This window comes from Pseudofrankia coriaricola (assembly GCF_001854805.1).
Taxonomy (GTDB): Bacteria; Actinomycetota; Actinomycetes; order Frankiales; family Frankiaceae; genus Pseudofrankia.
In genome coordinates, this window is the sequence record NZ_MBLO01000102.1 from 1 (window position 1) to 57,671 (window position 57,671).

42 protein-coding genes (1 of these 42 running past the window's edge) are annotated in these 57,671 nt (G+C 74.0%); 21 read left to right on the forward strand and 21 right to left on the reverse strand.

Going from position 1 to position 57,671, the window contains the following annotated elements:
* Positions 1-239 precede the first annotated feature (239 nt).
* The 5 genes from BCD48_RS15750 to BCD48_RS15770 all read right to left on the reverse strand — a co-directional run bounded on the left by BCD48_RS15750 (position 240) and on the right by BCD48_RS15770 (position 5,111).
* Positions 240-1,352, reverse strand: coding sequence for an ROK family glucokinase (locus BCD48_RS15750; protein WP_241841741.1), 1,113 nt, complete (start codon positions 1,350-1,352; stop codon positions 240-242).
* Positions 1,345-2,025, reverse strand: coding sequence for a hypothetical protein (locus BCD48_RS53685; protein WP_241841761.1), 681 nt, complete (start codon positions 2,023-2,025; stop codon positions 1,345-1,347). The genes BCD48_RS15750 and BCD48_RS53685 overlap by 8 nt, the downstream gene beginning before the upstream one ends.
* Complete coding sequence (locus BCD48_RS15760; RefSeq protein WP_071049146.1) at positions 2,022-3,236, reverse strand: ArsA family ATPase; 1,215 nt, start codon at positions 3,234-3,236, stop codon at positions 2,022-2,024. Before BCD48_RS15760 ends, BCD48_RS53685 begins: the two co-directional genes overlap by 4 nt.
* A 7-nt stretch (positions 3,237-3,243) precedes the next feature.
* Entirely contained in the window at positions 3,244-3,744 is a 501-nt protein-coding gene (locus tag BCD48_RS15765; RefSeq protein WP_083418701.1) for an SRPBCC family protein, read from the reverse strand.
* Between the two features lie 599 nt (positions 3,745-4,343).
* Positions 4,344-5,111, reverse strand: coding sequence for a metallophosphoesterase family protein (locus tag BCD48_RS15770; protein ID WP_071049148.1), 768 nt, complete (start codon positions 5,109-5,111; stop codon positions 4,344-4,346).
* A gap of 327 nt (positions 5,112-5,438) precedes the next feature.
* Between BCD48_RS15770 and BCD48_RS15775 the strand changes: the two genes are divergently transcribed.
* The gene (locus tag BCD48_RS15775) at positions 5,439-7,253 is read left to right on the forward strand and encodes an AMP-dependent synthetase/ligase (RefSeq protein ID WP_071049149.1); all 1,815 of its coding nucleotides are present in this window, start codon (positions 5,439-5,441) and stop codon (positions 7,251-7,253) included.
* Positions 7,254-7,302: 49 nt separating this feature from the next.
* Here the strand turns inward: BCD48_RS15775 and BCD48_RS15780 are convergent, their stop codons facing one another.
* Both BCD48_RS15780 and BCD48_RS56650 read right to left on the reverse strand, forming a co-directional pair.
* A complete protein-coding gene (locus tag BCD48_RS15780) occupies positions 7,303-9,084 on the reverse strand; it encodes a hypothetical protein (protein WP_071049151.1) in 1,782 nt (593 codons plus the stop codon).
* Between the two features lie 212 nt (positions 9,085-9,296).
* The gene (locus tag BCD48_RS56650) at positions 9,297-10,472 is read right to left on the reverse strand and encodes a lysophospholipid acyltransferase family protein (RefSeq protein ID WP_491677137.1); all 1,176 of its coding nucleotides are present in this window, start codon (positions 10,470-10,472) and stop codon (positions 9,297-9,299) included.
* A gap of 619 nt (positions 10,473-11,091) precedes the next feature.
* Here BCD48_RS56650 and BCD48_RS15790 point away from each other — a divergent pair.
* The 6 genes from BCD48_RS15790 (at position 11,092) to BCD48_RS15815 (ending at position 17,823) form a co-directional block, all read left to right on the forward strand.
* A complete protein-coding gene (locus tag BCD48_RS15790; RefSeq protein ID WP_071049153.1) occupies positions 11,092-11,955 on the forward strand; it encodes an alpha/beta hydrolase in 864 nt (287 codons plus the stop codon).
* A 5-nt stretch (positions 11,956-11,960) separates the two neighbouring features.
* Positions 11,961-12,656, forward strand: a complete 696-nt coding sequence (locus tag BCD48_RS15795) for a DUF308 domain-containing protein (RefSeq protein ID WP_071049155.1) — start codon at positions 11,961-11,963, stop codon at positions 12,654-12,656.
* Positions 12,657-13,057: 401 nt separating this feature from the next.
* On the forward strand, positions 13,058-14,335 hold the full coding sequence (locus BCD48_RS15800) for an ornithine cyclodeaminase family domain (RefSeq protein ID WP_071049157.1): 1,278 nt from the start codon (positions 13,058-13,060) through the stop codon (positions 14,333-14,335).
* 68 nt (positions 14,336-14,403) lie between these two features.
* Positions 14,404-14,925 carry a polyadenylate-specific 3'-exoribonuclease AS gene (locus BCD48_RS15805; protein ID WP_071049158.1) on the forward strand — a complete coding sequence of 174 codons (522 nt, stop codon included), beginning with the start codon at positions 14,404-14,406 and terminating at the stop codon, positions 14,923-14,925.
* Positions 14,926-15,307: 382 nt separating this feature from the next.
* A complete protein-coding gene (locus BCD48_RS15810) occupies positions 15,308-16,336 on the forward strand; it encodes a 6-phosphofructokinase (RefSeq protein ID WP_071049160.1) in 1,029 nt (342 codons plus the stop codon).
* Between the two features lie 101 nt (positions 16,337-16,437).
* Positions 16,438-17,823: a class II 3-deoxy-7-phosphoheptulonate synthase gene (locus tag BCD48_RS15815; protein WP_071049162.1), complete on the forward strand. Its 1,386-nt coding sequence runs from the start codon at positions 16,438-16,440 to the stop codon at positions 17,821-17,823.
* Between the two features lie 787 nt (positions 17,824-18,610).
* Here BCD48_RS15815 and pknB read toward each other — a convergent pair.
* Positions 18,611-20,638: a Stk1 family PASTA domain-containing Ser/Thr kinase gene (pknB, locus tag BCD48_RS15820; protein ID WP_071049164.1), complete on the reverse strand. Its 2,028-nt coding sequence runs from the start codon at positions 20,636-20,638 to the stop codon at positions 18,611-18,613.
* A gap of 15 nt (positions 20,639-20,653) precedes the next feature.
* Positions 20,654-21,886 carry a LysM peptidoglycan-binding domain-containing protein gene (locus BCD48_RS15825; protein WP_071049166.1) on the reverse strand — a complete coding sequence of 411 codons (1,233 nt, stop codon included), beginning with the start codon at positions 21,884-21,886 and terminating at the stop codon, positions 20,654-20,656.
* Between the two features lie 253 nt (positions 21,887-22,139).
* Between BCD48_RS15825 and BCD48_RS15830 the strand changes: the two genes are divergently transcribed.
* From BCD48_RS15830 to BCD48_RS46425, 9 genes are all read left to right on the forward strand, one after another.
* Complete coding sequence (locus BCD48_RS15830) at positions 22,140-22,982, forward strand: thiazole synthase (RefSeq protein WP_083418703.1); 843 nt, start codon at positions 22,140-22,142, stop codon at positions 22,980-22,982.
* Positions 22,979-24,121 (forward strand): 2-iminoacetate synthase ThiH, encoded by a 1,143-nt coding sequence (gene thiH, locus BCD48_RS15835; protein WP_071049168.1) that lies wholly within the window; start codon positions 22,979-22,981, stop codon positions 24,119-24,121. The genes BCD48_RS15830 and thiH overlap by 4 nt, the downstream gene beginning before the upstream one ends.
* Positions 24,122-24,220: 99 nt before the next feature.
* Positions 24,221-25,537, forward strand: a complete 1,317-nt coding sequence (locus BCD48_RS15840; RefSeq protein ID WP_071049170.1) for an NAD(P)/FAD-dependent oxidoreductase — start codon at positions 24,221-24,223, stop codon at positions 25,535-25,537.
* A 365-nt stretch (positions 25,538-25,902) separates the two neighbouring features.
* The gene (locus tag BCD48_RS15845) at positions 25,903-27,555 is read left to right on the forward strand and encodes a Gfo/Idh/MocA family protein (protein WP_071049171.1); all 1,653 of its coding nucleotides are present in this window, start codon (positions 25,903-25,905) and stop codon (positions 27,553-27,555) included.
* A gap of 621 nt (positions 27,556-28,176) precedes the next feature.
* A complete protein-coding gene (locus BCD48_RS15850) occupies positions 28,177-28,494 on the forward strand; it encodes an Rv2175c family DNA-binding protein (RefSeq protein ID WP_241841762.1) in 318 nt (105 codons plus the stop codon).
* 50 nt (positions 28,495-28,544) lie between these two features.
* Complete coding sequence (gene thiS, locus BCD48_RS15855) at positions 28,545-28,769, forward strand: sulfur carrier protein ThiS (RefSeq protein WP_198543261.1); 225 nt, start codon at positions 28,545-28,547, stop codon at positions 28,767-28,769.
* The gene (gene thiE, locus BCD48_RS15860; RefSeq protein WP_241841763.1) at positions 28,762-29,472 is read left to right on the forward strand and encodes a thiamine phosphate synthase; all 711 of its coding nucleotides are present in this window, start codon (positions 28,762-28,764) and stop codon (positions 29,470-29,472) included. The genes thiS and thiE overlap by 8 nt, the downstream gene beginning before the upstream one ends.
* Positions 29,473-29,512: 40 nt before the next feature.
* Entirely contained in the window at positions 29,513-30,082 is a 570-nt protein-coding gene (locus tag BCD48_RS56655; protein WP_491677138.1) for a lycopene cyclase domain-containing protein, read from the forward strand.
* Complete coding sequence (locus tag BCD48_RS46425) at positions 30,079-30,477, forward strand: lycopene cyclase domain-containing protein (RefSeq protein WP_083418704.1); 399 nt, start codon at positions 30,079-30,081, stop codon at positions 30,475-30,477. The genes BCD48_RS56655 and BCD48_RS46425 overlap by 4 nt, the downstream gene beginning before the upstream one ends.
* Here the strand turns inward: BCD48_RS46425 and BCD48_RS15870 are convergent.
* Positions 30,383-36,628, reverse strand: coding sequence for a WD40 domain-containing protein (locus BCD48_RS15870; RefSeq protein WP_071049174.1), 6,246 nt, complete (start codon positions 36,626-36,628; stop codon positions 30,383-30,385). The two genes, BCD48_RS46425 and BCD48_RS15870, sit on opposite strands and share 95 nt — an antisense overlap.
* Before the next feature lie 177 nt (positions 36,629-36,805).
* Here BCD48_RS15870 and BCD48_RS15875 point away from each other — a divergent pair, with 177 nt between their 5' ends.
* Positions 36,806-37,018, forward strand: a complete 213-nt coding sequence (locus BCD48_RS15875; RefSeq protein ID WP_071049176.1) for a hypothetical protein — start codon at positions 36,806-36,808, stop codon at positions 37,016-37,018.
* Between the two features lie 113 nt (positions 37,019-37,131).
* Here the strand turns inward: BCD48_RS15875 and BCD48_RS15880 are convergent, their stop codons facing one another.
* Together BCD48_RS15880 and BCD48_RS15885 are read right to left on the reverse strand one after the other, a co-directional pair.
* Complete coding sequence (locus BCD48_RS15880) at positions 37,132-37,362, reverse strand: DUF397 domain-containing protein (protein WP_071049178.1); 231 nt, start codon at positions 37,360-37,362, stop codon at positions 37,132-37,134.
* Between the two features lie 258 nt (positions 37,363-37,620).
* On the reverse strand, positions 37,621-38,562 hold the full coding sequence (locus tag BCD48_RS15885) for an SDR family oxidoreductase (RefSeq protein ID WP_071049180.1): 942 nt from the start codon (positions 38,560-38,562) through the stop codon (positions 37,621-37,623).
* A 577-nt stretch (positions 38,563-39,139) separates the two neighbouring features.
* Here BCD48_RS15885 and BCD48_RS15890 point away from each other — a divergent pair.
* Positions 39,140-40,294, forward strand: coding sequence for an acyl-CoA dehydrogenase family protein (locus tag BCD48_RS15890; RefSeq protein WP_071049204.1), 1,155 nt, complete (start codon positions 39,140-39,142; stop codon positions 40,292-40,294).
* A 280-nt stretch (positions 40,295-40,574) separates the two neighbouring features.
* Here BCD48_RS15890 and BCD48_RS15895 read toward each other — a convergent pair whose 3' ends face one another.
* Both BCD48_RS15895 and BCD48_RS15900 read right to left on the reverse strand, forming a co-directional pair.
* Positions 40,575-41,048: a MaoC/PaaZ C-terminal domain-containing protein gene (locus BCD48_RS15895; RefSeq protein WP_198543262.1), complete on the reverse strand. Its 474-nt coding sequence runs from the start codon at positions 41,046-41,048 to the stop codon at positions 40,575-40,577.
* Entirely contained in the window at positions 41,045-41,512 is a 468-nt protein-coding gene (locus BCD48_RS15900) for an FAS1-like dehydratase domain-containing protein (protein ID WP_071049181.1), read from the reverse strand. Before BCD48_RS15900 ends, BCD48_RS15895 begins: the two co-directional genes overlap by 4 nt.
* Positions 41,513-41,931: 419 nt before the next feature.
* Between BCD48_RS15900 and BCD48_RS15910 the strand changes: the two genes are divergently transcribed.
* Positions 41,932-43,080 (forward strand): hypothetical protein, encoded by a 1,149-nt coding sequence (locus tag BCD48_RS15910; protein ID WP_071049183.1) that lies wholly within the window; start codon positions 41,932-41,934, stop codon positions 43,078-43,080.
* 1,003 nt (positions 43,081-44,083) lie between these two features.
* On the opposite strand, the gene BCD48_RS52920 is transcribed toward BCD48_RS15910, so the two are convergent.
* The 3 genes from BCD48_RS52920 to BCD48_RS15925 are packed head-to-tail and all read right to left on the reverse strand — an operon-like array spanning position 44,084 to position 52,135.
* Positions 44,084-49,333 (reverse strand): hypothetical protein, encoded by a 5,250-nt coding sequence (locus BCD48_RS52920; protein ID WP_071049184.1) that lies wholly within the window; start codon positions 49,331-49,333, stop codon positions 44,084-44,086.
* On the reverse strand, positions 49,326-50,264 hold the full coding sequence (locus tag BCD48_RS15920; RefSeq protein WP_083418706.1) for a hypothetical protein: 939 nt from the start codon (positions 50,262-50,264) through the stop codon (positions 49,326-49,328). The genes BCD48_RS52920 and BCD48_RS15920 overlap by 8 nt, the downstream gene beginning before the upstream one ends.
* Positions 50,261-52,135 carry an amino acid adenylation domain-containing protein gene (locus BCD48_RS15925; RefSeq protein WP_083418718.1) on the reverse strand — a complete coding sequence of 625 codons (1,875 nt, stop codon included), beginning with the start codon at positions 52,133-52,135 and terminating at the stop codon, positions 50,261-50,263. Before BCD48_RS15925 ends, BCD48_RS15920 begins: the two co-directional genes overlap by 4 nt.
* A gap of 203 nt (positions 52,136-52,338) precedes the next feature.
* On the opposite strand from BCD48_RS15925, the gene BCD48_RS15930 reads away from it, so the two are divergent.
* Positions 52,339-52,920 (forward strand): TerD family protein, encoded by a 582-nt coding sequence (locus BCD48_RS15930; protein ID WP_071049185.1) that lies wholly within the window; start codon positions 52,339-52,341, stop codon positions 52,918-52,920.
* Between the two features lie 308 nt (positions 52,921-53,228).
* On the opposite strand, the gene BCD48_RS15935 is transcribed toward BCD48_RS15930, so the two are convergent.
* Together BCD48_RS15935 and BCD48_RS15940 are read right to left on the reverse strand one after the other, a co-directional pair.
* Positions 53,229-53,588, reverse strand: a complete 360-nt coding sequence (locus BCD48_RS15935; RefSeq protein WP_071049186.1) for a type II toxin-antitoxin system RelE family toxin — start codon at positions 53,586-53,588, stop codon at positions 53,229-53,231.
* Positions 53,589-53,752: 164 nt separating this feature from the next.
* Entirely contained in the window at positions 53,753-54,481 is a 729-nt protein-coding gene (locus tag BCD48_RS15940; protein WP_083418707.1) for an HAD family hydrolase, read from the reverse strand.
* A 53-nt stretch (positions 54,482-54,534) separates the two neighbouring features.
* Here BCD48_RS15940 and BCD48_RS15945 point away from each other — a divergent pair, with 53 nt between their 5' ends.
* The gene (locus tag BCD48_RS15945) at positions 54,535-54,945 is read left to right on the forward strand and encodes a CoA-binding protein (protein ID WP_491677139.1); all 411 of its coding nucleotides are present in this window, start codon (positions 54,535-54,537) and stop codon (positions 54,943-54,945) included.
* A gap of 31 nt (positions 54,946-54,976) precedes the next feature.
* On the opposite strand, the gene BCD48_RS15950 is transcribed toward BCD48_RS15945, so the two are convergent.
* Positions 54,977-56,719, reverse strand: a complete 1,743-nt coding sequence (locus BCD48_RS15950; protein ID WP_083418719.1) for a hypothetical protein — start codon at positions 56,717-56,719, stop codon at positions 54,977-54,979.
* Positions 56,716-57,671, reverse strand: the 3' portion of a protein-coding gene (locus tag BCD48_RS46430; protein ID WP_241841764.1) for a glycosyltransferase family 2 protein. Its footprint extends 673 nt past the window's final position; 956 of the gene's 1,629 nt are visible here — the last part of the coding sequence; the start codon falls outside the window, past its right edge; it ends in the stop codon at positions 56,716-56,718. The genes BCD48_RS15950 and BCD48_RS46430 overlap by 4 nt, the downstream gene beginning before the upstream one ends.

The window sequence follows — 57,671 nt, forward strand, 5'->3', positions numbered from 1 at the left end:
CGCCCTCTTGGGCTGGTTCCGGGCTGAGGCATTTGGCGGTGGCCGGGGCTGAGTTCGGGTCGGTGACGTGGTGGCGTTGGCGCAGCGCCGATGCGCTGTCACCTTCTGTGGCTCGGTTGCGTACATTGCTCGCCAGAACGACATCCGCGTACGCGGATGTGGGCGCGGGACGGGCTAGGACGGCGTTGACATCTTGGTGTCCGACGCCCGCCCCGATACCCCAGGTGCGCGCCGTCGGTTTAGGCGCGGCCCAGTGTGACTGTGCGGGCCAGGTCGGCCGCCCCGACGAAACCCGCGTCGGGTCCCAGGTCGGCGAGGACGATCTCGGCCTCGGGGCGGTGGCCGCGGCCGGGGAGGGCGGCGCGGAACTGGGCCCTGGCCGGGCCGAGCAGGAGCTCACCGGCGTCGGAGACGCCTCCGCCGATGACGAACCTCGCCGGGTCGAGCACGGCGGTGAGGCTGGCCAGGCCCTGGCCGAGCCAGTAGCCGACCTCCTCGAAGCACTTGATGGCCGCCGGGTCGCCCTCGCGGGCCGCGGTCGTGACGTCCGGGCCGGTCAACTGCCCCAGGTCGCCGCCGGCGAGCTCGAGCAGCCGCCGCCCGGCCGCCGACGAGCCACCGATGATCTCCCGGGCGTGGCGGACCAGCGCCCGGCCGCTCGCGTACTGCTCCCAGCAGCCCTGGCTGCCGCAGCCACACGGGAGCCCGGCCGGTACCACCTGCATGTGGCCGAACTCGGCGCCGACGCCGAACGCGCCGTGGCGCACCTTCCCCTCCACTACCAGCCCGCTGCCGATCCCGGTGCCCACCGTGACGCAGACCAGTTCGGCGCAGTCGCGCCCCGCGCCGAAGCGGTACTCCGCCCACGCCATCGTGTTCGCGTCGTTGTCGACGATCACCGGGCGGCCGAGCCGGTCGGAGATGATGTCCCGCAGCGGCTCGTCGCGCCAGGCGAGGTTCGGCGCGAACATCACCCGCGCCCCGTCGCGGTCGAGCCAGCCGGCGGCGCCGATGCCGATCGGCGCCTCCAGGCCGACGGCGTGGCGGGCGAGCAGCTCGCCGACGACCTCGGCGATCGTGTCCGCCACCAGCGCCGGCTCGTGCCCCGGGGTCGGGCGGCGCACCGAGCCGACGATCCGGCCGTGCTCGTCGACGACGCCCGCGGCCACCTTCGTCCCGCCGACGTCGACGCCGATCGCCAGACCCCGCGCGCCGCCGGCCGGCGCGAGCGGCGGGGGCGGCGCGCCCGGCTCGGTGCCGGGCATGCCGGACGTGCGCGAGGCCGGGGGCGCAAAGGGCGCGCCGGACGAGATGGATGTGCCGGATGTGCCGGTCGTGTGCGTGCTACTCACCGATGTCGATCCTCTGTACCCGGCCGCGGGCCGGCCGGGTCTGCTGCGTCGCGGTCTGTCGTGGAGAAGCCTGCCAGCCCGGCGGGTCGTCGTGCTGGTCACCCGTGCCCTGGCCGGGGCCGCCTGCGGGCGGCCAGGCGGCGCGGGCCGCGGCGGCGAGCGAGCTCGCCGCCGCGAGCAGGTGCCCGAGGACCTCCGCGTGGCTGCCGGCGACGCTGGCGAGCAGCCTGCACAACGGGCAGCCGGTGCACAGCGTCTCGCCCGGTCCCACCGCCCAGGGCGGGCCGTGGCGTGGCCCCGGGCCGGGCGTGGGGCCGTCGCCTTGCTCCTGGTCGAACGGGTCGTCCTGGGCGACACCGGGCGGGTACGCGCCGGCCGGGTCCTGACGGGCGTCCCATTGGTCCTCCGGCCCGGAGGGGCCCCAGGCGTCCTCAGCAGTCCCGGGCCAGTCGGCGGCGGCGTCCTCCGCTTCTGGGTCATCGGCGGCGCCGGCCCGCGCGGGGGCGGGCGGGGCGCCGTGCGCCGTCAGCCATTCGCGGACCGCGGCGGTGAGCAGCGCCGCTTCCTGCGCCAGAGTGCCTGGCTCCGGCTGGGCCCGTGGCGAGGTTCCCGCCGGACCGGCGGAGCCGATCGGGGAGGTCTGCTGGGTGTTCTGCTGTGAGCTCTGGGTCACGCCCGCACCCACTGGTCCGGGTCGGGTACGAACGCGACAACCAGCCGGTTGTCGCGCAGCCAGGCGGCGCGGACGTCGCAGCGGCGCAGCGCGGCGGGCAGCGGGAGCAGCCGCCGGTGTGGGCCGACGGTCACCACCAGCTCGTCGCCGAGCCGGGCGAGGTCGACCTCGCCCCGGTCGGCGAACGGCACGCCGAACGACAGCGAATAGCCCTCTTCGGTCCGCTCCACCAGCGGCGCCTCGCTGTCCGCGCCCGCTCTGGCGCCGAGCACGCCCGCCGGGTCGAGCGACCCGTAGGCGGCCGCGCCGAACGCGGCCAGCTCCTCCAGCCCCACCGGCTCGCCGCCCCGGTAGGCGGCACGCAGCACAGGAAGCGGCGCGAACGCGGCCTCGATCTCGCCGAGCTGCTCACGGTGCGACGCCGCCCAGCCGGCCCGCCAGACGTCACCGCCGCTCGGGCCGATCACCCGGTTCGCCACCAGCGCGTCCACGGGCAGGCCGTGCAGCGAGAGCGCGGTGAACACCCGCCGGGTGACCGCCACAGAGGCCGTCTCCGGGGTGAGCACGAGCCGCACGCTGGTGCGCGCCGGGTCGTTGAGCACCTCGCGCAGCTCGGCCGCGGTCGCGCGCAGCCGGGTCAGCACGTCGTAGACCGGCTCGGCCAGGTGGCCGACCCTGGCGGCCAGCCGCGCCGAGCGGGCCAGCGACGGGCGGACCCAGCGCACGAAGCGCCCGTCCGGGGGGAGCAGCCGGCGGCAGTACCAGGACAGCGTCTCCGGGAACGCCAGGAGCCGCAGCGCGTCGGCCGCCGGGCCCGCGTCGACGACGACGAGGTCGTAGCGGCCGGAGGTGAGCTGGTCGCGCAGCTCGAGCAGCGCCAGCGTCTCGCCGACGCCGGTGAGCCCGGCCAGCTCCTCGGTCTCGATCGGGTCGAGGTCGGCGCGCGTCCAGGCGGCGTCCAGTAGCGGCCGGACGGCGTCCAGCCGCCGCTCGAACGAGTCCTGCAGGTCGACCTGCTGGCCGAACAGCCCCGGTTCGAGCTCGACCGGCTCGCCGGCCACCGGGTGGTCGAGCGTGGCCCCGAGCCCCCCGACCGGGTTGAACGAGACCAGGAGCGTCCGGTGGCCGCGCTGGGCGGCGAGCGTCGCGCTCGCCGCGGCTACCGTCGTGGTCCCTCCGCCGCCCTTACCGGTGAACAGCACACACCGCACACGAGCCTCAGCTCTCGACGTTCTTCTCGAGGTCCGAGAACTTCTCGGGGTAGGCGCCGGCGCCGAGCGCCGGCGAGGCCTCGACGTGCCGCTTGAGATCCTTGAGAGCGGCGTCGACGATGCCGCCCTGGATCTTGCGGCGCAGCAGGCCCGGAATCTTGATCTTCAGCTCGACGGTGAGGTCGTAGGTCACCTCGGTCCGGCTCTCACCGAGGTCGTGCAGCGTGTAGCTGCCGTCCTGGGCGGACATCGCCTGGCCCTCGACGAGCGTCCAGGTGACCTTCTCGTCGTCGAACCAGGTGTACTCGGTGACGAACTCGTCCTTGGCGATGCCGGCGTTCACCCGGAAACGGGCCCGGCTCGGCCGGCCCTCCGGGCCGACTTCGAGAACCTCGGTCTGCTCCATCTGGCCGACCCACGTCGGGTAGTTCGCGATGTCGGCGATGGTGGCCATCACGGTCGCGGGCTTGGCGTTGATGACGATCGAGGCGCGTGCGTGATCGGCCATCGTTGTTAGTACCTCCAGATCCGCCTGGGGCTGACCCGGCCCCCGGCAACGACGTCCCCAACGCATCGGCCAGGTCACCTTGGCCGCGATCGGTTGAATGATCGCACCCATTCCGTGGTGTTCCCTGGGGAGGCCGCCTCACATGCGACGAAATGCATGATCGCATGCTTGGTGGCCGGCCCCCTCGCGAGCCTCCCGGCGTGCGACGCGAGCAGGGTCGCACGTCTTTCGGCTGGCCTCTGGATGCCTCCGGAGGAGGGGCGGAGTGACTCCGGCCCACGCCTCCCTCGGCTGGTGGCGGCCGCTCCGTGCCGGGGCGGGCGCGACCGTCACCGATCGATCGACGACGCTACCCGACCGGCATCGGGGCCTCGCCGGCCGACCCGTCACTCCAGCTGCCGGCTGGCCTTCAGCCGGAAGTCGCCTGGCTCACCTCGCCGGCCGGGCGACACTGTGCCTCCTTTGGCTTGCCGCTGCACCTCTCGGCAGGCCGCCGGAGATGTGAGGAGAAGCATGATCGCATGTTCTTGGCCTACCGCCGTGCCCCCGTGGTGGGCCGCCGGAGATGCGAGGAGAAGCATGATCGCATGTTCTTTGGCCTACCACTCGAGTACGAAGGGCGTGCCGCGGGCGTTGAAATGCCCGACGTTCACGCAGCGCGTCGAGCCAATATACAAAGAGTCGACAAGCGGTTGGTGGACGTGGCCGAACAGTGCGTACTTCGGCTGCGTGGCCTGGATGGCCTCCAGCACCGCCTCGCTACCCCGCTCGAACCGGCCGGCCTCGATGTCGTACACGAGCTCCGGCACGTGCGGCGGGATGTGGCAGCACAGGACGTCGACCTCGCCGACCGCCGCCACCTTCGCGGCGAACGTCTCGTCGTCGATCTCGTAGGGCGTGTTCATCGGGGTCCGCAGGCCGCCGCCGACGAACCCGAAGCGCAGCCCGCCGATGTCGACGGTCTGGCCGTCGAGCAGCGTGACGCCGTCGCGCAGGTACTCCGGGTAGAGGTGCGGCAGGTCGACGTTGCCGTAGGTGAGGTAGGTGGGCGTCGGGAACGCCGCGAACAGCTCCGCGTACTGACGGCGGATCGCCGTCTCCATGATGGTGGCGCGGTCGCCCTCGAGGCTGGCCCACAGCCCGCGCGACCATTCCCTGGCCTCGTCGAATCGCATCTCGGTGCGCAGCTGGATCATCCGGCCGACGGCGTCGGCGCCGAACAGGCTGCCCATGATCCCGCGGCCGTGGTCGTGGTAGTCGATGAACAGGACCAGGTCGCCTAGGCAGACAAACGCGTCGGCGCCCTCCGCGGCGGCCGGGAGCGCGTCCGCCCGTCCGTGCACGTCGCTCACCACGTGGACCCGCATGTCCGAAGCTTAGAGCCCCGTGGGCCGCAAACGGATGCCCGACGGACCAGGTACGCGTCATGCTACTGAGCAGTAACCGGGGCGTCTCCTTTCCAGGAACGCCACCGTTTCGGACCGGTTTCGGATGGCTGGAACGGACGGTCGGGCGCGCCGCGCGGTTCGCCGGCACCCTCGCGCGCGGACTAACGTCTGACCTTGGCCCCGCCAACCGGGACATGCCCTGCCCGCGACCCCGCCCACCCGCGACCGCCCACCCGCGCGACCTGCCCCGTGCGCGTGCCGACGTGGCCGAGGCAACCGGCCCCGCGAAACCGAGGAGCCCTTCCGGTGCCCGAGTTCACCTCACCAGCCCTGGTCACGCTGCCCGACGACGTGACCCTCACCGACGGCGTCTTCGAGCTAGTCCGCGACCGTCCCGACCAGGTGGTGATCCGGCACAAGGTCGACGGCGAGTTCGTCGACATGACGTACCGGGACTTCTTCGACCGGGTCATGGCGACGGCCGGCGGTCTCGTCGCCCACGGGGTGGGGCCTGGCGACCGCGTCGCGCTGATGAGCCGGACCCGCTACGAGTGGACCGTCCTCGACTACGCGATCTGGATGGCCGGCGCGGTGACGGTGCCGGTCTACGAGACCTCCAGCGCGGAGCAGATCGAGTGGATCGTCACCGACGCCGAGGTGACGCTCGCGGTGGTCGAGACGCCGCGGCTCGCCGAGCTGGTCGCCGAGGTCCGCGACCGGACGCCCGCGCTGCGCGAGGTCCTCGTCATCGACGACGGCGCGCTGGAGACCCTGCGCGCTGATGGCGCCGCGGTCACCTCGGATCAGCTGGCGGCCGCGCGCGCTGGCGTGCGCAGTGACAGCCTGGCCACGATCATCTATACGTCGGGCACCACCGGCCGGCCGAAGGGCTGCGAGCTCAGCCACGGCGCGCTGTTGTTCGACGTGCTGGCGGCGGAGGCGCACCTGCCGGAGCTGTTCAGCAAGCAGAGCGACCCGTCGACGCTGCTGTTCCTCCCGCTGGCGCACGCCTTCGCCCGGCTCGTCCAGAACGTGGCGGTCCTGGTCGGCTTCCCGCTGGCCTACTCGGCGGACGTCTCCACGCTCGTCGACGACCTCGCCAAGTCCCGGCCGAGCTATCTGCTCGCCGCGCCGCGGATCTTCGAGAAGGTCCACGCGCGTGCGCGCCAGACGGCGCACGCGAGTGGTCGGGGGCGCATCTTCGACGCCGCGGAGAAGGCCGCGATCGCCTACAGCCAGGCGCTCGACACCCCGGGCGGCCCGGGTGCCGGCCTGCGGCTGCGGCACGCGCTGTTCGACCGGCTCGTCTACACGCGGCTGCGGGCCGTCCTCGGTGGGCGCGTCCGCTACGCCGTCAGCGGCAGCGCGCCGCTGTCCGAACGGCTCGGCCACTTCTTCCGCGGCCTGGGCGTGGTCGTCCTGGAGGGCTACGGCCTGACCGAGACGGCGCCCGCGCTGTCCGCCAACCAGCCAGGTCACGTGAAGATGGGCACGGTCGGCCGGCCGTTCGGCGGGGTGACGGTCCGCGTCGCCGACGACGGCGAGGTCCTCGTCCGCGGCCCGCTGCTGTTCAGCGGCTACCACGCCAACGAGACCGCCACCAAGGAGGCGCTGGACGCCGACGGCTTCTTTCGTACCGGCGACCTCGGCACCCTGGACGCGGAGGGCTTCCTGCGGATCACCGGCCGCAAGAAGGAGATCCTGGTCACCGCCGGCGGCAAGAACGTCGCCCCGGCGCCGCTGGAGCAGCGGCTGCAGACGCACCCGCTGATCAGCCAGGCGATGGTGATCGGCGACCGGCGCCCGTTCGTCGCCGCGCTGCTCACCCTCGACGAGGAGGCGCTGGAGCCCTGGCTCACCGCGCACGGCCGCCTCGCGAGCACTCCGCCGGCCGAGCTCGTCCACGACCAGGAACTGCTCGCGGACCTGCAGGGCGCGGTCGACGCGGCCAACACGTCCGTCTCGCACGCCGAGGGGATCAAGAAGTTCGCCGTGCTGCCGGTGGACTTCACCGTCGAGAGCGGCGAGCTGACCCCGAGCCTGAAGGTCCGCCGCTCCGCCGTCATGGACAGGTTCGCCGACACCGTCACCGACATCTACGGCGCCCCGGCCGAGAAATAGCCCGCGGCGCGCCCGGGAGAAGGGCGCCGCGGCCCGCGGCCGGTGGGCTCTACCGGCGGGTGGCCCGGTGCCTGCCTCCGGGGGCGTCGGGCGGCTTGGACGGCGAGTCCTCCACGGTGCCGGCGATCTCCTGCCCGGCGCGCGCCGGGTCGCCGCCGTGCCCGGCGTACGCGGTGTTGGGGTACAGCTGGTCGAGGGCATCACCACCGGGCGCGCCTGAACCCGGGACACCTGGACCGTGGGTGTCTGAAACGTAGGTGTCCGAAATGGGGGCGCCTGGGCCGTCGGCGTCGGTGCCGTAGGTGGCCGCGCCATGGTCCGGCACCGCGCGGCCGGCGGCGCCGTGGCCGGCGCTGGTCACGGCATGACCGTCGTCGGCGTAAGTGTCGTCGACATAGCCGTCGCCGACGGCGGCGTGACTGTCGTTGGCGTCGCCGTGGCCGGCCGCCACGCGGGTTCGGGAACCGGCGCGCAGCCGGCGAAGCTTCAGGAACGGGACGCCGAGCAGCGCGCCCATGCCGACCGCGCCCAGCAGCGGCAGCGCCCACAGCAGCGGGCCGTCGTAGCTCGCGGACTTCGCCTCGCCGCCGCCACCCGAGGGAGCCGCGGCCGGTGTCCCGGTGGTGGGGGCGGCGGCTACGGCCGGGCACGCCGCCGCGCTCGCCGCCGGCGGCGGGGCCGGCGCCTGGCCGGACGGGGCGCGGGTGACCGTGAGCGAGACCGCCGTGGCGCCGGGCTCGGCAGCCAGGCACAGCAGCGCCGAGCCGGCCCTGGAGAGCACCTTCGCGCCGGTCACCTGGACCTGGTAGCCCGTCGGGTAGGCGGTCGCCGGCAGGCTGACGGCGGTGAGCAGCCCGTCCGGCGCCGGCTTGCCGACAGGCAGCGTCGTGTCGTAGCGCAGGGTGAACGTGCCGGCGCCGTCGACGCCGAACTCGGACAGGTCACCCGCGACCGCGATCGGGTAGGGGCGGGCGAGCGCCGCGGGGAAGGCGGCGGCACCGGGGGAGCCGCCGGCCCCGGCGGGGTAGAGCCAGCCGATCTGGTTGCCGTCGGCGGCGGCGGTGAACGCGGCGACGGCGCCGTCCCCGGTGCCGGCCCAGCCGGTCAGGTAGCCGGCCGGGTCGTTGACCGCGACCGTCGCCGTCCGGTCGAACGGTGCCGGTCGTTCGCGCCAGAGCAGGTGGAACGGGTCGGCGGTGACGACGGCGGCCGCCGCGCCGGGGGCACGCGCGGCCTCGGTGGCCGTGAGTTCGTAGCCGACCAGCCCGCCGGTGCCGCGAAACGCCGTGGCCAGGCGGCCGACCGCCGCCGTCAGCGCCGCCGCGGGCGCGACCCCGCCACCGGGCGCGGGCGCCACCCGCAGCACGACCCGGAAGCCCCGGTCGGTCAGCGTGCGGACGACCGCCGCCGCCTGCGTGAGGCCGGGGTCGCCCGCGATGGAGGAGCTGGCACCGGGGCGCGGGTCGGGAAAGCCGCCGGCGGCGGTCAGGAGAACCGTCACCCCGACCGTGCTGAAACCGGCGCCGACCCAGGCATCCAGGTCGGTGTCGCCGGGGGTCGCCCCGGCGGGCAGCGTCGGGCCGTGCACCACCAGCACCCGGCCCTGGGCGTCGGTCAGGTACTCGTTGGTCCGGGTGACCGTCCCGGGCGGCGCCTGCGCCGTCGGCGCGGTGGGGGACCGCGTAGGCGTCCCGGCGGCGAGCGCCCCCGCCGCCGGCAGCACCGGCGACGCCGGAGCCAGCGCGAACAGGACGCCGGCCAGGACGGCGCCGACGGCGAGCCGGCGGGCGCCTCGCCCCGCCGCCCGGCTTGGCCAGGAATGTGCCCCCACGTCCCCCATCCTGCCGTGTTCACCGTCTCGCGGGTCGGTGGGTCGACACCGCCCGGCAGCCGCCTGGGCGCACCGGGCGCCAGGGCTCACAGGGGTTGCCGGGGCGGTCACGTCTGCGCGCCGGCTACCCGGTGCCGCGGCCCGGGCGAGGGCATTTCCGTCGGCCCGCCGGAGAATGCGCCAAGGCTCGGGCACGAGGACTGTCGCGATGCTCAGCGCTGGAGCGGGTCGGGAGGCAGGTCGACGGCGGCCTCCGGCGCCTGCGGGCGCGGCGGCGGGACATCCGTCGCGGGGTGCTCGGCGGCCGAGGCGCCGGCCCGCGCCGTTGCGGTGGCCGGGGGCGCCCCCGTCGCCCTGGCGAGCGGATTCGGGAACTTGCCCGGCTTGGCGAATGTGGCGGGCCTGGCCGGCGGCTTGCCCGGCTTGGCCGGCTTGGCTGGCTTCGGTGGTTTGGGTGTGCCGGCCGGCTTGGCTGGTTTGGCTGGCTTGGCCGGACCAGCGGGCGATGCCTCGGCGGCGCTGGCGCCGGCGCTCACGACCTCCCGGCCCGGCTTCCCGACCTCCCCGATCTGCTTCGCAGATCGGGCAGGAACCCCGGACCCGGCAGGAACCCCGGCCTCGGCCGCGGCGGCCGTCGCGGCCGCGCGGGCCGTGGCCAGGTCGTCCTTGGCCTTCTGGGCATACATGTCGACGTACTCCTGGCCGGACAGCTGCATGAGCTCGTACATGATCTCGTCGGTGATCGAGCGCAGCACGAACCGGTCGTCGGCCATGTCCTCGTAGCGGCTGAAGTCCAACGGGCGGCCGATGCGCATGCCGACCTTGCGGATCCGCGGGATCGTGCGGCCCTGCGGCTGGACCTCGAACGTCCCGAACATCGCGACGGGAATGACGGGCACCTTCGCTTCCAGGGCCATCCTGGCGACGCCGATCTTGCCGCGGTAGAGCCGGCCATCCGGCGAGCGGGTGCCTTCGGGGTAGATGCCGAGCAGCTTGCCCTGGCTCAGGACGCGCACCCCGGAACGCAGCGCGGCGTCGCTGGCCTTGCCACCACTGCGGTCGATCGGCAGCTGCCCGACGCCGCTGAAGAACATCCGCTTCGCCCGGCCCTTCAGCCCGCTGCCGGTGAAGTAGTCGATCTTGGCGAGGAACGTCACCCGCCGCGGGACCATCAGCGGCAGGAAGATCGAGTCGAGGAAGGACAGGTGGTTGCTGGCCAGGATCGCCGGCCCTTCCGCGGGCACGTTCTCCGGCCCCTCGATCCAGGGCCGCCAGAACGTGCGCAGGAACGGGGACAGGACCACCTTGAGCATCCAGTAGAACACGCCAGCTCCCTGCTCGGCCGCGCCGCGGCCACCCGCCCTCCCGGCGCCCGGACCCTGTGCCACGGTCCGTCCGCACCGTGATTCCTTGACGTCCGGTTCCCCAGCATCCGGTTCCCCAACGTCCGGCTCCCCACCATCGTGGGTCCCCGGCATCACGGTGCCATCGTCGCGCCGTGGCCGCGCCCGATGGTCGAAACGACCCTAGCCTTCCGAGGGGGCGCCCGGGAGCAATCCCCGCCGCCGGAGTCCGCGCACCCGGCCTCGTCACCATCGGTCCACCGCCAGGCCACTCCCGCGACCCAACCAGGCGGTCGTCGTCGCCCGCGCCGGCACCAGTTGACGTCCTTTGCCGCCCGAACAACGGCTCGTTGCCCCACGGTCCGGTATTCCGCGAATACCCAACCAAGATCCTATCCCGAGCTGGGGTCAATCCCGGTCATATCCAGTGACCTGAGCCAGTGACCTGGAAACCGCGCCGTCGGGCCCGCCGGCGCCTCACCATGGGCGTGCGGCGCCCATGGTGGCCGTGGTCTGGCCGGCGGCGCCGTGCGAGCATTCCGGTACCGGGGTGTTCCTGCCCGTGCTTCTGGGGACAGGAGCCTCCGGAGGTGCGAAAGAAGATCATTTTCGCACCTCCTTTGGCTCTCGGCGGACGACGCGTTGACGTGGGAAGGCGGATCAGATGGCTGGTGCCGGACGTACCACGGCGGCATCCGCTGGCGCGGCGGCGAGCTTCGGCCCGGTGCTGCCGGGCGCGGAGCCCTTCGAGCTGGGCGGCGCGGACAGCACTGGCGTGCTGCTGGTGCACGGGTTCACCGGCTCGCCTCAGAGCTTGCGGTCGTGGGGGGAGTTCCTCGCGGCCGCCGGGCTCACGGTGCGCTGCCCGCTGCTGCCCGGGCATGGCACCCGTTGGCAGGACCTCGCCGCGACCGGTTGGCGCGACTGGTACGGCGCGGTCGACGAGGCCTTCGGTGACCTGCGCGCCCGCTGTTCCCAGGTCTTCGTGATGGGCCTGTCGATGGGCGGCACGCTGACGCTGCGGCTCGCCGAGGAACGCGGCGCCGAGGTGGCCGGCGCCGTGACCGTCAACCCGAGCCTCGGCACCGACCGCTGGGACGCGAAGATCGCCCCATTGCTGTCCAAGATCCGGCGGTCGGTCCCTGGGATAGCCAGTGACATCAAGGCCGGTGGGGTCGCCGAGATCGGCTACGACCGGGTCCCGGTGCGCGCCTTCGTGTCGCTCCAGGAGCTGTGGAAGATCACCGTTCCGGACCTGCGGCGGATCGAGAGTCCTGTGCTGACGTTCCGCAGTGTTGTCGATCATGTCGTCGAGCCCAGCTCGGGACGCCGCCTGCTCGCCGGGGTGACGTCCGCGCCGGTGACCGAGCGGCTGCTGCCCGACAGCTACCACGTCGCCACGCTCGACAACGACAAGGAGACGATCTTCCAGGGCAGCCTGGACTTCGTCCGCCAGCACGCCCCCGCGCCCGTCCAGAGCACAGGCGACGCGGCCAGACCGCCCGCCCTGGCCGAGGGCGACGGCTGACGACCATGGCGGACAACCCCGACCCGCGGCCGGCCGACGGCGGCGCCGACCAGCCGGCCGACGACGACGTCTTCGCGGAGCTGGTGGCCCGCTTCGACGACGAGCCGGCGGAGCACACGTGGCCGGAGGCGGAGGACGTCACCCCCGGGTCGGGCGCGGCGGGGGAGGCAGGGCTGCCGGCGACGTCCGCCCGGACGGGCGGCGACGCCGGCGACGGTGATGACGACGAGCCGGCCGGCCCGACAGACGCGGCCCCGCCCGCGTCGGGCCTTGCCGACGGCGCCGGCAGGTGGCCGGGCGGCCGAAGCGGCCGCGACCTGCTCGACGACGCGGTCGGCCGTGGCCTGGTCGACGGCTCCGGCTGGCGGCGCCCGGGCGACACCGCGCCGGGCGCCCCCGCGCCGGGCGCCCCCGCGCCGGGCGCCGACGACGGGGACGAGCTGGACGAGGACGAGCACTACCTCCCGCCGCCACCGCCGAAGGCGGGCCGGGTCAGGCCCGCCACCGGGATCGCGATCGGCGCGATCATGCTCGGCGTGCTGATTCTCGTCATCCCCACTCTGGTGAGCCAGGTGACGAGCGGCGTGGGCGACATCACCGGTGTGGTGCTCATCCTGGGCGGCGTTGGAGGGCTGGTCGCGCGGCTGAGTGAGCGTCCTCCCACCGATGACGACGGGCCGGACAACGGCGCCGTCCTCTGATTGGTCGAAACTCGAACGACGGGGCGCGCAGACGCCCCCGGCGCCCAGCGCCTAAGCGTGGCGCGTCGACCCGAGGTGCGTCACGCTGGGTGGATACCGCCGCACGGGCCGGGCGCCGCCGCCCACTGGACGGACCACGGGCAGGGCCGGGAGACAGCCGCCGCCTGGGGAAGAACCTCGCCTGGCGGGATGGCGCACATGGCTCGGTACCGGCATGATCGTCCGAACACGGCCGGCCGGCTGACCGGCCACTGGGGTGATCGGGCGATCGAGGGTCGGCTGCCTGGCTGGACGACCGGATGGGCGGGCGGCGGCCGGTGGGCGGGTGTTCGGGGCGGGCAGTGAGACGGGCGGTCCAGGGCCGAGGCCGCCCGCGAACCGGACAGGGAAGGGACGGCGGCGTGCGTTTCTACGAGAAGGTCGAGGTTCACGGGCACCTGATGGATACGGGCGTGCTCGCCCGCGTGCTCGACGACGTGCTCGACTATGGCGGTGACTACGGGGTCGACCGGATCGACCTGGGAAAGACGCACGACGACGAGTCCCACGCGGTGATCACTGTCGGGGCGGACACCGAGGACCTGCTCATGCGGATCCTCATGCGCATCCAGGTTCACGGCGTCAACCGCGTCGACCCGGGCGAGGCCCTGCTGCGCCCGGCCGACCGCGACGGCGTGTTCCCCTCCGACTTCTACGCCACCACCAACCTGGAGACCGTCGTCCACCTCGACGGCCAGTGGGTGCCGGTCGAGCAGCCCGAGATGGACTGTGGCCTGGTCGTGTCCGGCGGCCGGGTGCGAACGGTGCCGGTCGCCGAGGTACGCGCCGGCGACATGATCGTCTGTGGCTCGTCCGGGGTGAAGGTCGTGCTGCCGATGACCGACCACTCCACCCATTCGGCCCGCTCCTACGGCACCTTCGGCGCGATGTCGGTGCCACCGGTGGGGTCGACCCAGCCGCAGGCGATGCTCGTCAGCGCGATCGCCCGCCAGATCCGCGAGGTCAAGGCCGAGGGCCAGCAGGTGCTGTGGGTACTCGGGCAGACGGCGATCAGCACCGGGGCTGGCGGCGCGCTGGTCGCCCTCGTCGAAGCCGGCCACGTCGACGTGCTGTTCGCCGGCAACGCGCTGGCGACCCTCGACATCGAGCAGGCGCTCTACGGCCACCCGATCGGCATCGGCCCGCTGCGCAGCAAGCGGGTGCAGCGCGGCAACGAGCAGCACATCCGCGCGATCAACACGATCCGCCGGGCCGGCTCGGTGCGCGCCGCCGTCGAACAGGGCGTGCTCGCCCAGGGCGTCATGCACGCGATGGTCAAAGCCAACAAGACGTTCGTGCTCGTCGGCTCTGTGCGTGACGACGGCCCGCTGCCAGACGTGCACACCGACGTTCTCGCCGGCCAGCGCGCGATGCGGGCCGCCCTGCGCCGCGTCGGCTTCACCATCATGATCGCGACCGCGCTGCACTCGGTCGCGACCGGGAACATCCTGCCGGCGTCGGTGCCGCTGGCCGCCGTCGACATGAACCCGGCGACCGTCGCCACGCTGACCGACCGGGCCGCCTCGCAGGGGCTGGGCGTCGTCGCCGATACCGGCCTGTTCCTGGAGCACCTGGCCAAGGAGCTCGTCCCCGACTACCACTCACCCGAGCCATCGGCGACCTTCACCGACGGTCGCTAATAGTGATCGTTCTGGCGAGGTGGTGACCCTCGTCGTCGTGGGTGAAGGGGGACGGGTTCACTGGGGGAGTGGGCGGCGAGCGGTATTTCTACGACACCGAGTTCATCGAGCGGCTGGACGGCGGCCACTTCTGGCTCGACCTGGTCAGCATCGGCGCGGTGAGCGAGGACGGGGAACGCGAGTTCTACGCGGTCTCCACCGAGTTCGATCCGACGAGGGCGGGGCCATGGGTCCGGCGCAACGTCCTCGACCAGCTCCCGTCGCCGTCGGCGTCGGTGTGGCGCTCGCGTGCCCAGATCCGCGACGAGCTGCTCGCCTTCCTCACCGCCGACGGCGAGCCGGAGTTGTGGGCCTGGTACGGCGCGTACGACCACGTCGTGTTGTGCCAGCTGTTCGGGATGATGCCGGCCCTGCCGCAGGCGCTGCCGCGGTTCACCCGTGACCTGCGCCAGCTGTGGGAGGAGACCGGCCGGCCGCGGCTGCCCTCGCCACCGCCCACCGCCCACGACGCCCTGGTCGACGCCCGCCACAACCTGGCCCGCTGGCGAGTATTGGCCCCCCTGCGCCCGCAGCGAGCTACCACTCCGTAGCGCACTGCGCGAAGGTCGCGCTGCCACCACGCAGCCCAAGCTACGCGGTGAGGAGCCAGCACTACCCAGCCACAAGAGGCGACGGCGCCTCAGCGCAGCGCCAACCTAGCCATGTCGTCAGCCCGGCACCAGGACAGCCACCGCCATATGCACCCGCCCGGATCCAGGCCGGGAGGGCGCTCAGCGCCCGACACGTGGGCGCGGAGCGTCCACGACATGTGGGTGCTAGGGGCGTTCCGCGGCGCGCAGCGCCCGCGGCGGGCGCGCAGCGCCCGCGGCGCCACGAGCACCCACGCCACGAGCGGCAGCGCTTGTGATGGCTGTCACGCGGTCTTACGCTCCGTCATCGATCGGCTTCGTCAACCGTTGGAGGACTTGGGCTGTGAAGATCGGTGTGCTGACGGGGGGCGGCGACTGCCCCGGGCTCAACGCGGTGATCCGCGCGATCGTGCGCAAGGGCATCGGGGTCTACGGACACCACTTTGTCGGGTTCCGCGACGGGTGGCGCGGGCCGCTGGAGAACGACACCTGCGCGCTCGACATCCAGGCGGTGCGCGGGATCCTGCCGCGCGGCGGCACGATCCTTGGCTCCAGCCGGACCAACCCGTACAAGATCGCGGGAGGATCCGGCCGGATCAAGGAGAACCTCGCGGAGCTGGGCGTCGACGCGCTCATCGCGATCGGCGGCGAGGACACCCTCGGAGTCGCGAGCCGCCTGTACGACGATGCCGGCGTGCCGGTCGTGGGCGTGCCCAAGACGATCGACAACGATCTGGCCGCCACCGATTACACCTTCGGCTTCGACACCGCCGTCAACATCGCGATGGAGGCGATCGACCGGCTGCACACCACGGCCGAGAGCCACCACCGGGTGCTCATCGTCGAGGTGATGGGCCGGCACGCGGGCTGGATCGCGCTGCACAGCGGCATGGCCGGCGGCGCGAACGTCATCCTCATTCCCGAGCGGCCGTTCGACATCGACAAGGTCTGCTCTCTCGTCGAGAGCCGGTTCGCGACCCACTACGCGCCGATCATCGTCGTCGCCGAGGGCGCCACGCCGCTGGCGGGGACGATGGTGGTCAAGGAGGGCGAACAGGACTCCTTCGGCCACGTCCGGCTGCAGGGCATCTCCGGGCTGCTGGAGGCGGAGATCAGGGCGAGAACCGGCCGCGAGTCCCGCGCGACCGTGCTCGGCCACGTCCAACGCGGCGGCACCCCGACGGCGTTCGACCGGTGGCTGGCGACCCGCTTCGGCCTGCACGCGATCGACGCGGTCCATGACGGCGAGTTCGGCGTGATGACCGCGCTGCGCGGTACCCGCATCGAGCGCGTCCCGCTGCGCGACGCCGTCGCAGAGCTGAAGCTCGTTCCCGAGGACCTCTACGCCGAGTCCGAGGTCTTCTTCGGCTGACAGGGGCGGGTCGGCGGGGTCTGTCACTGTGCGCCACCGCACGATAGGGGCGCGGAAACTGGCGTGAAACGTTCGGTCGGTGCCCGTACCCTGGTTGGGTGATGGACCTCGGACCTGATGGCGGGCAGACAGAACTCGAGCGGCCGCGGCCTGAACTGGACTTCTGGCGCACGCTCGCTGCCAGTCAGCAGCCCTCCTGGCCGGACCAGGACGCGCTGCGAGCCGCCTATGCCGAGCTTGCCACGCTGCCACCGCTGGTGACGGCCCCCGAGGTCCGCTCGCTCACCGAGCGGCTCGCGGACGTCGCCCGCGGCGAGGCGTTTCTGCTCCAGGGCGGCGACTGCGCGGAGACGTTCGCCGCGAACACCGCCAACAAGATCCGCGACAAGGTGAAGACACTGCTGCAGATGGCGGTAGTGCTCACCTACGGCGCCAGCACCCCTGTGGTGAAGGTCGCCAGGATCGCCGGCCAGTACGCCAAGCCGCGCTCGGCGGACATCGAGCCGTCCACCGGCCTGCCGTCCTACCGGGGCGACGCGGTGAACGGCATCGAGTCGACGCCCGAGTCGCGCCGGCCGGATCCGGCCCGGATGGTCTCCGCCTACCACCACAGCGCCGCCGCGCTGAACCTGATCCGCGCGTTCGCGACCGGCGGGTTCTCGAGCCTGTCCCAGGTCCACGAGTGGAACAAGGCGTTCGTGCGCGACTCGGCCGCCGGCCGCCGCTACGAGCTGATGGCCACCGACATCGAGCGGGCGCTCGCGTTCATGCACGCCTGCGGCATCGATCTCGACCGTACGGCCGAGCTCGGCGGCGTCGAGCTGTACACCAGCCACGAGGGTCTGCTGCTGGAGTACGAGCGGGCGCTGACGCGGGTCGAGGAGGCGACGGACGCGGTCTACGACCTGTCCGCCCACATGATCTGGATCGGCGAGCGCACCCGCGACCTCGACGGCGCGCACATGGACTTCCTGTCGCGGGTTGGCAACCCGATCGGATGCAAGGTCGGCCCCAAGGCGAGCCCTGACGAGGTCCTCGCGATCGTCGAGCGGCTCAACCCCGACCACATCCCCGGCCGTCTCATCCTGATCTCCCGGATGGGCACCGGCAAGATCCGCGACGCGCTGCCGCCGATCATCGAGAAGGTCAACGGCGCCGGCCACCCGGTGGTCTGGGCCTGCGACCCGATGCACGGCAACACGCGCGACGTGAGTGGCGTGAAGACCCGGCACTTCGACGACGTGCTCGACGAGGTGCTCGGCTTCTTCGAGGTCCACCAGCAGCTCGGCACCCACCCCGGCGGCCTGCACATCGAGCTGACCGGCGACAACGTCACCGAGTGCCTCGGGGGCGGCCAGAAGATCGGTGAGGCCGACCTGGGCGGCCGCTACGAGACGGCCTGCGACCCGCGCCTGAACACCAGCCAGGCCCTCGAGCTCGCCTTCCTCGTCGCCGAGATGCTCCAGGCCACCCGCTCCCGCCGCTGAGTTAGCTGGTTCGCTCCGTGCGGGCACGGCGCTCCGGCCCCGTACTCGCTTCGCTCCCACGGGACCTCCGCGCCGTGTCCTCCTCCGCTCACGGGCGCTACGGCGACCTCCGCTGCGGCCCGACCACGTTCGCTTCGCTCCGTGGTCGGGCCTCCGCGGAGGTGCGCCTCCGCGCCAGCTCAGTTGCGTCACGCTGTACGTCGCCAACCCGAAGCCGCCGTCTCGGGGGGCTACGTCGCTTCGCTTGTAGGAGGGCCTCCGCGGAGGCCCGTCTCCGCGCCCAGCATGGTCGCCTCTCGTTTGAACGGCACCGATCCAAGACCGGCCCCGATCCACATTCAGACCCTGCGGAGCCACGTCGCTTCGCTCGTGGAACGTCTGGACTGGTGCTGGTCGCGTTCCGTGCCGATCAGCCGCGAAGGCCACCCACGAGCGAAGCGACGTGGCCCTCGCAGAAGCCGGCCATGGTCGATCCGTTCAAGCGTCACGCAACCGAGCTGGCGCGGAGGCGCGCCTCCGCGGAGGCCGCCCGGCCACGAGCGAAGCGACGTGGCCCCGCGCAGGGTTCGTCGTGGTCTCGCAACGTTCAAGCGTGTCGTAACCGAGCTGGGCGCGGAGGCGCGCCTCGCGGAGGCCCGGCCACGGAGCGAAGCGACCGTGGCCGGGCCGCAGCGAGGTCGCCGTAGCGCCCGTGAGCGCAGGAGGACGGCGCGCGGAGGTCCCGTGGGAGCGAAGCGAGTACGGGGCCGGAGCGCGCCGCCCGGACGGAGCGAACCATCAACACAGTTCAGCCCATCGTGACGTGGATGGTCGTGCCACGCTCGACGGACGTGCCGGCCGGCGGGTTGGTCGACCTGACCTTCCGCCCGAAGAACCAGTTCTGGATGTCGGCCTCGAGCCCGGCGTTCTGGAGGATCGACTGCGCCTGCTCGGTCGACTTGCCCTTCAGGTTCGGCACCGTGACCATGACGCCGGAGCCGTCACCGCCTCCGGCGACGACCGAGACGAACAGCGTCACGGTGCCGCCGGGGTTGAGCTGCTGGCCCGGGTCGGGTGAGGTGCGCACGACCTTGTCCTTGGCGAACGCGCCGCTGGTGTCGATGTCCCGTTGGACCGTGAACCCGAGCTCCTCCAGCTCGGCCTTCGCGTCGTCGTAGGTCTTGCCGACGAGGTCCTCCGGGACGGTCCTGGCGGCCGGACCACTGCTGACCAGCAGCGTGACCTGGGTGCCTGGGTCGACCTTGGTGCCCGCCTGCGGGTCGGTCCCGATGATCTTGTCTTTCTCGACGTCGTCGCTGGGCTGCTGCCGCAGGCCAGCGAACCCCAGGTTCATCGACTGGAGCTTGGCCTGCGCGGCCGCCTGCGACTGGCCCTTCAGGTTAGGGATGGCGACCTGCTCTGGCCCGAGCGACAGGATGATCGTGACGGTGTCGCCGGGGTTGACCTTCGTGCTGCCGCTGGGCGAGTAGTCGGCGACCTTGTCCTTGGGCACGGTCGAGCTGTGGACGGGCGTGCCGTACGTCCACTTCAGGCCGCCCGACCTCAGCTCGGCCTCGGCGTCCGTCTTGGTCAGTCCCGTCAGCAGCGGCACCTCGGCGCCGCCACCGCCACCCAGCATCGCCTTCGCCCCGACGATCAGGAGGATCAGCACGACTACCACGGCAAGCACCGCATATGCCCACGCCGGCGGGCGGAAGCCGCCGATACCGCCACCACGGTGGCCGGATGCCTGGTTTCCGTAGGCCGGCGCCCCGCCCCGGCCGCCGGCGGCGGCGCGGTGACCGCCGCCGCGCCCGGCCGGCGCGGGGGTGAAGCCCGGCGTGTCGAGGTAGCCGTCCATCTCGTCCTCGCCGGGACGGGGCTCGATGCGGGTGGGCGGGTAACGGTCCGCCAGCCCGGCGGCGGGCGGGTAGTCAGCCTGGTAGGGAGCCGCCGCCCCGGCGGGGCCGGGGTCCGTGATGAAGGGCAGCACGCGGCGTACCTCGTCGAGCAGCGCGACGCCGTCAGACGGGCGCTGGTCGGGCTGGCGGGCGGTGGACCGCAGCACCAGGTCGTCAAGCTCGGGCTCGACGCCGCCGACGATCGTCGACGGCGCCGGGATCTCGCTGTGGACCGACTGGTAGGCCACTGACATCGGGGTGGCGCCGGTGTGCGGAAGCTGGCCGGTCAGCATCTCGAACAGCACGACGCCGGCCGCGTACACGTCGCTGCGGTAGTCCGCGACGCCGTGGGTGACCTGCTCGGGCGCGAGATACCCGACGGTCCCCATCACCACGCCCTGGGTCAACGCGGCCGTCGGCTGGGTGATCGGGCGGGCGAGGCCGAAGTCGGCCACCTTCACCTGGCCGTCGTCCCCGAGCAGGATGTTCTCCGGCTTGATGTCGCGGTGGATGATGCCGGCCAGGTGCGCGGCGGCCAGCGCCTCGGCGACGGCTTCCATGATGTCTATCGCCTCGTAGGGCGCGAGCCGCCCTTGCGCACCTAGATGCTGGCGCAACGACCGGCCGCGTACCAGCTCCATGACGAGGTAGTTCAGGACGCCGACCGGAGTCTGGGCCGCGCCCTGGTCCATGACCTGTACGACCCGCGGGGAGTTCAGCCGGGCGACGGCCCGGGCCTCCCGGTGGAACCGGGCGACAAAGTCCGGTTCGTGCATGAGGTTCGGATGCATCACCTTCAGGGCGACCATCCGGTCCAGCCGGTTGTCGTGCGCGATGTAGACGCTCGCCATGCCGCCGACGGCCAGCCGCTCCTGCGCCGTGTACCGGCCGTCCAGCAGGCGACCGATGACGGGGTCCGCGACCGTGGCATCCACGCCGCCAGTTTACGATTAAGGGGCTTCGGCGAAGTGCGCCCGTCTCGCGATCACCTTACCGACATACTCCTGGGTATCCGGAAAGAAACCGTACCGTCGCACCGAGTCAAGACCTTGGTAGTAGCTGCCGACCGCCGTCGGGACATCCCCCGACGTCTCTACCAGCAGGAACCGCAGGAACCCCACCCCGCCCGCGATGTTGTCGGCCGGGTCCGACCGGTCGACCGGCCGGTCGAGCACGGTGGCGATCCAGTGCGCGGTGCGCGGCATCAGCTGCATGACGCCGACCGCCCCGACCTGGCTGACCGCCGTCGGGTCGAACCCGCTCTCGACGGAGGCGACCGCGAGCGCGAGCGCCGGGTCGACGCCCTGGCGGGCCGCCTCCGTCCGGATCACCTGCTGGGTCTGGTCCATGGCGGAGGCGGCCGGCTGCGCGTCGTCCGGCGCACTCCAGCCGGTCTCGGCCGACGTGGCCGCTGAGCTCGTCGAGGCCGTCGAACTCGTCGTGACCGTTGAATTCGTCGTGACTGTTGAGTTCGTCGTGACTGTCGAATTGGTCGTGACTGTTGAGCTCGTCGTGACTGCCGAGTCTGTCGTGACCGTCGAGCTCGACGTCGCCGCGGACGGCGCGACGCCACCACCCGGCGCGACGGGCGCGGGGGTGCTGGCGGAGAGGGCGACGGCCGGCGCGCCGGCCTGGCCCGGGTCCGGAATGACCAGCAGGATCTGGCCGATCCGCAGGCCGTCGTCGGGGCCGAGCCCGTTGCGGGCCGCGAGGTCGGCGACGCTGGTGCCCGCCCGGGCGGCCAGCGCCGACAGCGACTCACCCGGCTGGACGACGTAGCCGCCGGGGGGCCGAAACGGCTGGCATGCCTCCGCGGGCAAACTGGGCGCACAGTCCGTGGCCACCTCCGGCTGGGCCACCGCCGCGGCCCCGGCCGCCCCCACCGCCTCGGAGTGGGAGCCCGGCAGGTAGAGCAGTTCGCCCGCCCGTAGCTCGTCGTCCGACAGGCCGTTCATCGTCCTGATCCGCTCGACGGTCGTCCCGTGCCGCGCGGCCAGCGACCACAGCGAGTCGCCGGGGCTGACCTCGTACGGCCCCCACCCGCCGGCCGCCGCACCGCAGGCGGCAGCGACGACGAGTGCGCTGGCCAGCATTCCGGCTCCCCGGACCGTGGCCCGGCTCGGCCGTGGGACCCGGGCTGGGAAGGCGGCGCGCGCCAGGATGGTCGGGCGTCGTGCTGGCATCCGCATTCCTCCGGTGTCGGTCGACAAGGACCGACAGTGACGGAGTGGACGCACAACAGCAAGATCATCCTTGTCTGGGTGCGGGGTCCACGCGGTGCACCGCTTCGCTCGGCGCGAGCCTGCTGGCGAATGTGGGACATACAATCCGTGCGGACCCGGGGAGCCCGCATAAGGCGGGCTGAGAGGCCGACCAGCAACCGTCGGCGACCCGTCGACCCGATCGCGGTCATGCGCGCGTGGGGAGGGAAAAGTGGTGGCAGCACCTGGGACGGCGCCGGTCAGGCTCACTGAGCTCGAGGACGAGCCGCTGCGGATCGACGGGCGGGCGTTCACCAGCCGGCTCATGGTCGGCACGGGGAAGTTTGGCAGTCACACGCTGATGCGGGACAGCCTCATCGCCAGCGGGGCCGAGATCGTCACGGTCGCGCTGCGCCGGGTGGATCTCGCCCGGGCCGGCGAGGGCGACGTGCTCGACTTCGTCCCGCCGGGGGTGACGCTGCTGCCGAACACCTCCGGCGCCGTCACCGCCGAGGAGGCGTACCGGCTCGCCCGGCTCGGCCGGGCCGCGACCGGCAGCCCGCTCGTCAAGCTCGAGGTCACCCCCGACCCGCGCACGCTCGCGCCGGACCCGGTGGAGACGCTGCGCGCCGCCGAGCTGCTGGTCGCCGATGGGTTCACCGTGCTGCCGTACTGCCCGGCCGACCCGGTGCTCGCCCGCCGGCTGGAGGAGGCTGGCTGCGCGACGGTCATGCCGCTCGGCAGCTGGATCGGCTCCAACCGCGGCCTGCGCACCCGGGACGCCCTGGAAGTGATCATCGAGGCGGCCGGCGTGCCGGTCGTCGTCGACGCAGGCCTGGGCGTCCCCTCCGACGCCGCCGAGGCGATGGAGATCGGCGCGTCCGCCGTCCTCGTCAACACCGCGATCGCGGTCGCGAGCAACCCGGTGACGATGGCCCGCGCGTTCGCGCTCGCGACCGTCGCCGGCCGGCTCGGCTACCTCGCCGGCCGCGGCGCCGTCAGCGCGCCGACCAGGGCCGAGGCGTCCTCACCGCTCACGGGCTTCCTCGGCGCGCGGCCCGGGGGCGTCGCCTCGTGAGCGCCCCGCCGGGGGAGTTCGCGGCGGTCCTCGTCGGCCTTGACCTGCCGGGGCTCGCCGCCACCGGGCTGCTCGCCGACGACGCCGCCGTGACCCGTGTGCTCGCGACCGCCCGCGCCGGCGGCCGGCTCGGCCTCGCCGACCTCGCCGTCCTGCTCTCCCCGGCCGCGACCGGCCGGATCGAGGAGCTGGCGCACGCCGCCCGCGAGGCGACGCTGCGCCGCTTCGGCCGCGCCGTGCGGCTGTTCGCGCCGCTGTACGTCTCGAACGCCTGCCTGTCGTCCTGCACGTACTGCGGCTTCTCCAAGGGGCTGCCGGTCGTGCGCCGGACGCTGTCCGTCGACGAGACCGCGGCCGAGGCGCGCCTGCTGGCCGAGCGCGGCTTCCGCCACCTGCTGCTGGTCTCCGGCGAGCACCGGGTCGAGGTCTCCGCCGACTATCTCGTCGCCGTCGTCGAACGGCTCGCCCCGCTGTTCCCGGCGATCTCGATCGAGACCCAGACCTGGTCGGACGACACCTACGCCCGGCTCGTCGCGGCCGGGCTCGTCGGGGCGGTCCACTACCAGGAGACCTACGACCGGTCCCGGTACCGCGAGGTGCACGTCGCCGGCTGGAAGCGGGACTTCGACCGCCGGCTGTCGTCGTTCGAGCGCGCCGGCGCCGCCGGCGTGCGCCGCCTGGGCCTCGGCGTACTGCTCGGCCTCGCCGTCGACTGGCGGGCCGACGTGCTCGCGCTCGCCGCGCACGCGACGTTCCTGTCCCGCCGGTTCTGGCGCACGGAGATCACGGCGGCGCTGCCGCGGATCCGGCCGAACGCGGCCGGCTTCCCGCCCGTAGTCGTCGTCGGTGATGCCGAGTTCGTGCAGGCGCACGCCGCGCTGCGGCTCTACGAGCCTGACCTGGACCTGTCGCTGTCCACCCGCGAGCCGGTGGCGATGCGCGACGGGCTGGTCCACATCGCGGTGACCACGATGAGCGCGGGCTCGTCCACCGAGCCAGGCGGTTACGGGACGCCCGGCAGTGCGCAGGAACAGTTCTCGATCAGTGACGAACGCCCCCCGGACGCTGTCGCGGCCATGCTCGTCGACGCCGGCTACGACCCGGTCTGGAAGGACGCCTTCCCGCTCGTCGCAACCTGACCAGCAAGGTCACCACACGACGGCGCGCGGACGCCGCCGAGTGTGATCTGGTGAATCTGGTAGGGGCTTCAAAGCGTGGTGCTCCGATAGCCTGCGGCCATGGAACATGTTGTGGTGGTGGGCGCCGGGCTGGCCGGCGGCCGGACCGTCGTCGAGCTGCGCGAGCAGGGGTACACCGGCCGGATCACCCTGATCGGGGCGGAGGAGCACCCGCCCTACGACCGTCCGCCGCTGTCGAAGGCCGTGCTGACCGGCCGCACCGACAGCACCCACCTGCCATACGGGCTGCACGACCTGGACGGCGTCGAGCTGCTGCTCGGCCGGCAGGCGACCGGCCTGGAGCCCGGTGTGGTCCATACGGACGCGGGCCCCGTCGGCTACGACGGCCTGGTGATCGCCAGCGGCTCGGCGCCGATCCGGCTGCCTGGCGCGCCCAGCCAGCGGGTGCTGCGCACCATCGACGACTCGCTCTCGTTGCGCAAGGCGCTGCGTCCCGGGCTGCGGCTCGTCATCGTCGGCGCCGGCTGGATCGGCGCCGAGGTCGCGACGGTCGCCGCCAAGCAGGGCGCCGAGGTGACCGTCGTCGAGGGCGGCGGCTTCCCGCTCGCGCCACTCGGCGTCGAGGTCGGCGGCCACGCCGTCCACTGGTACGAGGAGGCCGGCGTCACGCTCCGCGTCGACGCCATGGTCGACAAGATCGGTGATGCCGGGCTGCTGCTCGTGGGCGGCGAGTTCATCCCGGCCGACGAGATCGTCGTCGGCGTCGGTGTGCGGCCCGACGTCGCCTGGCTGGGCGGGTCGCTGGCCGTCGAGCGGGGGATCGTCACCGACGAGCACCTGCTGGCCACCTGGGCGAAGAAGGCGCCACAATCGTCTTCCGTTGCGTCTTCGGAGCCCCTTCAGCCGACATCGGCCCCCGGCGTGGCCGGGGTGCAGGGCGCCGCGCCGGTGATCGCCGTCGGTGACTGCGCTGCCTGGTGGTCGCTGCGCTACGGCACGCGGATGCACGTCGAGCACTGGGACAGCGCCCAGGGCGCGCCCGCCGTCGCCGCCAGCACCCTGCTCGGCCTCGCCGCCGGCCAGGCCGTCGCGGACCTGCCCGTCTACAACCCGGTGCCGTACTTCTGGTCGGAGCAGTTTGGCCGGATGGTGCAGTTCGCCGGCCTGCCGGCGGACGACGCCCACCTGGTGTTCCGTGGCGACCCGGCCGCGCGCAGGGCGCCGGACGCGAAGAAGGCGCCCGGCTGGTCGGCCGGCTGGTTCGCCCCGGACGGCACGCTCACCGCGCTGGTGACGGTGGCGCGCCCGATCGACATGGTCGCCGGCCGCCGCCTGCTGACCGCCGCCGCCCGCCCCGACCAGGCCCAGTTCGCTGACCCCGCCGTCCCCCTGAAGTCCTTCGTGGCCGATTCCTGAAGTCCGTCGTGGCCGAATCGATCGGTGGCCCAGCCGGGGACCGCCTGGCACCCGGCCGATCGTCTCCTGTCCGAGGCTGTCCGGGGTTCGGTGGTGCCCCTGCCGCAAATCGGTTCATGACCAGATCTCATGGCGCGCGACGGCCGTCGCGGCGCGTGCCAGCCGCGATGGTCCGCCGGCGGGACCGTCCTGTCACTGGCCGTCGTGACGGTGCGTGGTGGCGGTGGCAATTCGTCGCTGGTCGTGGGCTTGCCGGTGCCGGTGGTCAGGTAGTGGGTCGGGTCGACTAGCTGGACGTTCGGGTCGATCGGCCGTATAGCACCCGTTGGCGGGCGGATGGGGTCCTGTCACTAGAGTCTGGCGCTGTGCCGCGCATTCACCTGGTCTCCAACCTGCCCGGGGTGAGCGCCCTCGGTGATCACCTCCGGGCCGCCGGGCTCGGGCCCACCTCGGCCCGCTCCGCCGATGCCCTGCTGGTCCTCATCGACCGGCCGCTGGACTCCGTCGAGCAGGAGCTCCTCGACCGTGCGCGGCAGTCGGTGCCGGTGCTGCTCGCGGGACCGACCGTGCGCGCGCTGCCATCCGACAGCCCGCTGGTCGAGGCCTCCGGGCTCATCCCCGGCCACACCACGCCCACGCATGAGCTGCGGGTGACGGTCGGGCCGAACGGCGCGGAGGTCGCCGCCCGGATGGACGACTTCCGGCCGGTGGACAGCTGGGTCGTCCCCGACAAGATCGCCGACGACGTCGAACGACTGCTGCTCGTCCAGCAGGGGACGGCCGAGTTCCCGGTCTGCACCTGGCGGCCGTCGACCGGCCTGGGGATGTTCACCCTCGGCTCGACCGCGAGCACGCTCGCCGACCCCGTCTACCATCGGCTGGTCGGCCGCTGGCTGCGCCACACCCTCGGCGTCCGCGACGCGGCACCCATCGGTGTCGGACTGCTCGGCGAGCCGGGGATGCCGGCCGCCCACCAGACGGCCGTCGAGGCCACCGAGGGCCTGAACCTGGTCGCGGTGAGCGGCACCGGCCGCGCCGGCGGCGGTCGGTCCGGCGAGAGCCAGGCACGCTCCTACGACGAGCCCGACAGCCTGATCGCCGACGCCGACGTCCGCCTCGTCGTCATCGGGACCCCGAACAACACCCGCGCGCAGTGGGCCTCCCGGGCGCTGGAGGCCGGCAAGGACGTGGTCATCCCGTCCCCGTTCGCGCTGTCCACCCAGGAAGCCGACGACCTGGCGCTGCTCGCCGCCGCCCGCTCGTCGCTGCTCGCGATGTACTCGGAGCGCCGCGAGGACCCGGCGTACCAGAGCCTGCGCGCGGCCGTGCGCCGCGGCGCCATCGGCGACATCCTTTCGGTCGAGGTCATCCACGGCGCGTACAACAGGCCGCCCGGTGGCTGGCACGACGACGAGCGCGCCAGCGGCGGCCTCATCCACGACCGCGCCGCCGCCCACCTCGACTGGGTGCTCGACCTGGTCGACGAGCCGGTCGAGTGGGTCACCGCCACCGCCCACAAGCGGGTCTGGCACCACGTGACCAACGCCGACCACGCCCGCGTCCTGCTGCGCTTCGCCAACGGCGCCGAGGCGCAGGTGACGGTCTCCGACCTGCTCGCGGTGCCCACCACCCGGCTGCACGTGCTCGGCTCCACCGGTTCCGTGTTCGGCGACGACCTGGCGACGGCCGCCCTCGCTACGGGCGGCGCCGCCGAGACGGCGCCGGCGGACGGGTGGGCACGGGCCGGCGGCCGGCACGCGGGCCGGACCGGCGAGAGGGCCCCGTCCGCCGCGCTGTCGGCTGGACCGCTCACGGTGGTATCCCACGACGGCACCAGAACCCGCCTTCCACTCCCGGCGGGCGCCCCTTACCCGTTCTACCGGGACCTCGCAGACGCGCTCCTGTCCGGCTGGCCACTCGCCTCCTACCGGGTGGAGACCGCCCGCAAGGTCGTCGCCGTCGCGGAGGCCGCCACCCGCTCCGCGGGCGGAGGCGGCGTCCAGATCGGCCCCGCCTAAGGCGGCGTTCGGGCCGGGGTTCCTGCCGGATCGGTGGAGCTTGCGGAGCCGATCTGGGAGGTCCGGGACGCGCCGCCCGCCTCGGGCGCCTAGGGGCGCCCTCCCCGCCTGGTTCCGGGGTTGGTGCGTATGGCGGTGGTGGGCCTGGTTCCGGGCGGAGGATGTGGCTGGCAGACCTCCCAGATCGGCTCCGCCGATCCGGCAGGGACCCCGGGCGCTGCGCTGAAGGCGCCGTCACCTGCTCTTGCTGAGGCGCGCTGAACTGGCCTGTGGCTGGGTCTGCGCTGAGGCGCCGTCACGTCTCGGGGCTGGTTTGCGCGCGTCGCTTACCAGGATGGCATCGCTCACCAGGTGGCGTGACGTCGGAGCTCATGGGATTGGCCCTGAGGTCGGGCGCGGAACGTCCTCCCGTCGTGGTTCTGGGCACAGGCGTGTGACGGTGGCTGGTGTGATTTCGCGCTGATGACGTGGCTGAGTTGGCGCCGTGCTGATGTGCCGTCGCTGGCTGTGGCTGGGGCGCGTGGACAGATCGTCAGCCGCTTCCGCCTGCCTGACTCCGGGCGCGAGGTCAGTCTTGAGGACACCTCCCGGTCGTGTTTACTTTCGACCATGGACAACTGGTTGCCGCTGCCCGATGTCGCCGAGGCGATGGGGGTCCCGATCACGCGGGTGCGCCAGCTCGTGCGGGAGGGCAGCCTGCTCGCCCGCCGCCAGGAGGACGGCATACTGCGGGTCCCAGCCGGCTTCATCCAGGACGGCCAGGTCACGAAGGGCCTGCCCGGCACGCTGACGCTGCTCGCCGACGCCGGCTACTCGCAGGAGGAGGCCATCGACTGGCTGCTGCGCGAGGACCCGAGCCTTCCCGGCACCCCGCTGGACGCGCTTCGCGAGAACCGAGGCAGGGAGGTCAAGCGCCGCGCCCAGGCCCTCGGCTTCTGACGCGGCGGGCAGGAGACGGCCGTGCGGATGCAGCGCGTAGGGTCCAGGGTGTGGTTGATCCGTCTGTGGCCGCGGTGGCCGTCGTCGTGAACGGCCAGGAGCGGCAGGTGCCGGCGGGGCAGCCGCTCGCCGAGCTGCTCGCCGACCTGGGCCTGCGGGCCGGGTCGGTGGTGGTCGAGTACAACGGCGAGGCGCTCACCGCCGCGCAGCGCCGGGACGTGCGGCTGCGCGCCGGCGACCGGCTCGAGCTCGTCCGGGCGGTCGCCGGTGGATGACACGGCGGTGCGGGTGGCGCGGCTGGCGCGGCTGGCGGATGCCCGGCTCTACCTGTGCACACCCCGCCAGCCTGACTTCGATGCCTTCCTCGACGGTGTGCTCGCCCCGCCCGGCGCCAGCACCGGCTCTGGCGGCGCGGCCGCGCCGGGCGTCGACCTGATCCAGCTCCGGGAGAAGGGTCTGGAGTGGCGGGAGGAGGCCGCGGCGCTGGAGCGCATGCTCGCCGCCGGCCGCCGCCACGGCGCGCTGGTCAGCGGAAACGACCGGGCCGACCTGGCCTCGGTGCTCGGCGTCGACATCCTGCACGTCGGCCAGGACGACATCCCACCGGCCGTCGCGCGCCGCCTCCTCGGCCCCGACGTGATCCTTGGCTTGTCGACGCATGACGAACGGCAGCTCGAGGCCGCGCTCGCCGACCAGGATGTCGACTACTTCTGCGTCGGCCCGGTCTGGCCGACACCGACGAAGGAGGGCCGTCCCGGGGTGGGCCTGCGGCTCCTGGCCGCGGCCGTCGCCGCCGCCCCGCCGTTCGCGCCCGGTTCGAAGCCGTGGTTCGCGATCGGCGGGATCGACGAGGAACGCCTCGACGCGGTGCTCGACGTTGGCGCGCGCCGCGCCGTCGTCGTCCGCGCCATCACCGGCGCCCCCGACCCGGCCGCCGCGTCCGCTGCCCTCGCCGCCCGCCTGCGCGCCGCCGGCTAGCCCGGCGCCCGCCCAGCCTCGCAGCGTCCGGTCGGTTCTGGTGCGCCACCTCGGCTACCTCGCGGTCCTCGCGGCCTGCCTGCTCGGAACCGCGCCGCTGGAGGTGTTCCTGCGCACCCGGGTCTACGCCCGGTGGCGCCGGCTGGTGCGCACCCTCGTCCCGGTGCTGGTCGTCTTCGTCGGCTGGGACCTGTACGCGATCGCGCGCGGCCAGTGGACGTTCGACGCGCGCGGCATCACCGGGGTGCGGCTGCCGGGCGGGATCCCGCTGGAGGAGGTGCTGTTCTTCGTCGTCGTGCCGATCTGCGCGGTCCTCACCCTGGAGGCCGTCCGCGCCCGCCGCCGTGACTGGTCCGTCGGCGACGAGCCCCCGCCGCCCGAACCCGGCCCCCCCAGCCCACCCGGGCTACCCGGGCCACCCGGGCCACCCGAGTCAGCCGTCGCGCCGCGGCCGCCATCGCATGATCGGCGGGTCTGTACCGGAATCCGAACAGACCGGGAGTCGGAGCTCGGATCCGGGTACACATCCGGTGATCATGCGACGGGACGTGATCGTGATCGGTGGAGCCGTGGCGGGCGCTGGCGAGGACGGGAACCGGGGGCCGGATGAGCTACACGGCGCTCGCGTGCACCGGTGTGCTGGCCGCCGTGCTGGCGGACGCGCTCGTGTTCCGGGTGCGGCTGGTGCGGCGGCGGGCGTTCTGGGTCGCCTACGCGATCATCGTTGTCTGCCAGCTGGTGACGAACGGGATCCTCACCGGGTTCGGCATCGTGCGCTACGACTCCGCCACGATCCTCGGCCCGCGGGTCGTGTGCGCTCCCGTCGAGGACCTGCTGTTCGGCTTCGCCCTCGTCCTGTGGACCCTCGACTGGTGGGTCTGGTGGGGCCGCCGCGACCGCCATCGCCGCGTCAGGGCGCCGGGGGAATCGGCGCGTCGAGAGGGAGCCGGCGGATCCACGGCAGATATGGGGTCAGCTCGTCCGGGTCGAAACGGCAGAGCCTGATCGACCACGAGAATCCGCTCCCACCCTCGGCGGTCCGTTCCTCGGAGCTCTTGTACGCGCCGTCGGGGAACAACGCCGCCCAGTGGGCGCCCGACAGCCCGAGGAGCGTGGCCATCTCACGCCCGGCCGCGACGTCCCACAGCCGCGTGGTGCCATCGCCGCCGCCGGATACCAGCATGTCCCCCGCACTGGCCTCGGGGCCTGGGGGACCGTTCGCCACGGGACGCTCCGCCATGGCCGCGCGGCCCGGGGCGAACGCCAGCGACCGGATCACCTCGGTATGCCCGGCCAGCCGGCGGGTCTCAGCGCCAGAATCGGTGTCCCAGACGCGGATGATGCCGTCCTCGCCGCCAGACGCGACCAGCCGGCCGTCGGGCGAGAAGGCGACCGTCCTGACCCGACCGGTGTGGCCCACCAGCCGATGGCGCAGCTCGCCGCTCGCCGCGTCCCAGATCCGGACCGTGCCCGATCCGAACGCGCTCGCCAGAAGCTGGCCGTCGGGTGAGAACGCCACCGCGTTCACCTGGTCGGCGCGGTTGCCAAGCCGGCGCGCGGCGGGAGCGGTCCCCGACCCGCCCGACGGGCCAGGATCCGGTATCGCGTCCCAGAGGTGGACGGTGCCGGCGTCGGTGCCGGCCGCGAGTCGCTCGCCATCCGGCGAGAACGCCACCGAGAGCACCCGCAGGCCGTCGGCTCGCAACGTGGCGGTCGGCCGGCCGGTCCAGGGGTTCCACAGGCCGACCGTGCCGTCTGGATGCCCCACGGCGAGCAGTGTGGTGTCCGGGGAGAAAGCGACCGCGTTCGCCGGGGCTCGCCTCGTGTTCAGTTTGCGTGCCGGAGTGTCCAGGTCCGGCGGGCCGTCGCCCGACCGGGCGGCGGCGAGGTCGAAGATCCGGACCAGGCCGTCCTCGCCGCTGGCGGCCAGCAGCGTCGCGTCATCGGTCACGTCCATGCCATAGGTCCAGGCGCGCTCACCCGAGCCGACGTGGACCTGCCGTGCGGTCCGGGTGTCCCAGAGCCGCAGGGAACCGTCCTCGTTGGCCGAGGCGACCAGCGGCTGGTCCGGTACGAACACGGTCGAGACCACGTCGGTGGTGTGGCTGGCCAGCAACGTCCGGCCCGGCGGGGATCCGTCGGCGACCTTCCACAGCCGAACCGTTCCGTCCGCGCTGCCGGCGATCAGCGTCTCGCCGTCGGCGTCGACGAAATCCAGCGCGGCCAGCCAGCCGGTGCGTTCCCGCAGCGTCGCGCGCAGGCCACCTGTACGCGGGTCCCACACGCGGATCGTTCCGTCGGCGGCGCCGACCGCGAGCAGGGAGCTGGTCGCGTTGAACGCCAGGGTGCGGGCGAGGTGAGTGTCGCCGGGCAGCCGGGCCAGCTCACCGCCGGTAGCGAGGCTCCAGACCCGCGTCGTGTTCTCGCCGTCGTCGATCCAGGCCAGAAGCCGGCCGTCGGGCGAGAACCGCGATGCCCGGGCGCGCTGGTCCGGTGCGCCGAGCGCACCGGCGTCGCGGCGGGCACGCACGTCCCACAGGTGGACCTGGTCGCCGTAGGCCAACAGGGTCCCGTCCGGCGAGAAGCAGAGCGCCTTGACCCGATCCCGAGACCGGCGCAACGTCGCGATCCTCTCCCGGACGGTGAGGTCCCAGACGTACACCTCGCCGTCCCAGCAGCCGGCGGCCAGCAGCCGTCCCTCCGGGGAGAAAGCGAGCGACCGCACCCGGGAGGCGAGCCCGTCGAAGGTGGCGAGTTCCTCGGCCCCGGTGACGTCCCAGATCCGAACGCTGCCCGCGATGTCTCCGGCCGCGAGCAGGGAGCCGTCGGCGGAGAAGGCGACCGAGCGGATCCACTCGCCATGACCCCGCAGTACGGCGAGCGGCCGGCCGTCGGCGAGGTCCGAGAGGGCGACATGATGGCCGCTTCCATAGGCGATCAGGTCGTGCGCCGGCGAGATCGCCAGCGTCAGCCGGACGCCCGCGTCGATGATGACGTCGACGGGGTCACGGCCGGGCACGGCGGCGGCGGCGAGCTCGGGGTCCGCCCGCGACCGGTCCGGCGGGGTGGCGCCGAGCAGCGCGGCGCGTGCCCAGCGGCTGCCGGTGAGGACGGTGTCGGTCAGGTCGGTGTCGGCGAGGCGGGCCCGGCTCAGGTCGGCGTCGGTGAGGTTCGCGCCCGTCAGCCGCAGGCCGCGGGCGCGGACGCCGGTCAACCGTGCGTGGGTGAGGTCCGCGCCGTCGAGGGCGGTGTCGTCGAGGTTCGCGTCGGTGAGGTTGGCGCCCCTCAGGTCCGCGCCGGTCAGGTCGAGGCCGGCCAGGTCGGCACCCTCCAGATGGGCTCCGGCGAGCCGCGCGCCGCGGGCCACCGTCGGGTCGGCCCGCCGCGCGATCGTGAGGGCGTTCGCCCTGGCCGCCTGCCCGGAGTCCGGGTCGGCGAGCACGCGGCGCGCCCAGGCCGCCACCGCGTCGTCGCCGGAGACGCCGCGGACGAAATCGACCATGAGCGGGGACATCGCCCGCGCGGCCAGCACGTCCTCGCCGCCGGTCGGGTCGGGAGCGGTCCCGGCGGTCAGGCCGCCCGCGGCGGCGGCGGCGACCAGGTACTCCATCACCGACTGATGGATGAAGGTGAAGCCACCGTCCTCGGCGCGCACCAGGAGGCTGCCCGAGCCGACCATGTGCGCGGCCTGCCCGGAATCGAGCTGGCCGGCGTCGGCCCGGTCCGTCATCGCGTCGAGGGTCGCGCTGGTCGTCGCGGCCAGCTCCGAGAGGTTGATCATCTGATCGGTGGTGCGCCACAGCCGCAGCGCGAGCGCGGTGACGGCCTCCCGGCGCTCGTCCGCCGTGAGCGTCGGCCCGGCGCCCGGCGGGCGGGCCCGCTGTTCCTCGTGGCGGAGCCACTCGCCGATCAGCTCGCCGTACAGGTCCGCCGAACTGATCATTCCGGTCCTGGCCTGGACGGCGCGCAGCCGGTCGGTGTCCAGCGACGCGATGAAGCCCAGCATGCGCGGGTTGTGCGACAGCCCGAGCAGGTCGCGGATGTCGTGGATCAGCTTGAGGCGCTCACGGGCCCGCGCCGCGTCGCCGTGGTGCAGCCGGACGAGGAACTCCTCGATCTGCTGCTCGGTGAAGTCGCCCACCTCGGCGATCCGGCTCGCGGGCAGCAGCTCGACCCGGGCGCCGAGCGCGCCGCGGACCTGCCCGTGGGAGAGGAAGTGCTGGGTCCGGCTGGACACGACGATCTTCGCCTGGCCCTCGACGGCGTCGAGCAGCCGGCTGAGGTGCTCGGCCGCGGTCTCGTAGGTGACCCGCAACGCGAGTTCGTCGAACCCGTCGAACAGCAGTACCAGCCGGCCGCGGCGCAGCATGTACCGGAGCACCGACACGTCGACCCGCTGCTCGCCCGAGGCGACCAGATGGGCCGCGACCAGCTCGTCCACACTGTGCGCCTTCTCCATCGTGCGCAGGTCGATCAGCAGCGGGATCAGGTGCGGCCTGACCTGGGGGAGGGTGCGGGCCAGTTCGTGCAGGCAGAACGTCTTGCCCCGGCCGAAGTCACCCAGGATCAGCACGAACCGCGCCGAGTCCGCCGTCAGCCAGTCGACGATCTGCCCGAGCAGGTCCCCGCCGTCGTGGCCGGCCGGGCCGCGGCGCGGCGTCCCGCCGGACATCGTGCCATCCGCCGTGCCCGGGTCGGGGCTGCCTGGGCCGCCTTCGATCAGGCGGAACCGCTGCGGCAGGTAGAGCGCGGGCGGGTAGAGCCGGTCGGCCGCCAGCCGTTCGCTCTGGCGGCGCAGGTAGCCGCGCAGGTCCAGCAGGCCCTGGTACTCGACGAAGCTGCGCAGCCGCACGCCGCGTACGGCGGCATGGCGGACCAGCTCGTCCGGCGCCGGCAGCGGGCCCCCGTAGACGAGGTCCGAGGTCAGCTGCGGGTCGGTCGCCGCGTACTGGTGGTGCACGTGCTCGACGAACCGGTCGACGGCGCCCTCGTCGACGCCCTCCTCGGCGATCCCGACCGGCCGCTGCTCGAACACCGGCCCGTGCGGCACGGTGACCCGCAGGTACTCGGGCGTGACGCCGACGGGTGAGATGCGGGTGACCGTCGCGCCGGGGGACGAGAGCTCGGCGATCTCCGCGACTCGGTCGGCGAACGTCTCGCCGCGCCGGGTGCCGCGCGCGTCTTCGTTGGTAGGCGGGCCACCCACCCCGCGTTCACCGGTGCTTCGGCGGCCGCCGCCCGGCGGGTGACCGGAGGAGATTTCGCCGTCGGCGGCCGGTTGCCGCCGAGTCGGGCGGGGGAACGTCGCCGCGGCGTGTTCCCAGCGGGTCCGATAGGTGACTGTTCCTCCGGGGCCGACCTCGTCGGCGGGCCGCCAGGCGCCGGCGCGGCGGGAGAAGCGGCGGTCCAGCCTGGTCACCTCGCTGCGGCTGACCCGGACGAGCTGGTAGCGGACGGCGGCCTCGGCGGTCGGCACGGGGTGCGGCGGGTGCGCGCTGATCAGTGCTGTTCCGGAGCGCGGCAGCCGGGCCGGCGCCGCTGGCAACGGCCTGTTCGGCGCCGGCGCGCCATGCCCGTGCGCGGCGAGCAGGACGTTGAGATGGCCGCCGAGGATCAGGTCGGCGCCGTCGGCGTCCGCCGCCTTCGCCGAGTGCACCCGGTCGGCCGCGAGCGGCGGGTGGTGGCCGATGGCGACCCGGAACCAGCCGGCGCGTTCGTAGCCGGCGAGCCGGTCGGCGAACCAGCGAGCCTGCGCCTGGCCGACCTCGCCCCGGTCGTCCGCCGACCGGTGGCTCATCGTCATCGTCGAGTTCAGCCCCACGACGACGAGCCGCAGGTCCGGCATCGGGTAGAGGGTCCACTCCTGCCCTACGGCGAACGTCCGGTCGTCCAGCTCGCGGTAGAAGCCCGCGTGGAAGTCGACGAAGTGCCGCCACTTGCGCCAGTACGGCGGCGTCGGCTCGATCTCCTCGTCCTCGCAGGCGGCGAAGTAGGCGCGGGCCGCGGCGGCGCTCACGTCGCCGCGGCCGGGCACCAGGGCGATCCGGTGAACGGGCAGGCCCAGCCGCTCGGCCAGTCCCGCGAGCCGTGGCCCCGCCTGCTCGTATTCTCCGCGTCGACCTTCCACCGCGACCCCGGTGACGACCACCAGGTCCGGAGTGATCCCGGGGTTGGCGGCGAGCGCCGCGAGATCGTCAAGGAGCGCCGCGCCGTACGGGTCCTGGCCGGTGTCCGGCGCGTGGCCGGGACGTGGCGGCACGGCCAGGGCGGGCAGGTGCAGGAGCGTGATCGACGCCCGCTCGCCGCCGCGCGCCTCCGTGTGCTCGGCCGGCCCGGAGGCCGCCGGCGAGGTGGCGGGCCCGCCGACGGTGGAGCGTGACGGCGGTGGGCGGGTCCAGGCCGCGGGCGCGGCGGGCGCGGCCGGTGGCCGCTGGGACGACGGCGCCGGCGCCGGCCCCGGCCCCACGGTTGTCCGCCGCGCGAGCGCGGGCGGCATCGACGCCCGCGGGGCGGGCGGCAACGACGGTCGCGGCAGGCCCGGCGGCGCCGGTGGTGGGAGAGGCGGACCGGCTGGCCCTGGCAGAGACACGACGCCGTCGTCCGTGAGGAGCGCCAGATCGGGGCGGTCCGGCGCCGGGGTGCCGGATGTCGGCGACGGCCCCGGCGCCGGGGCTGGGAGGGCCATGGCGGCGCCGGTGGCCGGGAGCCTCAGCGTCGGAGCGGGCGGGGCGAGGTCGTAGCCGGGGAAGGGCGGTTCGTGACCCGGCTCGGGCGGGCCGGTATGCGGCTCCAGCAGCCCCCGCAGCACCGCCTGCGCGGCCGCGGCCTGGTCAAGACCGGCCAGCACGATCATGTTGATCGTGCCGAGAAGCGGCGGAAGTTCGCACGGCTCCACGAGCACCGGCAGGAGGAAACCGTCCCGGTCGTGCGCGATCCGCATCCCGGCCTGCCACTCCTCCCGCACCCAGGACGAGCGGTCGAGGTAGGACGGCGAGATCACCGCGATCATTCGGTCGGCGCGGGCGAGCGCGGCGTTTATCTGGTCGACGAAGTTCGCCCCGAGCGGGAACGAGCGCCGGTAGAAGGCGACCTCGTGGCCGGCGCTGCGCAGCACGTGGTCCAGCCACCTGCCCCACCGTTCGTCCGGCCCCGCCACGCTGAGAAAGATCCGCGCCGGGTCACCCGTTGGCGGACCAGTCTCTCCCCACACGTCCTGATGGTCCCAGAACCGGGTGCCCCGCAGAAGAAAACGGCGAATACACTCCCTCTTGACCGGTTGAGGCGATCGACAAGAATGGGACTCTCGCCCGATTGTCGGCGAAATGCGGTAGATGTGCGGGCGCTCCCGGTCGAGCCCGGGTTTACCGAGTCAGCCGGCGCGCCGGGGCCGCTCGGGGCGCTGCTGGCGGTTCCGATGACTCTGCTGGCCAAGGCCCTGCTCGTCGACGCCGACCCCGCGGCCCGGTGGCTGCGTCCGCTACCGGGCGACACGGCAGCCGAGGGCCTGACGGCTGACGTTGTGACATCCGCCCGCCCAGGAAGGTAGCCACCAGCCTGTCCGGCTGAGCCGGCCCGTCTGCGGCGAGACGGGCCAGCGGGTTGCCGTCTCCGGGTGGCCCCGAAGGCCGTGGTGATCTCCGGGGCGGTCTCACGGATAGGTCAGCTCGGGTCGAACTCGCCCCCGCGGACGCCGGTGAGGAACGCGTCCCATTCGGAGTTGCTGAAGGCGAGGACCGGGCCCTTCGGGTCGGTGGAGTCGCGCAGCAGCATGCCGCCGTGGACGGGGGCCGCCTCGACGCAGTCGACGCGATAGGGGCTGGCGGAACTCTTGTGCCAGGCGAGCTGGTCCTGGTCGACGGTCGCGAGCGTGGATCGCATGTCTCGGCTCATGGCTGTCCTCCTGAGTGTGGATGGACCTGGCGTACGGCTCGGGGTGGAGTCGCACTGATCCAGTGTGAAATGCCATCAGTCGTGATCGCAATCCGTGCTTGCCATGACACGGTAGGTGAGATCGGGCTGGCGCTGTGCCGGATGACGTGGATGACCTGGAGGGGCGCGGGTGTCGCCCACTGCTCAGCGCCGGCCGGCCGGCTGAGCCCGGCCGGCCGCCGATCCGGGCGTGCCTCCCGCGCCCCGAGGCTCCGGGCGTCAGGCGGACGGCCGGTTGCCCAGCATGTCGGCGTTCGCGGCGGCCTTCGCGACCAGGTCGGGGATGACCTCGCCCAGCTCGCCCGGCTCCCACTTGCCCTCGCGGTTCACCGACGGGCCGTTCACCCAGCCTTCGGTGACGCTGATGAAGCCGCCGGCGACGGAGAACACCCGGCCGGTGACGCCGTTCGACTGCGGCGAGCCAAGCCAGACGACCAGCGGGGAGATGTTCTCCGGTCCCAGCGGGTTCCAGTCGGCCTCCGCCTGGGACTGCTCCTTGAGGTCCTCTTCCTGCTTCTTGACGAAGCCGAGGTCCTCGGTCATCCGGGTGAGCGCGGTCGGGGCGATCGCGTTGACGGTGACCCCGTAGCGGCCCAGCTCCGTAGCGGCGATGACGGTGAACGCGGCGATGCCGGCCTTCGCGGCGCCGTAGTTCGTCTGGCCGACGTTGCCGAAGATGCCCGACGGCGACGAGGTGTTGATGATGCGGGCGTCGTTGGTCTCGCCGGCCTTGGACCGGTCCCGCCAGTAGGCGGCGGCGTGGTGCGCCACGCCGAAGGTGCCCTTCAGGTGCACCTTGATGACCGCGTCCCACTCGGCCTCGGTCATGTTCACCAGCATCCGGTCGCGCAGGATGCCGGCGTTGTTCACGACGACGTCCAGCCGGCCGAAGGTGTCGATGGCCTGGTCGACGAGGCTCTTGGAGCCGTCCCAGGTCGAGATGTCCTCGGTGTTCGCGACCGCCTCGCCGCCCCCCGCGACGATCTCGGCGGCGACGGACTGCGCCGGGCCGGCCGAGGCACCGGTGCCGTCCCGGGCGCCGCCGAGGTCGTTGACGACGACCTTCGCGCCCTCGGCGGCGAACGCGAGCGCGTGCTCCCGGCCGATGCCGCCACCCGCGCCGGTGATGACGACGACGCGCCCCTCGCAGATCCCGCTCATGCCCGGACTCCTCTTGTCACGTGTCGAGTTCCGTTCTGTGCTGCTCTGTCGATCTCGTCTGTGCGCGGGACGAACCACGCCCGTCTGACTTCCTATACGCCCAACGGCCGAGGAGGTCAGGTACCGCCAGACCTCGCCCACCCAACCGCTACCCGCGCACCGGCGAGCCCGCCGGCCCGCCGGCCCGCCGGCCGGGCCACCGTGCCAGCCCCGCCAGCCGCGGCGCGGAACGGCGCGGCCAGCCCGACTCCAGAGCCGTTCTCCCGCGTCGAGCGGCGCGCGCCGTCCCCGCCGACCTTGCGCCGCCGAAGCCGGGTGGGGAGCCGGACGTCATCGTGTCGCGCCTGCCCGTCACGAGCCAGCGAACGGGCGGTGAGCTCCGTCGTCCGGTCCCGTCCGGTGTGCGCCAAGGCGTCCGGGTGGGCAGGATGGATGACGGCGCGTGCCGTGGCCCCAACCGGCGGTGCTCTTGGTTCGCCCCAGAGCGCGGGGTCCCGCCGATTCTTGCGCCAGCAGGGATCGACGGGGGAGCAGTGCCGTACCGATGCTGGACCGCGAGCAGATACGGACGGGTGCCGTGCAGGAGAGTGACTTCACCGAGGTACTGGCCTCGGTGCGACGGTTCGTTCGCGAACGGGTCGTGCCGCTGGAGCAGGAGATAGAGGAGACCGACGAGATACCGGCGGCGCTGCGGGCCGAGGCCGCCGAGATGGGACTGTTCGGGTTCGCGATTCCGGAGCTCTACGGCGGGCTCGGTCTGTCGATGAGCGAGGAGGCCCGGCTTGTCTCCGAGCTCGGCTACACGACGCCGGCGTTCCGGTCGATGTTCGGGACGAACAACGGGATCGCCGGTCATGTGCTGCTCGAGGGCGCGACCGAGGAGCAGAAAAAGACCTGGCTGCCGAAGATCGCCTCGGGGGAGTGGACCGCGTCGTTCGCGCTGACCGAGCAGGGCGCCGGCTCCGACCCGTCCGGCCTGGCCACCACCGCCGTCCGCGACGGCGACGACTGGGTGATCAACGGGTCCAAGCGGTTCATCACCAACGCGCCGCTCGCCGACGTCTTCATGGTCTTCGCCCGCACCGACCCGCACGCCTCGTCCAGCCGGGGCATCACCACGTTCATGGTCGAGAAGGACACCGCCGGCCTGTCCGTCGGCCCGCGCGACCACAAGATGGGCCAGGCGGGTGCCTGGACCGCCGACGTCTACCTCGACAACGTGCGGGTGCGGCCGTCGGCGCTCATCGGCGGGGAGGACGGCGTCGGGCGGGGCTACGCGACCGCGATGCGCTGCCTCGCGCACGGCCGGATCCACATCGCCGCGCTGTGCGTCGGCATGTCCCAGCGGCTGGTCGACGAGTCCGTCTCGTACGCGGCCAGCCGGGAGCAGGGCGGCGCGGTGATCGGCACCTACCAGCTGATCCAGGGCCTGATCGCCGACTCGGCGACCGACCTCTACGCCGCCCGCGCGCTGGTCGCCGACGTCGCCGCCAAGTTCGACGACGGCAGCGACAAGCGGATCGGACCGTCCTGCGCCAAGTACTTCGCCTCAGAGGCGGTCGGGCGGATCGCCGATCGGGCGGTGCAGATCCACGGCGGTTCCGGCTACATCCGCGGCGTCCCGGTGGAGCGTTTCTACCGCGACGCCCGGCTGTTCCGGATTTATGAGGGCACCAGCCAGATCCAGCAGATCGTCATCGCCCGAGGCCTGCTGGCCCAGGCCGGCTCCTGAGGCGGTCCGGCGGCGGACGCTCCGCGCCCGCCGCCGGGCGCCGCCTCGGGGTCCCTGCCGGATCGGCGGAGCTTGCGGAGCCGATCTGGGAGGTCCGGGACGCTCCGCGCCCGACGGGCTGGTTACGGGCCGGGGTGTGTGGCGGTGGCTCAGGTGGTTCGGGGCCGGTCGGGTGGGTGCGTTGACAGCAGCGCCGATGCGCGGTCACTAGCCGCGGACGGGATCTCCGGGAGGCTGGCGTGCGCTGGTCTCCCGGAGATCCCGTGGCAGCGGGACCGGATCAGTGCGGGACGACGAAGGTGGCCTGGCCTTTGATGTGGGTGCCGCCGGTCTGGCGGGTGACGAGCAGGTCCAGGTCGACGAGGCGCTGGCCGGCCTCCTCGCGCAACCCGGTCACGGTGGCGCGGTAGGTGAGCACGTCGCCCGGCCAGGCCTGCTCGCGGAACTGGACGCCGTACCGGCGAAGGTTCGCCGCGCCGAAGCAGTCCGTCACGTAGGTGCCCAGCACGCCGGCCTGCAGCATCCCGACGGCGAACACGGTCGGGAACCCGGCCGCCTGTGCGAACTCCTCGTCGTGGTGGATGGGGTTCATGTCGCCGGACGCGCCCTGGTAGCGGACGAAGTCCGTGCGGGTGAGCGGCTGGTCGATGAGCGGCGCGGGGCCGAGGCCCACCGCCAGGTCCTCCCAGGCCGGTCTCGGGCCGAGCACCGGAGCGCTGGCCTCACCGGTGCCGAGGTCGACGGTCGTGGTCATCGGACGTCGTCCTTCCCGCCGTCGGCCGCGCTGGCCGCCTTCGGCGCCTGACTCGTGACGATCACAGTGTTCTTCGCCTCGGCGACCAGGCGGCCATCGGGCGTGCGGAACTCGTTGACGACCTCGATGAACCGCATCGTGCCGCCACGGCGGCCCTCCTTGACATAGTCGGCGGCGATCTTGGCCCGGCCGACCAGCCGGATACCCGCGCGCGGCGGTTCGCCGTGGAAGACGAACTCCTGGCCGCCGTGCAGCACGCGCCCCAGGTCGATCTCCTCGTACCCTTCGACGTCGTCCCATGGCACACCGGCGCCGTCGGACCAGAACGCGGAGGTCATCAGGAAGGTGGCCGGCGAGACCGGCCGCTCGGCCGTCAGGTAGTCGGGGTTGCGCGACTTGGTCGCCCTGGCGAACTCGCGGATCTTGCCGAGTTCGACCTCCATCGTGTAGCCCGGTGCGGGCATGGGGCTCCTTCCCTCGCGACGCGGCTCCGGGCCGCCGGGTCGCGACGGACGCGGGCGGGCACGCGCGGCGATGCGCTGGGCCGACGGAGGTGGGCGAGCCTCGTGCCTCCGGGGGTCACCAGATCCTGTCCCGATCGATCGATATCGGGTCTTGCAAGGCTGCCACGGACTTGCCCCGGATGCACCTAGATCGCCCGCGGGGCGAGAACTCTCGTGCTCCGGCCCTGCTCGCGATCTCTGTCTCCGAGTGCCGGACACGCCGGCGCGTCGGCCGGCAGGCGCCCCGTGCCCGGCTGTCGGCCGCGGCGGACGGTCGCCGTCTGGGCGGTCGCCATCCGGTTCGTCATCATGTGGACGGTCGTCACGGAAACGAGCAAACCGTCCACGGATATCTGCTCTCAGCCCTAGGCTCGGCGGAGATGGAGCAACGTGCGGCGGAGGAGCGGCAACGCGGCGAGAGTCTCAGCCGGCGCGGCAATGCCGAGGGAAGCCGCGCCCCCGACGCCTACGCGCGGCGGGCGCCGCGCCCTGAGGAGCCGCCCCCGTCGGCGCCGGCCGGGCGGCACCGATCTCCGTGGGGCCGGTCGGGGCGGATCCTGCCGATCCGGTGGGGCCGGATCGCGGCCGGCTCCGTCGTCGCCCTCGCGGTGGTCGGCGTCCTCATTGGCTACGCGCTGCTCAGCGGCAGCGGTCCGAAGATGGCCGGTACCTCGAGCGGTGGCTCGGCGCCTGCCAGCCGGCCGACGGATGACACCAACCGTGTCACGGTCGCCGGCCCTTCGCCGACGGGCGCTGGGGCGGGGCCGAACAGCGTGAGCGCCAGCCCCGCGCCGGGCACGGTCCTCGGGCTGCTGCCCACCGGGCCCCCGGTCCCGCCGCCACCCACGGCCTCGCGCCCGGCGTCGACGCTTGTCGCCACCCCCGCCGGGCCCCGGAGCACCGGTCCCGTGCTCACCCTGGGGCGGACGTCCGTCAGCCTCGGACAGGTCGACTCCACCGACACCGTCGACCTCACCAACACGGGTACCGAGGCCTTCACGATCCGGACCGGCGGCGCGCCGTCCTACCTGGACGCGACACCGCGTGCGACCCGCCTCGACCCGGGCTACCGCACCCAGCTGGTCATCAGCCTGGACCGTTCGGCCGCGCCGGTCGGCCAGCTCGACATCCCGATCACCGTCGCCCCGGTCTCGGGGACCGGCGGCGGGACGATCCACGTGACGGCCGTCGTCACCGCCGGGCCGAGGATTCTTTCCGCCGCCGCGCCGTCGTCGCTGCGCGCCCAGGCCTGTGTCACCGACCAGGCCCCGGCGACCGGCACCCTGACCGTCGAGGTCCAGGACCCGGTCGGCATGTCCGGCGGCACCGTCGCGACAACCGCCCCGAACGGCGCCACCGCGACGGTCGCCCTCCAGCTCGGCTCCACCACCGACGACAGGTCCACCTGGACCGCCCAGCTGGGCCCCTCCGCGACCGCCGGCACCCTCGCCTACACGGTGACCGTCAAGGACCTCAACAACCGCGTGGCCACCAAGCAGGGCTCCCTGACCGTCGCCGAGTGCTCCTAGCGCCGCGCCCGGTGCCGCCCGCCAACGTTCGCCCGCCAGTACACGACTGATAGATCATCGCCACCGTGTCGTCGTAGTCGTGGGTCGGGCCAGATCGCGACGGTGACAACACGGCCGCGGCGATCATGAATGATCGTGGATGGGGTAGACCCTTGCTGCCGCGGCGCTGGCACCGCACGCTCCCGGCACGGCACGTTCCCAGCATCGCGGGATCCGGGCACCGTACGCCGCTCGTTGCCCGGGCGTCGCGCGGGTGGCGGGTGCGTAACCGCGGGCGGCCTCGCGACAGCGTGCCAGCGCCTGTGACGTTCAAGAAGCGTATTCGTTACCCGGAACGGCGCGATGGGGCGGCGGAATGCACCTGGGCATCGACTTCGGGTGCCGAACGGTGACCGGTCCCAAGCGTGACGTCAAAGCGGAGCCGACGGCGTTCGGATTCCGCTCCCAACCTGAGGCGCGCTGTTGTGTACCCTTCCGCCCGAGAGTTAAACCGGCACTCGCGTTGTAATGCTGAACTTGCGCCACGCCCAAGAGTGACCGCGACCCGACGTCACTGAAGGTGGTGAGCCAAGAAGTTGTGAACGCAACTTCGCCAACGCCGTCGGCGGCTACAAACAAGTGGAACGACGCCGCGGTCAAGCGACGAGAAACGGGAGAGGCCGACGTCGCCGCCCAGCGGCGATGAAAAGGCTGCGCGCCACGTCATCGTGAGGCGACAACGAGCCGAAGGGGGCCGGAGCCTCGTCTGCGCCGGGACTCCGGGGGCAGCCCCGGAACGACATTGCGGGCTGCGGACTGTCGGCCGAAAGGGCCGGCGAGTAGGGCAAGTTTGCGTACCGCCCGGCTCGGGGGGTACCGGGCGGTACTTTTTCGATAGTGGCATCTACCGGTGGGTTGCACAAGACACCAACTCAACAAATCCATGTTGGCGTCTGGACGCGAGCGTTGATCGGGCCTGTATCCAGACCACGCCGGGCCAACCGTGGAAGTCCACTCGACGTGGTCAGGCGGGGCGGCGGTAGACACGGGTCGCGGTGAGGACGCCGGTGGCGGCATCCGGGCGGCCGCCGGCGGCCGGCAGGCCGCGGCGCAGATGTTCCTCGACGCGGAGGTATTTCAGCCCGGCGCGCAGGTCGGCATCGTTCCGTAGCCTGATCACCAGCGGGAAGGCGGCCAGGGCGGCCGTGTCGAACAGGCCGGTGGTGTAGACGAGCTGGACACCGAGCCGGTCGGCGACGGCAAGCTGCAGGTCGAGCAGGTAGCCGGCGGAGGCGCGGCCGATCGGGTTGTCGAGGAACAGCACGCCGGCGTGCGGGGTGCGCAGCTGGCCCCTGTCGTTGGCGCGCAGCGCCGCCATCGTGCAGTAAAGGATGATGGCCGCGGTGAGCTGCTGGCCGCCGGAGAACACGTCGCCAAGCTCGGACACCCGGACCCGCTCGGTGCGCAGCACCGCGTCCGGCTTGAGCACCTCGACCCGCACGCCGCGCGGGAGGGCGGCGCGCACCCCGCGCAGGAGCAGCGCCATCCCGTCCAGCCGTGCCATCGGCGCCCGGCCGCCACCGGCGGCGGCGCCTGCGCCGGCCGCCTGGCCTCCCGGCACCGCCGCCGCGGGCCCACCTTGCCCGGCCGCCGCGGGCCGGCCCTGCGCGGCCGCGGCGTCGACGACGTCGCCGAGCGCGTCGGCGAGCGTCGCCGCCTCGGGATCCGCGAACGAGATCCGCAGAAACTCCTGGCCGGACCAGTCGCCGAGCTGGTCGGGCAGCCGGGACAGCCGCTGCGCGGCGCGCAGCGTGCCGAGCGCGGCACGGACCATGCCCTCCAGCCGGGCCACGATCGCCGCCCGGTTGCGGCCGATGTGCGCGAGGTCGTCGTCGAGGCTGCGCAGCCGGGGTGCCAGCGCGTCGGCCCAGGCGACGGCGTTCGCCGCGACCGCCTCGCGCCCGGCGCGGACCATCTGGCGGCGGGCGGGCGCCCGGACGCCCTCGAACCGATCCTGCCCGGCCCAGGCGGCGACGGCGTCCGCCGCGGCGCGCACGGCGGCGGCGGCCGTCGCGAGCCGCGCGGTCGCCGCCCGCCAGCTGTCGCGGGCCGACCGCGCCGCGGAACGGGCCTCCTCGGGACCACCTCCGAACGTGGCGGCCCCGGCCGGCCCGCCGGCGCCCGTACCACCGGCCGCCGCGCCGCCCGCGGTCGCGACGTCGTCGCCGGGGTTCTCGCCAGACCGGCGAATCCGAGCTGGCTGATCCGCCGGGAGGTCCGCCGGCCGGTCCGGGGCGTTCGCGGTGTCGGCGATCGCCTCGGTGAGCGTGTCGGCGACGGCGCGGAACGCGGCGAGCGTGCCGTCGTGCTGACTGGCGAGCACCCCGAGCCGCTCACGCCCCGCCCTGGCGCGCCCGAGCTCCGTCTCGGCGGCGCGGACGGCGGCGAACGCCCGTCCCAGCAGTTCCTCGGCGTGCCGTGCGTCGGCGGGCACCTGGTCGCCGGTCAGCGGGCCAGCGCGTCGGCGACGCGCCTCCTCACTGGTGGCGCGGACCTCCTCGCGCAGGCCGCCGACCCGCTCCCGCATCTCGTCCAGCTCGGCGGTCAGTGCCTCGGCGCGCCGCCCGGCCGTGGCGGCGGCCGCGGCGCGCGAGGCCGCGTCGGCGCCGTCGGGCCCGTCCAGCAGCTCGCGCGCGGCCCGCCGGACCTCGGGCGTGAGCGCATCCAGAGCGGCCCGGGCCGCGGCCTCCTCCCGGCGGGCCAGCTCCAGCGCGGCGGTCAGGTCGGCGCCGACGGCGACCTGCTGGTACGTCCGGGTCGCCGCCTCGTAGCGGGCCCGCAGCACCGCCACCGCGACCCGCGGCGCCTCGTCACCTCCGCCTGCGCCCGGCACGCCACCATGGCCTTGACCGCCGCCGGCTCCCGGGCCGCTCCCGGTCTCGGAGGCACTGTCGACCTCCGCGCCCGCGCCGATGACCTCGGCGGCCTCGGCTCGGGCCGCGTCCGCGGTGCGGCGGGCGCCGTCCGCCTCGCGGCGCGCCTCGGCGCCGGCGCGGCGGGCGGTGGTGGCGGCGGCGCGGTGCGCCTCGGCCGCCGCGGCCAGCCGCGCGGCGGTCGCGGCCAGCTCGTCCGCGTGGGCGAGGTCCTCGACCGGGCTGCCGATCGCGCGGGCCAGCCGGTCGAGCTCGCCGGCCCTGGCCACGGCGCGCTGCTCGGCCGCGCGCAGCGACTCGACGGCGGCGAACGCCCCGTCCGCCGCGGCCCGGGCCTCCTCGGCCCGCGCCGTCGTCCCGGCGAGCGCGCTCGCGGCGTCGGCCGCGGCGTCCCGGGCGGCGGCGAGCTTCGCGGCCAGCGCCGCGACCCGGCCCGGTGGGCAGGTGCGCCGCCAGCCCATGAGCGCGGCCGTCAATGCCCTGTCCGCCTCGACCCTCGCGGAGAGCTCGGCCGTGAGCCGGGCCCGGTCGTCCTGGCGCCGCTGGGTCGCGGACCGCTCTGTGGCGGCCGCGTCCGTGTCGTACAGTGCCGGGTTCGGCGGCACGACGAACACCAGCCCGTCAGACGCCGGTCCGTCGCTGGCGCGGCTCACGCGCTCCGCGCCCTCGGCGGGGCCGGCCACGTCGTCAGGGCCGGCCGCGGTACCAAGACCAGCCGCGGTGCCAAGGCCGGCCGCGCCGCGGGCGGCGGCCGCGCCGCGGGGAGCGGCGAACGCGGCCGGCGTGGCGACGGTGACGGCCGCGTTGGGGAGAAGGCGGGCGGCGAGGAGGACCTCGCGGGCGCGCGCGAGCGTGGCGCCCGCGCCGTCCGGGTCCCGCGCGGTGACGACTACCCCGTCGGCGACGTCGGGACGCCCGCGCCACACGGCCTCGCGGTCGGCGACGGGCACCGCGCGCGCCAGGTACGCCCAGCCGGGCTCGGCCGCGATCCCGGCCCCGGTCAGCGCCGCGCACACCGCGAGCACCTCGGGCCGGGCCGGGCGAAGGTCGTCGTCGCCGAGCGCGGCGAGCACCCGACGGTCCGCGTCGGACTCGACGGTCAGCTCCAGCCTGCGCCGCTCGCCCGCCGCCACGGCGGCCCGCAGCGCCGCGAGGGCCTCCTCGGCCACCCTGTCCAGTCCCGCCGCGGCGGCGGGGGCCGCCGCCGCGAGGCCGAGCAGGGCGGCGATCCTGCCGTCGGCGGTGACGGCCGCGGCGTCGTCGTCGGCAGCCGCGACCTGGTCGGTGAGCGCCGCGGCCCTCGCCTGGGCGGCGTCGCCGGCCCGCTCGGCCCGCCGGCTCGCCTCGGCCGTCGCGGTGCGCTCCCGGTCCAGCCGGCCGACCTCCGCGAGCGCCTCCTGGATCGCCGTTGCCGCGGCGCGAGCCGCGTCGGCCGCGTCCGCCGCGGCCTCGCCCAACGATGCGTGGCCGATGGCCGTGTCCCCGGACACGCCGAGCGACCACGGTCGGTCCGGCAGAGACGAAGCGTGGTCGGCTGTCGTGTCTGGAGGGTCGCCCACCGACCACGATCCGGCGCCGGCGCCGCTGCCGCTGCCTGCGCTGTCGACGTCGGCAGCGGTCCTGGCGGTGCCGGGGAGCAGGCCGCCGGCGGCCGCGGCGGCCAGCGCGGTCGCGGCCGCCTCGACCCGGTCCCGGGCCGCGCGTTCGCCGGCGCGGGCGGTGGCGGCCTCGTCGAGGGCGCGGCGCTCGGCCTCGGCCGCCGTCTCGGCATCCTGGTCCTGCCCGGTCGCGCGCCGCTCGGCCTCGTCGGCGGCGGCGCGGGCGCGAGCCGCGGCCGCCAGCAGCCCGGCGACCAGCGCGCGGGCGGCGGCGTCCCGGTCGGCCAGCGCCGGCGCGGCGGTGTCACGGGCCTCGGTGACCAGCGTTGTCAGCCGGGCCGCCTCGGCGCTCGCCGCCGCGAGCCGCAGCGTGTCCGCGCTCGCCCGCCAGCCCTCGACCACCGTCGCCGTCGCCTTCGCCGCGGTGACCAGCTCGTCGCGGGCCGCCTGAGCGTCGGCGAGGCGCAGCTCGGCGAGCCGGCGGCGCAGCGCGGCCACCAGGTCGCCGGCGTGCGCCCGGCCCCCTTCGGCGGTGGCCTCCGCGTCGCCGGCCGCCGCGAGCTGGGCCGTGAGCCCCGCGCGGTCGGCCTCACCGGCCCGCAGCCGTCCGTCCACTCCCGCGGCGAGCCGGGCGATCTCGACGCGGGCGGCGTCCAGCCCCACCTGGGCCACGTCCCGGTCGCGCAGGGTGTCGACGAGGACGGACAGCCGGTCCAGCGCGCCCGCGACGAAGTCGCGCTCGGCGGCGAGCGCCGCCCGCTCGGCGAGCTTGGCCGCGTAGCCGTCGACGACCTCGGCCACGCCGGCGGGGTCCTCCGGTGGTGTCACCGCGCGCAGCAGGAAGTCGACGAACCCCTCGTCGGTGGTGAACGCGAACGCCTCCGCCGCCTCACCCTCGCCGGCGTTCATGGCGCGCTGGTAGCGGAACAGCTCCGGGTCGAGGCCAAGGGCGTCCAGGTGCTCCAGCCAGGCGCCCTGATGAGTCTCCCAGGTCAGGTCGAGCGCCGGGTCGGCGGCGTGCGCGTGGGTCATCGCCTCGCGGAACCCGGCGAGCGTCACCAGCCGGCCGTCGCGGCGTAGTGGGAGGGTCGTGAGGTCTGTGCCACCAGGGCCGCCGGACGGGCGGAACGAATACCAGGCGTCGGCGAGCCGGCCGCCGTCGGCCGGGCCACGCCCGCGCCACTCGCTCACCTTGCCGGTCACGACCCGCTCGCCGGTCACCGCGTGCTGCCACTCGCAGATCACCTGGCCGCAGTCCCTGGGCAGCACGAAGTTGTCCAGCACCCGTCCGTTGGACGTGCCGACGACGTGCCGGCGCCCCGGCAGCACGACGGAGAAGATCAGCTTCATCAGCACGCTCTTGCCGCCGCCGTTCTCCAGGAACAGCACGGTGGCCGGCGACGCCCGCCGCCGCACCGGCGGCTCCCCGCCCAGCTGCCACCCGGCCGGCGCCGCGTCAGCCGACGGGCCGCTACCTGGTGCGCCGGCCGTCAGACCCGTGGTGGCGGCGGAGCTGGCCCCCGCACCGGTCTCCGTGCCGGCGTCCGGGCCCGTGCCTCCCGGATCACCGGCACCGCCTGCCGCTGGCGGCGGCGCCGGCTGGGCGGAGACGAGGTCGAACATCGAGTCCTGACGCGGCCCCGCCACCGGCCCGCCGACGCCGGAGAAGTCGAGCAGCACGTCGCCGAAGCGGGCACCCCGAGGCCCGATCGAGTGCAACCGCACCCGTGCCAGCTCATACATCGGCGCGCCCCTCGGCCGGGGTTCCCGCCGGATCCGCGGAGGTCGCGGGCGCGCCGGCGTCGAGGAGGTCGGGAGCGGACGGGACGACACGCAGGCCGCCGTCGGGGGTGGCGACGGTGACGACGCCGAGCGCGAGCAGCTCCTCCATCGCCGCGTCGGCGGCCAGCTCGCGGACCTGCACCTGGTAGCGCGGGGTGGTGCGGAACGTGCCGCCGCCCTCCTCGCCGACCTGGACCAGACAGCCCGACTCGACGAGGAACCCCATGGCCCGGGCGATGATCCCGGTCGTCGACCCGGAGAGCCTGCGCGAGTCCCTGGTCGTCCCGGTCGCCGGCCTGCGGGCGTAGAGCCGCCAGGCCGCCTCCAGTCGTGGTTCATCCTCCGGCGGCGGGTCGCCGGGGCCGGGGACGGCGGAGCCGCTGGCCCCGGCCTCGAGCAGCCGGGCGGCCTCCCGGACGAACGCGTCCACCCCGTCGACGCTGACCCGCCCGACATAGGAGTCGTCGGTGAGGTCGGCCGGGCGGGGAAACGCGAGCGCGGCGATCGCGAGCTGCGCCAGCGCGTGCAGCATCCGGTCGGCGGCGCGGTGCTCGCCGCCGGCGCGCCGGGCGTAGTCGCTGATCCGCACGGTGAAGGCCGAATCCGCGGTGCCGCCGGCGACCAGCCCCGCCCGGTCGGAGACATCCAGGACGACGATGCCCAGCCCGTCCGCGACCGCGTGCGTCAGCGCCGCGAAGCCGGGCTCGTGCACGTAGCGGCGGACCAGTTCGCGGTAGCGCGCGTCCCGCGCCGGCACCAGCCGGGGCCGCAGCCCGAACGCCACCAGCTCCGCCGCGTCCCGCGCCACCGCCTCGACCGGCGGGCCTCCGCCCCGCCAGGACGGTGTGGCCGTGCCGGCGTCATCCTCGGCCGCCTCGACGGGCAGGTTCACCGCGCACCCACCAGGTCGGTCGTGGTGGGGGTGGGCGCGGCCCGTCCGCCCTCGCCGGTCCTGGTCTCCGGCTCGGTGCCGGCGTCGGTAGCCCTGGTCCCAGCGGATTCGGTCCCGGTGGCCTTGGTCTCGGCAACGTCGGACTCGGCGGCTTCGGTCTCAGCGGCCTCGGCCTCGGCCTCGGTTGGGCCGGGGCGGTCGGTGACCGTGACGCGGCCGACGAGCAGGTCGGCGCCGGCGAACTCGGGGTCGTCCAGCGGCGTGCCGTCGTCGACCGCGAGCAGCGGCCGCTCGCCGGCCGCCGCCTCGGCGCCGTCAGCCGGACCCGGGTGGCTGGCCGTGGCGTCGCCGACGCGTCCGGGTTTCCCGCCGAGCCGGTGTGGCTGGCCAGGCAGGTCCGCGACCGCGGCGAGCCGTGGGCTCACGGCGTGCAGCGTGAGCAGGGCGAGCAGCTGGGCCACCTCGAGGGCGACGGCCTCGCTGCCCGCCCGGGCCCTGGCCTCGGCGAGCAGGCCGGACAGCCGCCGCGGCGCGTCCGGGTCGATCTCGTCGAGCAGCTCGAGCGCGAGCCCCCACGCGTCGTCGCCGAACCGGGGCGGCTCCTCCCAGGCGACCAGCTCGGCCTCCGGGACCGGCGCGCCCAGGGTGTCGCGCTCGGCCGGCGGGCGCAGCAACGCGTCGACCAGGTCGGCCAGGCGCGGCGCGCGCGGCGGACGGACCCCGGCGGCACCGGGGAAGAAGGCCGCGGCCACCTGGCTCGCCTCGCTGAGCGGGCGGGCGAGCGTCGGCGCGAGCAGCTGGGTGTACAGGTCGACACCGGTCCCGCCGCCAGCCGCCGGAGCCGCGAACTGCTGGCGGTCCTGCTCCGCCCGGAACACCGCGAACGCCTCCTGCAGGCGGGCCTGCAGCTGGGTGTGCCGGCGCACGCAGTCCGCGACGATGGTGACGAGGTCGGCCGCGGCCCGCTTGTGCGCCGGGTCCTCGGCCGAGTCGCGGTAGCGGCGGATGTGGGTGAGGATCGCGTTCTCGTGCCGGTACCGGGCCTCGACGTGGCCGAGCGCCTCGTCGACCAGCGCCGGCAGCGTGTGCAGCCAGTCGACGGACAGCACGTCGCGCCGGGTGCCTTCCAGGCTCCGGCGCAGCTGCTCGGCGTACTGCACGGTCCGGTAGCGGGCCGCCTCGGCGGCCGTGCGCGCGTCGGAGAGCCGGCCACGGCGGATCAGGTTGTCCAGCGTCACCTCGGCGGCGACCTGGGCGGACGTGACGTCGGTGTCCAGCGCCCCGACGAGCACGGTGACGGCCTCGTCCGTGGCGCGCAGGTAGATCTCGCCGGCAGGGTCGGCGAGCTCGACGAGCAGCTTGAAGTCGAACCTGCGCCGCTCGTAGCGGCCGTCCGGGTGGTACGTGCCGTAGACCGTGTCGAAGCCGCGGTCGACGCTGCCCACGTTGATCAGGTTGTCGAGCACCCAGCGGGCGGCCCGCTCGTGCTCGGCCGCGGGCCGCCGCGGTGCCTGCGCGGCGGCGAGCGGGGTGAGGCGGCGAAGCACCTGGTCGTGGCTGGCGCCCCGGTCGAAGTCCATCGCGACCGTCACCAGGTCGATGGCGTGCAGCGCCAGCTCCGCCATCGCGTAGACGGCGAAGTCGGCGCCGTCGAGCAGGCGCTTGCGCGCGTCCAGGTCATGCAGCGGCGCCGTCAGCGCCAGCGCCTTCAACCGGCGGGCCATCCCGTCGTCGGCCGCGCCCGGCGCCGTGCCCCGGGCGACCGCCGAGCCGTCCCGGCCGCCGGCCGGCCCGGCCGCGCCGAGGACGCGGGCCGCGCCGCCGGGATAGGGCGGTGCGTCCGGGGGCTCGGTCGGGATCGGCGGGCACATCGGACGAAGGTTACCGGCGACGCGGCCGAGGCCGGCCGGCCACGAGCGCCAGCCGCCGCGCTGAGTCATCGAATCGACACGGAGGTGGAGGAAGCAGGGCTCACCGGCACGGTCAACGGGGGCGTGGCAACGGGTGTCCGGCGTCTGCCAGCGGACAAGATTCAGTCTTCCGATTTGTATGGGCAGTACTAGGCTTTGTGGCCATGGCCTCCGTGTCCCTGTCAAAGGGTGGAAACGTCTCCCTCAGCAAGGCCGCCCCGAACCTGACCACGGTCACCGTCGGTCTCGGCTGGCAGGTCCGGCAGACCTCCGGCGCGCCGTACGACCTCGATGCGTCCGCGATCGTCGTGGACGACCGGGGCCGTGTGCTGTCCGACAGCTACTTCATCTTCTTCAACAACCTGACGAGCCCGGACGGCAGCGTGCAGCACCTGGGCGACAACCTCGTCGGCGGTGGCGGTGGCGACGACGAGCAGATCATGGTCGACCTGCGCGGGCTCACCGCGCAGGCGGCGAAGGTCGTGTTCGCGGTCTCGATCTACGACGCGGAGGTGCGGCGGCAGACGTTCGGCCAGGTCCGCGACGCGTTCATCCGCGTGGCCGACGCGAACACGGGCATCGAGATCGCCCGCTACGACCTCACCGAGGACGCGTCGACGGAGACCGCGATGCTGTTCGGCGAGCTTTACCGGTACGGCGGCGAGTGGAAGTTCCGCGCCGTCGGCCAGGGCTACGCCACCGGCCTGCGCGGCATCGCCGTCGACTTCGGCGTCAACGTCGTCTAAGGCGGTCCGGTGCCGGACGCTCCGCGCCCGGCACCGGGCGCCGCCTTCGGGCGCTGAGCGCCCTCGCACCTGGTTCCGGGTCCAAGGCATATGACGGTGGCCGACCTAGTTCCGGACTGACGACGTGGCTGCGTTGGCACTGCGCTGATGCGCCGTCGTCTTCTGTGGCCGGGTTGAGTGCCTCGCCCACCAGAACAACCTCACGCCAACACGGTTGACGCTGAATCGATGGATTGTCCCAGGGCTGTCCGCCGGGCGAGCGTTCGTGGCTGTCGCGCGGCCATGGCAGAAGGTGCTTGAGGGACGACTTAGCGGAAGCGGTCGACGAAGGGGATGCGGGGGCCCGGGTCGGCGAGGCGGCGGACGACGCGGGGGCGGTGGCCGACGACCATGACGCGGATGGTGCGGGTGTTCGCGTCGACGCGGTAGAGGACCCGCCACGAGTGCTCGGACGCCTCGAGCATCGTCGCCGACGGCGTCGCACCCTCCCGTCCGGCGGACCGGGTCTCGTTCGCGTCCTGCGCGCCGAGGGGCTTGCCGGCCTTGTACGGCTCCTTCAGGAGCGGGCCGTTGAGGAACCGCTTCACGTCGACCGCGATGAGCTCCGGCAGCCGCTCAAGGTCCCGCTCGGCCGATGGCGCCAGAACCAGCCGGTACTTCTCGCTCACCGGTCACCCGCCCGGGGCGCCAGGAGCGGGCAGGCGGCACCAGTGGATGGCTTCGACACCAGCCGATCATAGGTGGAATCGGCTCACCGAATGGGGCATTGACGTCGGTCCGCGGCCGCGTCGGAACACGGCCGCCCGTGGCCCGTGCGCCCGCACCGGGCGGTTCAGGCGGGCGCGTAGGCGGTTCGGACCGTCTCCAGGGTGAGGTCACCGATGTGGCCCAGCCGGGCGGCGGCCAGGGCGACCGCCTCCGAGGACGGCGGGAAGTGCGGGTTCGGCACGACGATCACCCGCATTCCCGCCGCCACGGCGGCGCGCACCCCGTTCGTCGAGTCCTCTACCGCGACACAGTGCGCCGCCGGGACGCCGAGCCGTCGCGCGGCTTCCAGATAGACGTCCGGCGCCGGCTTGCCCCGGCCAGCCTCTTCCGACGAGACGAACGTCCGGAACTCGCCGTCGAGACCCGCCGAGCGCAGCACCAGCTCGATGACCGGGCGGGGCGACGAGGAGGCGACCGCGAGCGGCAACCCGGCCGCCGCCAGCGCCCGGACCGCGCCCACCGCGCCGTCGATCAGCGGCGGCGCGTCGCCGTAGCGTTCGCCGAGCCGGCGCAGCACCTCGTCGACCGCATCGTCCGCCGTCATCCCGATGCCGAGGCTCACCAGGTAGGCGGCCCACTCGGGCGTCGACATGCCCATCATGACCCGGGTGCTGTCCGGCGCCCACCGCCCGCCGCGCTCGGCGACCAGCTCCCGCCGAACCGCGTCCCACACCTGCTCGGAGTCGATCAGGACCCCGTCCATGTCGAAAACCACCGCCCGCGGCCCACCGCCGTCGGCCGTCCCAGGCGTTCCCGTCGCGCCGCCGTCCGCCGCCTGCCGCTCCGCCGTCATGCCCCCATCGTCGCGCGGGGATGACCGGGGCGCGGATGGTGGTTGCGATCGGTGTGCGGTACGGAGATGACGAGACGGTCCGGGCCCTCCTGGTCGAGACGGAGACCTGGGCGGTGGTCGGGCTGTCGGACAACAGGGCACGGACGGCCTACCAGATCGCCCACTACCTGCGCGAGCACGGCAAGCGGGTGATCCCGGTGCACCCGTCGAAGGCGGAGTTCGAGGGCGAGCCGGGCTATGCCCAGGTGACCGACATCCCGTTCAAGGTCGACGTCGTGGACGTGTTCGTCCGCTCGGAGCTCGCGGGCCCGGTGGTCGACGACGCGATCGCCGCCGGCGCGGGCGCGCTGTGGCTGCAGCTCGGCGTGCGTGACGAGGCGGCCGCGGCGCGCGCCGAGGAGGCCGGCCTGCGGGTCGTGATGGACACCTGCCCCAAGATCGAGGCCCCTTTGGCCGGCTGGTAGGCGGCGAGCGCTGAACGCGCCGTTGTGACGGTCAGCGGTGGGGGGCGAGGTGGAACTGGCGGACCGCGAGGGCGGCGGCGGGCGGGAAGAGGACCAGCACCGGGAGTATGTAGCGGTAGTCGAAGCAGACCGTCGCGGCCGGGACGACCAGGACCGCGAGGCCGAGCGCGGTGAGCAGCGCGCAGTCGGCGCCGATCCGGCGGCGCTCGCCGGTCACGGGGTCGACACCGGGCCGGGCCGGCCGCCGGCGGGCACGTTCCAGCAGCCGGCGCCACGCGGGTGCGTCCCCGCCCGCCACGGCGGCACCGACGCCCGTCTCGTTGGCGCCCGCCGTCCCGCTGGTGCCCGCCGGGTCGGCGGAGCCGGTGGTCTCGCCGGCCGTCGTGTCGCCACCGGGTGGCCCGAGGACGCCGTCGGCCTGGCCATGCCGAGGCCTCCCGGGGAGCCGCGGCCGGGGGAGGCCGAGCCCGGTCGCGATGAGCGCGAGAACGACGAGGACCGCCAGCAACGGCCCAGGGGTGTAGGCGAAGTGCTGGTAGCCGCGCAGCAGGCCGGCGGCCCACTCGTGGACGACCCGGGGCGGGTGGCGCTCGTCGAAGTCGAGCAGCGGCTCGCTGACGTGGAAGTAGCGCGGGGTGTGGGCGTCCGGGAAGCGCCAGGCACCGTCCGGCCAGTCCCGGTAGCCGGTGTAGTGGCCGGGCGCGAAGTAGTGGCCGACCTCGGCGGCCACCATCCGGGCGTAGTCGGCCGGCTGGCGGCGGATCACCTCGTGGGCGAAGCCGCCGAGCACCTGGTTCTTGTGCTCGTCGGTCCCGGTGAGCTGGAACCGCGGGCTGGTGTCGGCCCAGACGTAGTAGTTCGGGCCAGGCCGGTCGGCCGGTGGGTAGGGCGAGCAGAGGACGAGCTGCTCGGGGCTCAGCCGCAGCCGGCCGCAGTCGGCGATCGGGGCGACCCGGCCGTACAGCCAGGCGTCGTCTCCGCCGGAGAGCGCGTACGTCCCGTGGTACGAGTGGTACCAGGTCGCGTATCCGGCCAGCGGCGCGGCGAAGACCACGGCGAACGCGGCCAGCCGCAGCCAGCCGAGGCGGCGGACGACGACGTAGGCGAGCGCGAGCACGCCTAGCGCGACGCCCAGGGTGCGCGTGAGCCCCGCCGCGGCCAGCAGCCCGCCGGCCAGGGCGCAGGCGGCGATCGACGGCCTTGGTGACCACAGCAGCGCCATCAGCGCGCCGACCAGCAGCGCGAGGAACAGCGTCTCCGCCATGACGAAGTGCTCGATGTCGAGCTGGTAGGCGTCGAGCAGCACTGGCGCGGCAGCGAGCGCCGACCCGACCGGCCCGATCCCGCGGCGCAGCAGAAACGCATACAGCGCGAGGCCGATCGCGAGCCCGGCGGCGTGTTGGACGGCGGGCACGACGGCGAGCCGATGGGTGTGGGCGAGCACGCTCAGCAGCACCGGGTAGCCGGCGGGCCGCATCGGGTCCGGCTGGTGGAGTCTGGCGAGAGTCAGGTAGGCGTACGAGTCGCCGGAGAACTCGAAGGCCGGCCGGTAGGCGTACATCGCGAGCAGCCGCAGCCCTGTTCCGGCCACCAGGAACACGGCGAACAGCCAGTGCCGCCGCCCTGCCCCCGGCCTCCATGCCGCCAGCCGCCGACGGGGGTGATGACCGCGGGGGAGGGCCTCGCCGGCCAGGTCTCCGGTCGCGCGCGTCCCCGCCGTCCGCTCGTCGGCGCCGACACCGTCGGGCCCGGTCGCCACGGAGGCGGCCGTCATCGCGCGGCCGCGCCGGTCGCCGTCGCCACCAGGCGCAGGTAGAACGTGCCGAGCATGCCCTGCAGGCCGAGGGCCGCCGCCGTCAGCGCCAGCCCGGCCGCCGGCAGCGCGGCGGGCGCGCCGAGGCGCGGCGACCAGCCCGGCCACGGCGCCGTCACCCGCGCCATCCCGGTGGCGTCGTGGCCAGTCGTCGCCGTCACGACCAGGACGCCCAGCACGAGCGCGGCCAGCAGGCCGGTGGCGAACAGCGTGCTCCCCAGGTACCCGCCCCGCCCGGGGGCGAGTGGCCAGCGGACCAGCCGGGGCGGGCGCTGGCCCGGCATGCGCCAGCCGACCCGGCCGTGGTGCGCGTCGGCGAACGCGCCGAGCAGCACGAGCTGCCCGCCGACCAGCGCGGCGAGCACGCAGAGCAGCGTCCCGTACCAGCCGTACGGCTCCCACGCCCCGTGGACGCCTGGCCCGCCAGTCACGCGCGCCGGGTCGGTCACGGCGGCGACCAGCAACGACGCCTGCCCGAGCAGGCCCAGCCCCAACAGCAGCAGGCCGGGCAGGACGAACAGGTGGCGCGGCGCGAGCAGCAGCATGAAGCGCAGGTGCCGCCAGCCGTCGCGGACGGAGTCCAGCTTGGAGGCGCCCACCCGGGGGTGATAGGTGATCGGGATCTCCAGGCAGCGCAGCTCGGCGCGGGCCGCCGCCACCACGATCTCGGAGGCGAGCTCCATCCCCTCGCTACGCAGCGCCATCCGGGCGTAGGCGTCGCGGGTGAAGGCCCGCATGCCGGAATGGGCGTCGGAGGCCCGCACCCCGAACAGCCGGTTGAGGATCGCGGTGAGCACCGGGTTGCCGACGTAGCGGTGCAGCCAGGGCATTGCGCCCGGCAGGATCTGCCCGCCCAGCCGGGAGCCGAGCACGTAGTCCGCCTCGCCGCGCAGCAGCGGGGTCACCAGGGCGT

Bases quoted from the DNA above. Each gene is read 5' to 3' on its own strand.
- BCD48_RS15765 (WP_083418701.1), bottom strand. From the start codon at position 3,744: ATGGCCGATCACGCACGCGCCTCGATCGTCATCAACGCCAAGCCCGCG.
- BCD48_RS15770 (WP_071049148.1), bottom strand. From the start codon at position 5,111: ATGCGGGTCCACGTGGTGAGCGACGTGCACGGACGGGCGGACGCGCTC.
- BCD48_RS15790 (WP_071049153.1), top strand. From the start codon at position 11,092: ATGGCTGGTGCCGGACGTACCACGGCGGCATCCGCTGGCGCGGCGGCG.
- BCD48_RS15795 (WP_071049155.1), top strand. From the start codon at position 11,961: ATGGCGGACAACCCCGACCCGCGGCCGGCCGACGGCGGCGCCGACCAG.
- BCD48_RS15815 (WP_071049162.1), top strand. From the start codon at position 16,438: ATGGACCTCGGACCTGATGGCGGGCAGACAGAACTCGAGCGGCCGCGG.
- BCD48_RS15825 (WP_071049166.1), bottom strand. From the start codon at position 21,886: ATGCCAGCACGACGCCCGACCATCCTGGCGCGCGCCGCCTTCCCAGCC.
- BCD48_RS15840 (WP_071049170.1), top strand. From the start codon at position 24,221: ATGGAACATGTTGTGGTGGTGGGCGCCGGGCTGGCCGGCGGCCGGACC.
- BCD48_RS46425 (WP_083418704.1), top strand. From the start codon at position 30,079: ATGAGCTACACGGCGCTCGCGTGCACCGGTGTGCTGGCCGCCGTGCTG.
- BCD48_RS15880 (WP_071049178.1), bottom strand. From the start codon at position 37,362: ATGAGCCGAGACATGCGATCCACGCTCGCGACCGTCGACCAGGACCAG.
- BCD48_RS15885 (WP_071049180.1), bottom strand. From the start codon at position 38,562: ATGAGCGGGATCTGCGAGGGGCGCGTCGTCGTCATCACCGGCGCGGGT.
- BCD48_RS15895 (WP_198543262.1), bottom strand. From the start codon at position 41,048: ATGACCACGACCGTCGACCTCGGCACCGGTGAGGCCAGCGCTCCGGTG.
- BCD48_RS15900 (WP_071049181.1), bottom strand. From the start codon at position 41,512: ATGCCCGCACCGGGCTACACGATGGAGGTCGAACTCGGCAAGATCCGC.
- BCD48_RS15910 (WP_071049183.1), top strand. From the start codon at position 41,932: ATGGAGCAACGTGCGGCGGAGGAGCGGCAACGCGGCGAGAGTCTCAGC.
- BCD48_RS52920 (WP_071049184.1), bottom strand. From the start codon at position 49,333: ATGTATGAGCTGGCACGGGTGCGGTTGCACTCGATCGGGCCTCGGGGT.
- BCD48_RS15925 (WP_083418718.1), bottom strand. From the start codon at position 52,135: ATGTGCCCGCCGATCCCGACCGAGCCCCCGGACGCACCGCCCTATCCC.
- BCD48_RS15930 (WP_071049185.1), top strand. From the start codon at position 52,339: ATGGCCTCCGTGTCCCTGTCAAAGGGTGGAAACGTCTCCCTCAGCAAG.
- BCD48_RS15940 (WP_083418707.1), bottom strand. From the start codon at position 54,481: ATGACGGCGGAGCGGCAGGCGGCGGACGGCGGCGCGACGGGAACGCCT.
- BCD48_RS15950 (WP_083418719.1), bottom strand. From the start codon at position 56,719: ATGACGGCCGCCTCCGTGGCGACCGGGCCCGACGGTGTCGGCGCCGAC.